The organism is Pseudomonas cremoris, from assembly GCF_014230465.1.
Genome location: NZ_JAAXCY010000001.1, coordinates 399,400 through 457,070, shown reverse-complemented (window position 1 = coordinate 457,070; position 57,671 = coordinate 399,400). Strand labels below are relative to the sequence as shown.

Sequence of the window (57,671 nt, the reverse complement as noted above, 5' to 3'; positions counted from 1 at the left end):
GCCGCGTTCCTTTGCGAACAAGGCTACCCGGCGCTGCCGTATCACGCGGGCTTGCCCAACGAAACGCGCTCGGCTCACCAGAAACGCTTCCTTAACGAGGAAGGCCTGATCATGGTGGCGACCATCGCATTCGGCATGGGCATCGATAAATCCAACGTACGCTTCGTCGCCCACATGGACTTGCCCAAGTCCCTTGAGGCGTATTACCAGGAGACCGGTCGTGCCGGCCGTGATGGCCTGCCAGCGGATGCCTGGATGGTCTACGGTCTGCAGGATGTGGTGATGCTCAAGCAGATGCTGCAGAACTCCGAGGGCGACGAGCGTCACAAGCGCCTGGAGCAACACAAGCTCGACGCCATGCTCTCGCTATGCGAAGAGACTCGCTGCCGCCGCCAGACCTTGTTGGCGTATTTCGACGAAGACATGCCCGAGCCTTGTGGCCACTGCGACAACTGCATCGACGGCGTGCAAACCTGGGACGCTACCGAGCCGGCGCGTCAGGGCTTGTCTGCCATTTACCGTACCGGCCAGCGCTACGGTGTCGGCCATCTGGTGGATGTGCTGCTGGGCAAGGACAACGAAAAGGTCCGCAGCTTCGGTCACGAAAAACTGTCGGTCTACGGTGTCGGCAAGGCCCGTGCCGAAGGCGAGTGGCGTTCGTTGTTCCGGCAGATGGTTGCGCGCGGCCTGGTGGATATCGACATCGAAGGTTACGGCGGCCTGCGTCTGAACGACAGTTGCCGACCGCTGCTCAAGGGCGAAGTGAGCCTGGAGCTGCGCCGCGACCTCAAGCCGCAGACCACCGCCAAGAGCAGCACCAGCCAAGCCAGCCAACTGGTACGTGGCGAAGAGCGCGAACAGTGGGAAGCCCTGCGCACACTGCGGCGCAAGCTGGCCCAGGAACACAGTGTGCCGCCTTACGTTATCTTCCCCGACTCCACGTTGCTGGAGATGCTGCGTGAGCAACCCACCACAATGTCCGAAATGGCGCGGGTCAGCGGCGTGGGCGCACGCAAGTTGGAACGTTACGGCCAGGCCTTCCTCGAAGTGCTCGGCGGTCAGGCCGAGGCGCCGAAGGAAGTCGCCGATATTCGCCACGAACTGATCAGCCTGGCACGCGCCGGCATGACCCCGATCCAGATCGCCGGTCAGTTGCAGTGCTCGGAAAAGAACGTCTACACGTTGCTGGCTGAATCCATCGGCAAACAGCAGTTGTCGTTGGAGCAGGCGCTTGATTTGCCAGAGGATTTGCTCGGCGAGATCCAGGACGCGTTCCTGGACGGAGAGGGCGAATTGCCAGCTGTTGCAGAGATCACACCACTCTTTACGGGACGTGTCCCTGAGGGTGTTTTGTACTGCGTAAGGGCCGCTTTGCAGTCGGAATTCGAGATTTAGTGCGCCAATTACGACAATGTAACGAATCAGTACATAGCAACTCTTGCCTACTGGCATGGCTCATGCTTAGCTGACTAATAATTAGCCACACTTTATTTTCAGTCTAAACCATGAGTTTTTTATGCCGTTAACCGATCAACACCGTTTTGGCATGCAGTTGGCGCAAATGTCCCGAGGTTGGCGCGCCGAGCTAGACCGCCGCCTGGCGGGGCTGGGCTTGTCCCAGGCGCGCTGGCTGGTGCTGTTGCACCTGGCACGTTTCGAAGAAGCACCCACGCAGCGTGAGCTGGCGCAAAGCGTTGGGGTCGAAGGGCCGACCCTCGCCCGGTTGCTCGACAGCCTGGAAGGCCAGGGCTTGGTGCAACGCCAGGCCGTGGTGGAAGACCGTCGTGCCAAACGCATCTTGCTGTGTGATACCGCTCGCCCGCTTATCGACCAGATCGAGACCATTGCGACAGCGCTGCGTCATGAGCTGTTTGTGGGGGTGGATGAAGAGGATATGAAGGTGTGCATGCGTGTGCACGGGCACATCCTGGCGAACCTGGAAAAGTCCTGATCCCTGATTCGGTGACGATCAAAATGTGGGAGCGGGCTTGCTCGCGAATGCGGTATATCAGTTACCTTTTCAGTCGCTGACACACCACATTCGCGAGCAAGCCCGCTCCCACATTTGGTTTTGTGTTGGGCTCTCTAAAAGGTCTGGCCCAAGTTCAAGTACACCGCCTGCTGGTTATCATCATTGAACCCATAGCTGAAATTCAGCGGCCCCAACGGCGTATCGAACCCCAGGAACACACTGGCCGCGTTGATGTACCCACTGTCGAACTCATTGTCATTGTTCCACGCCCGACCGCGCTCCAGTGACGCGCCCAGGTACAGCGGGAAATCCAACGGCAGGTACGAGCGTGGGGTCAGCCGACGGTAGTACACCGCGCGCATCAGGCTGATGTTCTGCCCCGAGATCGCATCCTCGCGAAAGCCCGACAATTGCCGCGCGCCCCCCAGCAGGAAGCTGGAAATCACTACGTCGGACCTGTCCAGCGTGCGCCCGTAGCGGCCGCCCAGTACAAACGTGTCCGGGCCGTTGCTCATGGCCTTGTCCAATTTGAACTCCCATTGACGATAGCGCTGGTCCGAACCAAGCCCTGGTTCAAATTCGCGGTAGGCCAGGCCGATGTCTTCACCGGTATGGGGGAAGTACACGTTGTCCAGGGAGTCAAAGGAGTACTTCAACTCATAGAAGCCTTCGCTGAAACTTACGCTGGGCATGTCGCGGTCGCCGATACGCACATCGGCCTTGCCCCAGGCCTCGCCGACGCCGAAGCGGATCTCACCGCTGTTGCCGATCTGCCGCCCTACGTTCAGGCCGAATCCGTAGCGTTCCAGGCGGTATTCGGAGACGGGGTCGTTGTCCAGGATCAACTCGACGTTCTGCGCCTGGGCGCTGATATAGGGCGCGACGAAGTAACGCGAGCCGGTGTCCATGGGTTGATAGAACTCGCTGTACAGCTCTTGCCGATCACCGATCTGCACCCGCGTCAGCCATTCGGCACCGAGGCGGTTGATGCCGTTCATGCGGTAACTGGCGCCGAGGTTGAAGGCGCTGTCGCCGCGCATGTCGTCCGACAGGTTCAGGCCCAGGCGCAGGTAGTCGGTGCCGCTGCGTTTGCCGCGTGCGCTGATCACCAGGGTGTTGTCCTGGCCTTTCTTGATCACGCGGTATTGCACCTGCTCGAAGTAGTCCAGGCCGTACAAGGTGCCCATGTCGGTTTGCAGGCGGCCCAGGTTCAGCGGCTCGCCGAGGGGCTGGCGGATGTAATAGCGGATCACGTCGTCGCTGACTTTCGAGTCGTTTTCCACATTGATCGCGGTGATCACTGGCGTGCGTTCGCCAGGGGTGCGAGCCGCGACCAGTTGTGGATCGATGGGCTCGGCCGGTCGCAGGTGCGCCAGGCGCAGGTCGAGGGCGCGGGTGGCGCGGTAGCCGGCGTCGATCATGTCCTTGGCGCGGCCGAAGTCGGTCACTCCATAGGCGGCCAGCGGTGGCTGGATCAGTACGTCTTTGGCGCGCAGGGCCTTGAGTTGCTCTTCGGAGTTACGCCGGGTCATCAGGGTGATGGATTGGTTAAGCACGTCCACCACGGTGGCCAGTTGTTTGCGTGATCGCAGCGGGGTGCCGATGTCCACCACGATGGCGATATCCACGCCCATCTCCCGCGCTACGTCCAGTGGGATGTTATCGGTCATGCCGCCGTCCACCAGCAAGCGCCCGTCAAGCTCTACCGGTGCGAACACCGCCGGGATCGACATGCTCGCGCGAATCACCTGGGGCAAGTGGCCCTTGCTGAACACTACTTTTTCGCCCGTGGTGATATCGGTGGCCACGGCGCGGAAGGGGATCGGGAGCTTGTCGAAATTACGCGTGTTGCTGCTATGGGCAAACATGCTCTCCAGCAGCAGCGCCAGGTTCTGGCCCTGGATCACGCCCAACGGCAAACCGAGGCTGCCGTCGTCGCGAAAGCTGAGCTTCTGTTTGACCAGGAAATCCCGGTCATCCTGTTTACGCCGAAACGGTACGTCTTCCCGTGGTGGCGCATCGGACAGCGCCTGCTGCCAGTCGATGTTCAGCGCGAGTTTTTCCAGCTCATCGATCTTGTAGCCCGACGCGTACAGCCCACCGATCACCGCGCCCATGCTGGTGCCGGCAATTGCATCGATCTGGATGCCTTGCTCTTCCAGGGCCTTGAGCACACCGATATGGGCCAGGCCACGAGCGGCGCCGCCGGACAACACCAGGCCGATTTTCGGGCGTGGGGCTTCAACAGCTTGGGCGAGGAGGGGGAGCAGGCACAACAGCAGGCAGGACAGCAGGCGGCGCATCATGAATCTCAAGGCTGGGCGATAAAGGCCGGTATTATAGCCATTCGATCCTCCGAGCCCGTTACGCCAGGAACCTCTCAAATTATGTCCGTGAGCAAACCCGAGATCATCATCACCTATTGCACCCAATGCCAGTGGCTGCTGCGCGCGGCCTGGCTGGCCCAGGAGTTATTGAGCACGTTCTGCGAAGACCTGGGCAAAGTCTCGCTGGAGCCGGCCACGGGCGGTGCGTTTCGTATTACCTGCGACGGTGTGCAGATATGGGAGCGCAAGGCCGACGGCGGTTTCCCGGAGGCCAAGGTGTTGAAGCAGCGCGTGCGTGACCAGATCGACCCTCAGCGCGACCTGGGGCACAACGACCGTACGCAGTGAAGGTCACCGCCTTGGAAGGACGGTGACCCGACGGCTACTTTGTGGCTAGTTTTTGCTTGATGAACCCGACGACCCAGGTCAGCACCAGGCCGCCCACGCCGCCGCCGACGATGTTGCTGCCGACCGCCGCGACATCCAGCGCTTCCCCACCGGATGTGCCGGTGAATTGCGCGAGGACCTGGCCCAGGACCAGGCCGCCGATACCGCCAAGCAACGTATTGAGGCCCGTGCCCAGGCTCTGCTTGGTCATGCCGGCCAGATTGCCGCCGACGGCTCCGCTGATGATCTGCACCAGCAATTGGATGAGTGTTTCCATGATGAAACCCCTGCATAGCGTTAATGGAGTGACCACTCGCTTGCAGCAACTTCAAACTTCATGGCTGTCGTCGAGAAGTCCTTATCCGTTGAACGACGACAAACTGTTGCGGATCGCCAGAGTATAGATCAGGCCTCGGCGGCGGGCTGTTTGGCCTGGCTGGCACTGCCCATCAGCCCGGACAGCACGATGGCGACGATGATTAACGCGCCGCCCAGCAGCATGCGCAGGGTCGGGGTTTCGGCGAACAGCAGCCAGGCTACCGTGATGCCGTACACCGGTTCCATGGCAAACACCACTGAGGCGGTGCGCGCCTTGATCACCGCCAGGCTGGCGACAAACAGGCTGTGGGCCAGGCCGGTGCAGAACACGCCCAACAGGCCGATCCACAACCAGTCCATTGCGCGAACATCCGCCAGGCCCGGCGCCGCTACGGGTAGCAGGCAGAGTGCGACCACCACGTTTTGCCACAGCGCGGCCTGCACCGCAGGGATCCGCCCGGAGCTGGCCCGGTTGTTCAGTGACAACAGCGAGAACAACAGCCCCGACAGGATGCCCCACAACAGGCCGCCGGTGGCTGCGCTGGAGAGGTTGAAGTCCGGGGTGACCAGCACCAGGCCGACGCTGACCAGCGCCACCAACAGTACTTCGTTGGCACGAATGCGCTCGCGAAAGATCAACCCTTCAAGGATTACGGTAAACGCTGGAAATGCAGTAAAACCCAAAGTGGCAACGGCCACGCCAGCCACTTTGACAGCGATGAAGAAGGTTACCCAGTGCGCCGCCAGCAGCACACCGCTGATCAGCAATCGGCGCCAGTCGCGCAGCGCCAGTCGTTTCCAGGGCGCGTTGCTGGCAAAACGTGCAAACACTGCCAGGGCCACCACCGCAAACGCGGCGCGGCCAAACACGATGATGGCGGGGGAGGCCGCCGCCAGTTTGCCGAACACGCCAGTGAGGCCAAACATCAGTGCGCCGATATGCAGGGCGCCGAGGGCTGAGCGGGGGGTCATTGCGATCCTTGAAGCAAGCGGGTGACGAAGGGCAGTCTAGTGGCTTGCTGACGTAGGTGTCTGTCGTCTGGCTCGCGATTTCTATCGCAAGACTCTTCCTACACGCTGCGTCGTAAAGCACCGGGGGTACCACCAAACTCCCGCAGCATGGCGGCCGCAAAGGCACTTTGCGAGGCGTAGCCGACGCGGTCTGCGATTTCACCGATGGGCAACGGTGTTTTTTGCAGCAGGTCGAGGGCCGTCTGCAGACGACGGCTACGGATGTAGTCCATCGGTGTCTGTCCGCACTCGGCCATAAACCGTGCATGCAAGCGCGCCACCGACAAGTCAGCAATACGCGCCAGGTCCGCCACCTGCAGCGGGTGCGCGAGGTGCCGTTCGATATGTGCATTAAAAGCGGCGTAGGGCAGGCGGCGGCCAGGGACCGGTTGGGTGAGAGAATGATTCAGGCTGGCCAGCAGCAGCACCGCACCTTGCTGCACGATCAACGGGTCATCCACCGGGCTGTGTGCGAGCCATTGCACCAGCTGGTTTTGCCGCGCGTCCAGCGCCAGGCGCGCCGGTTGATCGAGCAGGCGTCGACTGGCGTCGGCATGGTCGCCCAGTGAGTGCAGCACCCAGTGTTCGGAGGGCACATCCAGCACCAGGCAGCGGCTGCCATCGCGACTGCCGCACGCGTGATGGGCAGAGAAAGGCAGCACCATCACGCTGCTTTCGCGCACCTGGCTGCCCAGGCCATCGACTTCCAGATCCAGATGCCCGGACAGGCCGAACACCAGCTGCGCATGGTCATGGCTGTGGGCAATAGGCGCTTCGAGGTAGTGGCGCAGTGTGAGGGCGGCGTTCATCGCGGTCTCCGGGGCAGCAAGGCGCCAGTCTACAACGCTTCGCGGCCGGTCGGCGCTGTCATCAGACTGACGCACAGCTGTCATGGACTATTAATCGCCAAGGCGCAAGCTCGCGAAAACAGCGTCGAGGGATGCCCATGACCAGTGCCGAGTTCACCAAACCCAGCCGCAAGCAGCGCGTTCGTACCCTGTGGATTTCCGACGTGCACTTGGGCACCCGGGATTGCCAGGCCGAGCATTTGTCGCAGTTCCTCAAGGGCTACCAGGCCGACAAGGTCTACCTGGTAGGCGACATCATCGACGGTTGGAAGCTGCGCGGCGGCATGTACTGGCCCCAAGCCCACACCAACGTGATCCGCCGCCTGTTGACCATGGCCAAGCGCGGCACCGAGGTGATCTACGTCACCGGTAACCATGATGAATTCCTGCGCCGTTACTCCAAGCTGATTCTGGGCAATATCCAATTGGTGGATGAGGCGGTGCATGTGACTGCCGATGGTCGCCACTTGCTGGTGATTCATGGCGATCAATTCGATGTGATCACCCGCTACCACCGCTGGTTGGCTTTTCTCGGCGACTCGGCCTACGAGTTCACCCTCACGCTGAACCGTTGGTTGAACCACTGGCGTGCACGGTATGGCTATGGCTACTGGTCGTTGTCGGCTTACCTGAAACACAAGGTGAAGACCGCGGTGAACTTCATCAGCGATTTCGAAGAAGCCATCGCCCACGAAGTGACCAAGCGCGAATTGCATGGCGTGGTGTGCGGGCATATCCACCATGCGGAGATTCGCAAGGTGGGCGAGGTGGACTACCTCAATTGCGGCGATTGGGTGGAGTCGTGCACGGCGTTGATCGAGCACTGGGATGGCAGTATCGAGTTGTATCGATTGGCGGATGCGCAGGCCAAGGAAGCTCAGATGAAAGCCGAAATGGTCGCTAGCTAGCGCCGGACTCGGTCCAAATGTGGGAGCGGGCTTGCTCGCGAATACGGTAGATCAGTCACCGGATGTGTTGGATGACACACCGCATTCGCGAGCAAGCCCGCTCCCACAATTTGATTGGGTTTCTTCAGTGGGAGACGTCGGCAATCGCTTCAGCCAGCAGCGCCAACCGCGTCGCATCAATCCCCGCCACGTTGGCCCGCCCCGAATTCACCATGTACACACTGTGCTTCTCGCGCAGTTGCTTCACCTGGTCGGCACTCAGGCCGGTATAGGAAAACATCCCGCGCTGCGCCCCGATGTGTGCAAACCGCTCCGACAAGCCGTGTGGCGCCAACGCCTCCACCAGCCCGGAGCGCAAGTGCGCAATCCGTGAGCGCATGGCTTCGACTTCGCCACTCCACAGCGCTTTCAGCTCGGCATCGCCCAAGATGGTCGCGACCACTGCCGCGCCGTGATCCGGCGGCGTCGACCACAGGTTGCGGGCGATATTGGCGAGTTGGCTGCGTACGTCCGTCAACTTCTCGGCATCCGCCGCGCACACGATCAGCGCGCCGACGCGGTCGCTGTACAGGCCAAAGTTCTTCGAACAGGAGCTGGTCACCAGCACTTCCGGTAACTCGCTGGCAAACAACCGCACCGCCCACGCATCCTGCTCCAGACCATCGCCAAAGCCTTGGTAGGCGAAGTCGATCAGCGGCAGCAATTGGCGTTCGCGCACGATTTTCAGCACCTGGCGCCAATCATCCTGGGACAGGTCGAAACCGGTCGGGTTGTGGCAGCACGCGTGCAGCAGCACCACGTCGCCATGCGGGACGGTGGCGAGCGTCGCCAGCATCGCCGCCACGTCCAGGCGATTGTCGGCGCCCACGTACGGGTAGTGGCTGACCTTGAGCCCAGCCTTGGCGAAGATGCTTTCGTGAATCGGCCAGGTCGGGTTGCTCAGCCATACGCCACGGCCCGGCAAGCTGTGGGCGATAAAATCGGCGCTCAGGCGCAGGGCGCCGGTGCCACCTGGGGTCTGGGTGGCACCGGCACGACGTTCGCCGATCAGCGCGGAGTCGGCGCCCAGCACCAGCGCGCTGATCAGTGCGCCAAAGGCTGCGTTGCCGTGGCCGCCGATGTAGGTCTTGGTGGTTTGCGTGTCCACCAGGCGCTGTTCGGCCAGCTTCACCGAGCGGGGAATCGGCGTCAGGCCCTGGTCGTCTTTATACACGCCCACGCCCAAGTCGAATTTGTTCGGGTTGCTGTCCTGGGCATACAGGTCCATCAGCCCGAGGATCGGGTCGCCGGGCACGCGGGTAATCGCATCAAAATGCATTACTTGCGGCCCTCGGCGTCCTTGGCCACTTCGTCGGTGCGCGCGGCCATGATGAAGTCGTTGCGGTGCAGGCCCTTGATGGAGTGGCTCCACCAGGTCACGGTAACTTTGCCCCATTCGGTCAGCAGGCCCGGGTGATGGCCTTCGGCTTCGGAGATGTCACCCATGGCATTGGTAAAGGCCAGTGCGAACTTGAAGTTCTTGAACAGGAAGACCTTTTCCAGCTGCATGACGCCGTCGCGTACTTCGATGTTCCAGTCGGGGATCTGCTTGATCAGTACCGGCAACTCTTCATCGCTGACTTGCGGGGCATCGGCGCGGCAGGCTTCGCAGTGGGCTTGGTTCAAGGTGGTCATGTGGGGGTGTCCTGAATTCGAGTGTTAAAAACGGTCGTCAGTGGCGTCACCCTAAAGCAACGCGGGGCCAGGGAACAGACTCACCTGGCCTTAAAAACGGAGGTTCATGCGGCCTTGGGTTTCGGTGGGAACTTCGGCGCGTGCAGACCCAACTGCATGCCGCGCTCAACCATACCCATGATGTCTTCCTGGGCCACTTCGAACAGACGCTTGAGGTCTGGCAGCACGAAGTACAGCGGTTGCAGGATGTCGATGCGGTACGGCGTGCGCATCGCTTCCAGCGGGTCGAAAACCTGGTGCTCGGGTTCGGACGACAGGCTGTACACCGTCTCCTTGGGCGACGACAAAATCCCACCACCGTAGATACGCCGGCCCTCGGGCGTGTCCACCAGGCCGAACTCGATGGTCATCCAGTACAGGCGCGCCAGGTACACCCGTTGCTCCTTGGTGGCCGCCAGGCCGAGCTTGCCGTAGGTGTGGGTAAATTCGGCGAACCAGGGGTTGGTGAGCAGCGGGCAGTGGCCGAAAATCTCGTGGAAGATGTCCGGCTCTTGCAGGTAGTCCAGTTCTTCACGGGTACGAATGAAGGTCGCCACTGGAAACTGCTTGTTGGCGAGCAATTCAAAGAAGGTCTGGAAGGGGATCAGCGCCGGTACGCGCGCGACTTGCCAGCCGGTGGTTTCGGCCAGCACCTTGTTGATCTCGCCCAGTTGTGGAATGCGATCATGGGGCAGGCCAAGCTTGTCGATGCCGTCCAGGTATTCCTGGCAGGCGCGACCTTCGATCACTTTCAGTTGGCGCGTGATCAGGGTGTTCCACACCGCGTGTTCTTCCGGTGGGTAATCGATAAACCCATGCGCATCGGGCTCGCGGGCCACGTAGTGCGTCTGCTTCATACGGCTCTCCTGCTAGGCATTCGTTCTTGTTATGTCCTGCGATGAACGTATTGATAACCCGACGGGCGCGAGATTCCATCGGGCTTCGGCGGTGGGTTGTAGGAAAATGTACTGAATATCGTAAAATATTCGTTACGGATGTGCGGCCAGTCGCTGTGTTGGGCTGGGAAAAGGTCATGGTCTGTCACATAATCTTGACGACTATTCGCGCCCAGCGACAAAAAGACGCGGCGCCTACCCACTTTTCGGGCCTCTTCATGCGTATCAAAGTGCACTGCCAGAACCGCATCGGCATCCTGCGGGACATCCTCAACCTGTTGGTGGAATACGGCGTCAACGTCGCCAAGGGTGAGGTCGGGGGTGAGCATGGCAACGCCATTTACCTGTTCTGCCCGAACCTGGTGAACATGCAGTTCCAGGCGCTACGTCCGCAATTCGAAGCAATTGCCGGGGTATTTGGTGTCAAGCGCGTAGGGCTGATGCCCAGTGAGCGTCGGCATATGGAGCTCAACGCACTGCTCGGTGCTCTGGAATTTCCGGTGCTGTCTATCGACATGGGCGGCTCGATCGTCGCTGCCAACCGTGCGGCGGCGCAGTTGCTCGGCGTGCGGGTAGACGAGGTGCCAGGCATTCCGTTGTCGCGCTACGCCGAAGATTTCGACCTGCCGGAACTGGTACGCGCGAGCAAATCGCGGATCAACGGCCTGCGGGTCAAGGTTAAGGGCGACGTATTCCTGGCGGACATCGCGCCGCTGCAATCTTCCGAGCACGATGACAGCGAAGCGATGGCCGGTGCCGTGCTGACCCTGCACCGCGCAGACCGCGTGGGTGAGCGTATCTACAATGTGCGCAAGCAGGAACTGCGTGGCTTTGACAGCATCTTCCAAAGCTCCAGGGTCATGGCTGCCGTGGTCCGAGAGGCCCGGCGCATGGCGCCGCTGGACGCGCCTCTATTAATAGAAGGCGAAACCGGTACCGGCAAGGAACTGCTCGCACGCGCCTGCCACTTGGCCAGCCCGCGTGGGCAATCGCCCTTGATGGCGCTTAACTGCGCCGGCCTGCCGGAATCGATGGCCGAGACAGAACTGTTCGGCTACGGCCCTGGCGCATTTGAAGGGGCGCGGGCCGAAGGCAAGTTGGGGCTGCTGGAATTGACGGCGGGCGGTACGTTGTTTCTCGATGGCGTGGGGGAAATGAGTGCGCGCTTGCAGGTGAAGCTGCTGCGCTTTTTGCAGGACGGCTGCTTTCGACGGGTAGGCAGTGACGAAGAGGTGTACCTAGATGTGCGGGTGATTTGCGCAACCCAGGTGGATTTGTCCGAGCTGTGTGCCCGGGGTGAATTCCGCCAGGACCTGTATCACCGCCTCAACGTGCTGTCGCTGCACATCCCACCGCTGCGCGAATGCCTCGACGGCCTGGCGCCGTTGGTCGACCACTTCCTGGACCAGGCCAGTCGCCAGATTGGCTGCCCGCTGCCGAAATTGGCACCGGCTGCGATGGACCGTCTCAGTCACTACCATTGGCCGGGCAACGTGCGTCAGTTGGAAAACGTGTTGTTCCAGGCCGTGTCGTTGTGCGAGGGCGGTACGGTCAAGGCCGAGCATATTCGTTTGCCGGATTATGGCGTGCGTCAGCCGCTTGGCGAATTTTCGCTGGAGGGAGGTTTGGAACAGATAGTGGGCCGGTTCGAGAAGGCGGTGTTGGAGAGCCTGTATACGGAGCACCCGAGCAGTCGCCAGTTGGGCAAGCGGCTCGGTGTTTCCCACACCACCATTGCCAATAAGTTGCGGGACTACGACATTCTCAAGGCCGACAAGTAACTACCTGACACAACTGGGTCAAAATGTGGGTGCGGGCTTGCTCGCGAATGCGGTGGATCAGTCACCTTATGTGCTGGATGGCACACCGCATTCGCGAGCAAGCCCGCTCCCATTTGATTGTGTCGTTGCCGTAAGCGGCATAAGTCCGCCGTTTTTTCGACTCTTAGTCACCGTCCATTTCTTGCCACCCAGCCGCAAACCCTTGCCCCGCCTGGTCTTTCCCTCATTTTAAAAAGTTGGTTCGCAAATTGCTTAAGCCTCCTCAGTACAGCGGTGGGCGGCAAGCGTCCGTCAGAAAGAGGAAAGAGCGTGGACAAGTACCTTTATGTGGCAATGACCGGCGCCAGCCAGAATGCTCTGGCGCAGAAGGCCCATGCCAACAACCTGGCGAACATTTCCACCAACGGTTTTCAACGCGACCTGGAACAGGCGCGTTCGATGCCGGTGTTCGGCGACAGCTTTCCGGCGCGGGCGTTTGCCATGACCGAACGTCCTGCCACCGACTTCACCCCTGGCGCGATGATCGAGACCGGCCGCGACCTGGACGTGGCCGTCAACGGCAACGGCTGGATGGCCGTGCAAACTCCGGACGGCAGCGAAGCCTACGTGCGCAGCGCCAGCATGAACGTCGATGCGTTGGGCGTGCTGCGCGCCGGCAACGGCATGCCGATCATGGGCAACGGTGGCCCGATTGCCGTGCCGCCGCAGCAGAAAATCGAAGTGGGCTCTGACGGCACCATCAGCATCCGCGCCATGGGCGAAGGCCCTCGGGTGATGGCGGAAGTGGACCGCATCAAGCTGGTCCAGCCCGACCTCAAGAATATGAATAAAGGCCTGGATGGCACCATCCACACCAAGGATGGCCAGCCGGCCCAGGCCGATGCAAACGTCACGCTGACCTCGGGTTTCCTGCAGGCAAGCAACGTCAATGCCGTGGAAGAAATGACGGCGGTGCTGGCGCTTTCCAAACAGTTCGAACTGCACATCAAGATGATGAACAGCGCGAAGGAAGACGACCAGGCCATGACGCGCGTCATGCAGATGAGCTGATTGCAGCCCACTAACTAATTTGTGATGTCGCGCCAACAAACAGGCGCACAGAGGAGAACAGCATGCTTCCGGCTCTATGGGTTGCCAAAACAGGTCTGTCCGCCCAGGACACCAACCTGACCACCATTTCCAACAACTTGGCCAACGTGTCGACCACGGGTTTCAAACGTGACCGCGCCGAGTTCCAGGACTTGCTCTATCAGATCAAGAAGCAGCCAGGCGCCCAGTCGACCCAGGACAGCGAACTGCCGTCGGGCCTGCAACTGGGTACCGGTGTGCAGATCGTCGGCACCCAAAAGAATTTCAGCGCCGGCAACCTGCAGCAAACCGGCCAGCCGCTGGACATGGCCATCAATGGCCGTGGGTTCTTCCAGATCCTGCAACCGGATGGCACTACCTCCTACACCCGTGACGGTACTTTCCACCTGGACTCCAACGGCCAGATCGTCACCGCCAACGGTTTCTCCCTGGAACCTGCCGTGGTCGTTCCAGCGGATGCCAAGACTTTCACCGTCGGCAACGACGGCACCGTGTCGATCACCGTGGCCGGCAACCCAGCCTCGCAAGTGATCGGCAACCTGCAAACCGCCGACTTCATCAACCCGGCCGGCCTGCAGGCCATGGGCAACAACCTGTTCCTGGAAACCGCTTCCAGCGGCGCGCCGCAAATCGGTACCCCGGGCCTGAACGGCTTCGGCACCACGCTGCAAAGCACCCTGGAAACGTCCAACGTGAGCACCGTGGAGGAGATGGTCAACATGATCACCACCCAGCGCGCCTACGAAATGAACTCCAAGGTGATTTCCACCGCCGACCAGATGCTCTCGTTCGTCACGCAGAATCTGTAATCAAGTCTATGGGGCGCCATTGACGGCGCCTGCAACACCGTGAGGTAAGGGTCATGAATCGCTACGTTTCTGTTTTGGCACTGAGTGGGATCGCCGTGCTCGCGGGCTGTGTCGCCCCGACGCCAAAGCCCAACGACCCGTACTACGCGCCGGTGTTGCCACGCACACCGTTGCCGGCGGCGGCCAACAATGGCTCGATCTACCAGGCCGGTTTTGAACAGAACCTGTACAGCGACCGCAAGGCGTTCCGGGTCGGTGACATCATCACCATCACCCTGAACGAGAAGACCCAAGCCAGCAAGAACGCCAACTCGCAGATCGGCAAGACCAGCAAGACCGGAATTGGCCTGACCTCGTTGTTTGGCGGTGTGCCCAACACCAATAACCCGCTGGGCAGCGGCGACCTGAGCCTGGACGTGGGCTACAGCGGCGACCGCGCCACCAACGGCAAGAGTGCGGCGGCGCAGGGTAATACCCTGACCGGTTCGATCACCGTGACCGTGGCCGATGTATTGCCCAACGGCATCATTGCCGTACGCGGTGAGAAGTGGATGACCCTCAACACCGGCGACGAGCTGGTGCGCATCGCCGGCATGGTTCGCGCCGATGACATCGCCACGGACAACACCGTGCCGTCGACGCGAATTGCCGATGCGCGCATCACCTACTCGGGTACAGGTTCGTTTGCTGATGCGAGTCAGCCGGGCTGGTTCGACCGTTTCTTCCTTAGCCCGCTGTTCCCTTTCTAGGTGGCCACTTTGAAACTCAAACAGCTGATGGCGGCGGCACTGTTGCTGTCCCTGAGCGCAGTCGCCCAGGCCGAGCGCCTGAAAGACATCGCCAGCATCTCGGGCGTGCGCTCCAACCAGTTGATCGGCTACGGCCTGGTGGTAGGCCTGAACGGAACGGGTGACCAGACCACCCAGACCCCGTTCACCTTGCAGACCTTCAACAACATGCTCTCGCAGTTCGGCATCAAGGTGCCGGCGGGTTCGGGCAACGTGCAGCTTAAAAACGTTGCGGCGGTGTCTATCAGTGCCGATTTGCCGGCGTTTTCCAAGCCCGGCCAGGTGGTGGATATCACCGTGTCGTCCATTGGTAACTCGAAAAGCCTGCGCGGCGGCACTCTTTTGATGACGCCTCTTAAAGGTATCGACGGCAATGTCTACGCCATCGCCCAGGGCAACCTGGTAGTCGGCGGCTTTGACGCCGAAGGCCGCGACGGTTCGAAGATCACCGTGAACGTGCCATCGGCCGGGCGTATTCCTGGTGGTGCCACGGTGGAACGCACCGTGCCGAGCGGTTTCAACCAGGGCAACAGCCTGACCCTGAACCTCAACCGTTCCGACTTCACTACCGCCAAGCGCGTGGTCGACAAGATCAACGACATGCTCGGCCCTGGCGTGGCCCAGGCCATTGATGGCGGTTCGATCCGAGTGACCGCTCCGCTGGACCCAAGCCAGCGCGTGGACTACCTGTCGATCCTGGAAAACCTCGAAGTCGACCCGGGCCAGGCGGTTGCCAAAGTCATCATCAATTCGCGTACCGGTACCATCGTGATCGGCCAGAACGTCAAGGTGTCGCCAGCGGCGGTCACCCACGGCAGCCTGACCGTGACCATTACCGAAGACCCGATTGTCAGCCAGCCTGGCGCCTTCTCCAACGGCCAGACGGCGGTGGTACCGCGTTCGAAAGTCAACGCCCAGCAAGAAGCCAAGCCGATGTTCAAGTTCGGCCCCGGCACCACCCTGGATGAGATTGTCCGCGCGGTGAACCAGGTGGGCGCAGCGCCAGGTGACTTGATGGCGATTCTCGAAGCCCTGAAACAGGCCGGCGCCTTGCAAGCCGACCTGATTGTGATCTGACGCCATGGCCATGGACATGCGCAAGAGCGGGATCAGCAGCACGGCGGACTCGGGGTCTTACTCCGACTTGAACCGGCTTAACCAGCTCAAGGTCGGCGACGACAAGAACAGCGAAGGCAACATGCGCAAGGTCGCGCAGGAGTTCGAATCGCTGTTCTTGAGCGAGATGCTCAAGTCGATGCGTTCGGCTACCGAGGCCTTGGGCAAGGACAACCCGCTGAACACGCCGGCGGCCAAGCAGTACCAGGAAATGTACGACCAGCAACTGGCGGTCTCGATGTCCCGCGAAGGCGGTGGTATTGGCCTGGCCGACGTGCTGATGCGCCAGATGCAGAAGAACAAACCGGTGGACGCCCAGGCGGCCACCTTGCAGGGCCCGGCTGCGGCTGAGCCGACGAAGAAAGTGGCAGTGCCAACGGAGATTGCCGCCGGTACCCAGGCCGAAGGTCCGCTGGGTCGTTCCAATGGTCAACGCCCGTTGTGGGCTTATCGCGTGGCTGAACCACAGGCTGGCGCCGCTGCGTCGCACAGCAATGACATGGAGCTGATGAACCAGCGCCGTATCGCGTTGCCGAGCAAGCTCACCGACCGCCTGTTGGCCGGCATCGTGCCAAGCACCGATGCAACCACCGTCGCCAGGGCTGCGCCGCTGCGTAACAGCGCGGCCGATGACAACGTGATCAACAGCGGCGCGCGTACCTTTGCCGTGCCAAGCGGGCGCATGCAGGTCTATGGCCGCGCCGTGGCCCAGCCACCCTTGGCGCCGGCGAAGAAGGCCTTCAATTCGCAGGATGAATTTGTCGCTACCATGTTGCCGATGGCCAAGGCGGCCGCCGCGCGAATCGGTGTCGATCCCAAATACCTCGTGGCCCAGGCCGCGTTGGAAACCGGCTGGGGTAAATCGGTGATGCGCGCCGAAGACGGCAGCAGCAGCCATAACCTGTTCGGCATCAAGGCCGGCCAGAGTTGGCAGGGCGGTCAGGCGCGTGCAATCACCAGCGAGTTTCGTGATGGGGCGATGGTCAAGGAAACGGCGCAGTTCCGTTCCTACAACTCCTATCAGGACAGCTTCCATGACCTCGTGACGTTGCTGCAAAGCAATGATCGCTATAAAGAAGTCGTGAAGTCGGCCGACAACCCGGAACAGTTTGTACGCGAGTTGCAAAAAGCCGGTTACGCCACCGACCCGGACTACGCCAGCAAGATTTCGCAGATCGCAAAAACGATGAACAGTTACCAGAACTACGCTGCCGCTGGCGCAACCACACATTTATAAGGTCTGAACCATGAGTTTGCTCAGTATCGGGATGTCAGGGCTCAATGCCGCTCAAGGCTCGTTGTCGGTCTTGAGTAACAACATTGCCAACGCCAATACCGCGGGCTATTCGCGCCAGCAGACTACTCAGAACGCGAATGCCTCGAACCCTTACGGCGGCGTGTTTATCGGCACCGGTACTACCCTGGCTGACGTGCGCCGGGTGTACAACGAATTTCTCGACACGGCCTACCAGAACAGCACTGCGCTCAATAGCGATGCGGCGGCGTATCTGGATCAGGTGAGTGCGGTGGATAAGACGTTGTCGGATAAGACCACCGGCATGTCGGCAGTGCTCAGCTCATTTTTTGCTGCGGTGCAGAGCGCTTCGGCCAACCCGAGCGATGCTTCTGCGCGCCAGATCTTGCTGACCAATGCCCAGACGCTGACGAACCGCTTCAATGCGATCTCCACTCAGTTGAGCTCGCAGAAAGAGACCATCAATGGTCAGTTGACCTCCATGAGTGATCAGGTCAACCAGCTCACCTCTTCGATTGCCTCGCTGAACAAGCAGATCACCCAAGTGCAGGGCTCGACGAACACCGCACCGGCCAACCTGCTGGATGCGCGTGCTGAGGCCGTGCGCTCTTTGAATGAATTGATCGGCGTGACCGCATCTGAAAAGAACGGTGTGTTCAGTGTCAGTACGGGCACTGGCCAGTCGCTGGTGTTGGGTGACCAGTCCAACGCGATCTCTGCAGTGCCAAGTGGCAGCGACCCGACGCAATACACGATCCAGCTCAACATGCCTGGCAATACCAAGGTCGACTTGGGTAACGTGATCAGTGGCGGCAGCATCGGTGGCCTGCTGCGCTATCGCAGCGACGTGTTGAATCCGGCGATCAATGACCTGGGTCGCATCGCCATCGCCACCGCTGACACGATCAACAGTCAGTTGGGCCAGGGTCTGGACCTGAATGGTGAGTTCGGCTCGTCGATGTTCAAGGACATCAACAGCGCTGCGGCCGTCGCCCTTCGCAGTCAAGCTGCGCAAGGTAACCAGGGTGATGGCGCCCTGAATGTGACGATCAAAAACAGCAGCCAGCTGACCAACTACGACTACAAAGTTACGTTTACTGCTGCCGACAAGTATTCCGTGGTGCGTTCCGATGGCAAGGCCATGGGCAACTACACGCTGGATCCTACCCAGCCGGCTCCGGTGATCGATGGTTTCACCCTGACCCTCAATTCCGGTGCGATGCAGTCCGGCGATACGTTCAAGGTTAGCCCGACGGCCAGTGGCGCCAAGGATATCGGTGTCGTCCTCACTGACCCGAGCAAGATCGCGTTTGCCGGGCCGCTGTCCGGTGAAGCGAGCAAGACCAACCAGGGTACCGGCACTTTCACGCCGCCGACCCTGACTGTGCCTCTGGATATCGCCGGTGGCGCCGACACCGCACAGCTGCGCACGGGGATCGAATACTCGATGCCGGTGAAGATGGTGTTCGGCAAGCCAGCAGCTGATGGCACCCAGACTTACACCCTTAACAACGCCAAGGGTGATCCGATCGGTACCGGTACGATCATTCCGGGGCAGGCCAACAAGATCACTATCAACGTACCGATGCGCGGTGCGGACGGTGAATTGCTGAATCCGGCCAAGAGCTTCAGTTTTGACACCACGGTGGCGGGTTCGCCGACGGATGGTGACAGCACCACGTTCTCGTTCAATGCCACCGGCATCTCCGACAACCGTAACGCCCAACAACTGTTGAACCTGCAGACCAAGGCGACGGTAGGTGTAGCGGCGGATGGCACTGGCGGCACCAGCCTGGTGGGGGCCAACAGCAAGTTGGTGTCCACTGTCGGCGCCAAGGCTGCTGCAGCCACCACTGACACCACGGCGACCAATGCGCTGTTGACGGCCAATAAAAACGCGCGCAACTCCACGTCCCAGGTCAACCTGGACGAAGAGGCGGGCGACATGATCAAGTTTCAGCAGTACTACACCGCGTCGTCGCAGATCATCAAGGCTGCGCAAGAAACCTTCAGTACGCTGATCAATAGTCTTTAAGGGAGTCTGGGACGATGCGCATTTCTACTCAGCAGTATTACGACACCAGTGCCGCCAAGTATCAGAACAACTATTCTGGCGTGGTGCAGGCCCAGCAGCAGGCCAGTTCCGGTGTGCGTGTGCAGACCGCCGCAGACGATCCGGTTGCAGCGCAGCGTTTGCTGATGCTGCAACAGCAGAAAGATATGCTGACCCAGTACAGCGGCAACATCACCAATATCCAGAGTTCGCTGACCAACGAAGAAAGCGTGCTGACCTCGATCAGCGCGACGATTCAGGCAGCCAGCCAGTTAGCCTTGAAGGCCGGTGGCGTGACCAGCGACGCCGATCGAAAATCCATCTCGGTGGAGGTGGGAGCCCTTGAGGACCAGCTGTTGGGCTTGCTCAACAGCAAGGATGCGGCGGGCAACTACCTGTTCTCTGGCTCCAAGACCGATACCCCGCCGTATTCGCGCAACATCGACGGTACCTATAATTATCAGGGCGACGAAAACGCACTGAGCTTGCAGGTTTCCGAGACGCTGACCGTTCGTACCGGCGACACCGGCAAGACTATTCTGGAAGGGGCGGCCAATAACAGCCGCACCCAGTCCACCTATACAACGCCTGCGCCAGTACCTCCAGCGACGACGCCTTCCCAGGTCGATGACAAAAAGGTCGCCATTTCGGCCGGCCTGGTCACGTCGAGCGCCAACTACAACAAGTCGTATGCCGACGGCCAGCCGTACAAGCTGACCTTTACCAGCAGCACCCAGTACGTCGTGACGGACAAGGACGGTACCGACATCACCTCGCAGCTCCCGGGTAACGGCACGTTCGACTCCACCAAAGAGGGCAGCGCCAGCGTGAACCTGCGTGGGGTCAAGTTCGATATCACCGTCGACCTGAGTGACACGGCCACCGGGCCGGATGCGGACGCGCTGGTCAAGGGGCGTGAATTCACGCTTGCCGCCAAGCCGGACACGTTCAACGTTTCCCGTACGGCAAGCAACACGTCGGCGGCGCAGTTGACCAACGCTACTGTCAGCAATCCTGGCAAGTACGCGAGTACTTTCCCGGCTAACAGTGGTGTGCTGATCAAATTCAGCGACACCGATTCGTCGGCTTATGAGGTGTTTGCTCAGCCTTATACCGCCAACAGCAAGCCCATCGATTCCGGTGTGATCGACGCAAGCGATCCGCTCAACCCGAAGATCACCGCAGCAGGCGTTACCTTTGCGCTGAGCGGTACGCCGAACACCGGCGATCAGTTTTCGGTTGGTGCAAGCACTCAGAAAACCCAAAGTGCCCTTGATACCTTGAGCCAGTTGCGCAAAGCCCTGGAACAGCCTTCTGACGGTATCCCGGGTGCGCGGGTCAAACTTCAGGACGCCCTGAACGCCGCCGTCAGTAATCTGACCAGTTCAAGCGATCAAATCGACAACGTGCGCGGCTCTATCGGTGCGCGGCAGAACGCCCTCACTGTGCAGTCCACTGAAAACGACAGCGTTTCCCTGGCGAACAAAACCACCATGAGCGCCCTGGCCAACATCGACATGGGCGAGGCTGCCATCAACCTGACCTTGCAGCAAACCATGCTTGAAGCGTCCCAGCTGGCCTTTGTGAAAGTCTCCCAGTTGAGCCTGTTCAACAAGATGTAATCGGCAATACCTCAAGCGGCCCAGCCTGGAAACAGGCTGGGCCGTTGTCGTTTCTACGGCTTAATTGTTTGAAGGTTTTGCATAAACCACAGACAATTAGGTGACCTGTGAGTCATAAAGCGCATCTTCACTGTATCGTGTGAAAAGGATAAGTCGTCGCAGGGCCTTTACGGGGCGGCTTTCAGCGAGTTTTTTGCGGGGTTATCCCCTTTTATTGTCAGCACTCGGCGGGGCAGCTCGCGGGGTGATCTCCAGCTATTTAGTATTGGGAAGCCACAATGATTGGCATAAAAAGCATCGCCAGTTACGTGCCGGCCGACGGGATCGATAACTACGCCCAGGGTGCCAAATTCGCCAAAGATGAAGAATTCATCATTGGCAAGATCGGGTCGGCATTCCTGCCGCGCAAGGAAGCCGCGCAGGAAACCTCCGATCTGTGTGTCGAGGCGGTCAACGCTTTGTTTGCCAACAACCCGGATTTGAAGCGCGAGTCCATTGACGCGCTGATCGTCGTCACCCAGAACGGTGATGAAGAGGGTTTGCCCCACACCGCGGCCATCGTCCAGGACAAACTGGGCCTGCCGACCCACGTCGCTGCGTTCGATATTTCCCTGGGCTGCTCCGGCTACGTCTACGGTATCTACGCGATGAAGGGCTTCATGGAAGCCGCCGGCCTGAAAAACGGCCTGCTGATCACCGCCGACCCGTATTCGAAGATCGTCGACCCGGAAGACCGCAACACCACCATGCTGTTCGGTGATGCCGCCACCGCGACCTGGATGGGCGAAGACGCTCCCTGGTTGCTGGGCAAGTCGAAGTTCGGCACCGACGGTTCCGGCGCGCCGCACCTCAAGGTCAGCGATGGCGTGTTCTTCATGAATGGCCGCCAGGTATTCAACTTTGCACTGCTTAAAGTGCCGGCGCATTTGCACGAGCTGCTCAATGAGTCGGATCTCAAGGCTGACGAGATTGATGCGTTCTGCATCCACCAGGGCAGTGCGGCCATCGTCGACGCCGTGGCGCGTCGTTTTGAAGATGCGCCGGTGGACAAGTTCATCAAGGACATGGTCGAGACCGGCAACACCGTGTCGTCGAGCATTCCGCTGCTGCTGGAAAAGCACGTGATGGACGCCACCTGGAAGCGTATGGCCATCAGTGGTTTTGGTGTGGGCCTGTCGTGGGGCTCGGCGATTCTCTATCGTCCGTGACACGTTAATAGGCGGCACAACAAAACGCCGATGATCGAGAGATCATCGGCGTTTTTTATTTGGCGCCAGAAAAGCCAATGAAACCGGGGTTTTGCCCCTTGCTAAACCCTTGAATTAAAAGGGGTGGCACGGCGCCAGTAAAAAAATCAAAAAAAATCCTCAAGCAACTGCCCACCACGACGATAACTATTACGTAGGTTCTCAGGCCACACCCGGCGGTTGCCAGGGCCGGAAGCCGCAGTATCCATCCAACGAGGATTTCGTCATGGCTTTAACAGTAAACACCAACATTGCTTCGATCACTACTCAGGGCAACCTGAACAAAGCTGGCGGCGCCCTGGCCACTTCCATGCAGCGCCTGTCTTCCGGCCTGCGTATCAACAGCGCTAAAGACGACGCTGCCGGCCTGCAGATCGCTAACCGCCTGACCAGCCAAATCAACGGCCTGGGCCAAGCAGTAAAAAACGTGAACGACGGTATCTCCATCGCTCAGACCGCTGAAGGCGCGATGCAGGCTTCGACCGACATCCTGCAAAAAATGCGTACCCTGGCTCTGTCTTCCGCTACTGGTTCCCTGAGCGCTGACGACCGTAAGTCGAACAACGACGAATACCAGGCTCTGACTTCGGAACTGACCCGTATCTCGCAAACCACTACTTTCGGTGGCCAGAAGCTGCTGGACGGTTCGTACGGTACCAAGGCTATTCAGGTTGGCGCCAACGCTAACGAAACCATCAACCTGAGCCTGGAAAACGTTGCTGCCGATAACATCGGTTCGCAGCAGATCAAGTCGGCTGCACTGGCGCCTAACGCTACTGGTAATGCTGCTACCACGCTGAACGTTACTGGTAACGGCCAGACCGCTGCAGTGACCGTGGCCGCTGGCGATTCGGCCAAGACTGTTGCTGCTGGCCTGAACGGTGCCATCGGTGGCCTGAGCGCTACTGCCAGCACTCAAGTCAAGTTCTCCGTAGACGAAGTAAAGACCAAGGGCGTAACTGGTACTCCAGGTGTTCCAGCCAACTTCGAGCTGACCGTGGGCAAATCCACCGTTAAATTCGTTGGTGTAACCGACACAGCAAGCCTGGCTGACCAGCTGAAATCCAACGCCGCTAAACTGGGCATCAGCGTTAACTTCGACGAAGCTAAGGGCACTCTGGAAGTCAAGTCCGACACCGGTGAGAACCTGTCGTTCAAGGCTACTGGTACCGGTGCTGACGCGATCTCCGTTGACGTTAAAGACGGCAATGGCAAGTACGCTACCGATCTTACCGGCGGTGTCGCTACTAAACTGGGTGCTGCTGACGGTGACATCATCGTAGCTACTGGTCAGGTTTCGCTGGATTCGTCCAAAGGCTACTCCATCGCTGACGCAGCCACTGTTCCTATGTTCGGTAAAGCTGACGTGTCTTCCACGAAGATTAGCGTTGCTGAAACCGACGTAACCGACGCCTACAACGCTCAGAACGCTATCGCGATTCTGGACAAGGCCATCGGCACCATCGACGGCGTTCGTTCGGGCCTGGGTGCTACCCAGAACCGTCTGACTACCACTGCAGACAACCTGCAGAACATTCAGAAGAACTCCACCGCTGCACGTTCCACCGTTCAGGACGTCGACTTCGCTTCCGAAACCGCCGAACTGACCAAGCAACAAACCCTGCAATCGGCTTCCACTGCGATCCTGTCGCAGGCTAACCAGCTGCCATCCGCTGTACTGAAACTGCTTCAGTAATCCCAGCGCTCGGTAACTAACGGAAGGGCGCGTCTACGTGCCCTTCCGTTTTTTCGGTTTAGAGGAGATTGGACATGGACATGAGTGTAAAGCTGAACCAGTCTTATCCGCCGGTTGCCCCTCAGGGCGCACCTGCTCCAGCTGTCGCCGACAGAAGCATCAGTAAGGTCCAGGAAGTACCTGCCACAGGCCAGCAGCCTGAGCGTGCCGACCTGGAAAAAGCGGTCACCGATATTCGAGAATTCGTTCAGTCTGCCCAGCGCAGCCTGGATTTTTCCATTGATGACACCACCCACCGTGTGGTGGTCAAGGTCATCAATACCGACAATGGTGAAGTGATTCGCCAGATTCCGTCGGAAACGGCATTGAAACTGGCGCAAAGCCTGTCCAGCGCAAGCAGCTTGTTGTTTGACGACAAGGTCTGAGCTGGCATGAAACTTGTTGTTGTCATGGCTTGAGGCGTAACCAAGTCAAGATAACGGCAGCCACCGAACAGGAGATATGAAGATGGCGGGTACAACGGTAAGTGGTATCGGTTCTAACATCGATACGCAAAAAATCGTGCAGTCCTTGGTCGACGCCGAAAAGGTGCCCAAGCAGACGCAGATCAATACCGCGTCCCAGAAGGCGACTACCACGCTGTCTTCGATCGGCAAGATTCAGGCTGCCCTGGATGCCTTCCGTGGCGCCCTTGACAACATGACCACCAACTCAAGCTTTACGGGCTTGACCGGTTCATCCTCGGATGAAAAGGTCGCCACCATGACCGCCAGCAATACGGCGTCCAACGGTAGTTTTCGCCTGATTGTCGACCAGTTGGCGCAGGCCTCGAAGTTGTCGAGCAAGAACTTCTCCGGCGGCACTTCTACGGTAGTCAATGCTACCGACAAGCCGACGACCCTGACGATCAGTCAATCGGGCAAGGCCTACGACGTAAATATTCCGGCTGGCGCAACCCTGCAGCAAGTGCGGGACTCGATCAACACCCAGTTCGGCACTTCGGGGTTGAGCGCCAACATCCAGACCGACTCCAACGGTTCGCGGCTGATCCTGACCTCGACCACTATGGGTACCGGTTCGGACCTCACGCTGTCGGGTAATTCGGGGTTGGATGTCGGCTCTACAGTGGTCGATGAGCCGAAGGATGCGCTGTACAGCATCGATGGTGTCAGTTCGGTTTCCAAAACCAACAGCATTGAAGGCGCCTTGAGCGGGGTGAACATCAAGCTTGTGTCTGTTTCCGCCGTCAAGACAGGTGACACCAGTAACCCGCCGGTTAAAAACGCAACGCTCATCACGGTCAGCACCAACAACGCGGCGCTTAAGTCCGGTGTTAAAGGTTTCATTGATACCTACAACGCCTTGATCACAGCGATGAACGCCGAAACGAAAGTCACCACGAACCTCGATGGCAGCACCACGCCTGCGACCCTCACGGGTGATTCGACTATGCGTTCGCTGCAGGCCAGCATCCGTAACGAGTTCAACGCGCTGTCGGGAACCGGTGCCCTCAAATCCTTGGCGCAGTTTGGTGTCAGCACCAGCTCCACGACGGGTTTGTTGACGATGGATGACAAGAAGTGGGACAAGGCGGTGGCGACTAACGCAGCCGACATCAACAGCATGTTTTCCGGCCCTACCGGCATGCTGGCGCGTATGAAGAGCGCTACCGATGATTATGCCAAGGCCAATACTGGGATCCTCGCGACGCGTTCGACCTCGCTGTCTGACACGCTCAAGGACATCTCCAAGCAACAGTCCGCCTTGGACGAGCGCATGGACCTGCTAACCAAAAGCCTCTCCGACAAATACAACGCCATGGACACCCTGGTCGCCCAATTGCGCCAGCAAAGCACCAGTGTCATGACCACGCTCAATGCGTTGAACAACGTCAAGACCAATAGTTGATCCCACGCAATAGAAAAGGCCAGGCAACTTGCCTGGCCTTTTTTTATCGAGGGACGACTGGTGCTAAAGCTTTTTGCGACCCAGTCGACATATTGGTTACTCAAACACTTTCCGCTGTTGCCCGTCACGAGGTAGAAACATGAATCCCATGCGAGCCCTTCGCCAATACCAGAAGGTTAATTCCCATGCTCAGATCTCTGAAGCCAGTCCTCATCGTCTGGTGCAGATGCTGATGGAAGGCGGGCTGGACCGTATGGCCCAGGCCAAGGGTGCGCTGGCACGTGGCGACATCGCCACCAAGGGCCTGATGCTGGGCAAGGCGATTGATATCGTGATCGGTCTGCGTGACGGCCTGGATGCGGAAAAGAGTGATAACCCGGCTTACGTCCAACAGCTGGAAAGTCTGTACGCGTACATGACCAACCGCCTGATGGAAGCCAATCTGCACAACGATGCCGACATGATCGACGAAGTCGCGCGTTTGCTGATTACCGTAAAAGAAGGCTGGGATGCCATTGCCGCGCCACAGGCTGTTACCGAGTAAGGCGCAGCAGAGAAGGGCCTGAAGGCCTTGAGGAATACGTCATGAGCCAAGCACTGCAACGCATTGATGAAACCCGTGAGGCGCTGATGGGCGCGCTGGCGGACCGTAACTGGGACGCCATCGGCGAGCTGGATATCGGCTGTCGCGACGTGATCGAGCAAGTGCTCAATGAGCCGCCGGTGGACGAGGATGCGCTGCGGGAGAAGCTTGAAAAGTTGCTGGAGGTTTATCAGCAATTGCTTGAGGTGACGACGGGCGAACGGCAGGCGATTTTCGAAGAGATGTCGCAGATCAACCGAGCGAAAAATGCGTCAAAGGTTTACCATCTGTTCGGCTGAACTGGCTCAGTTAATCCGAACGCGCGTCATAAATTTGACTGCGCGCGATTTTTTGACTTAACTAGTGCTGTTTTCAGAATTCAGACGGCTGTAATGCAGAAAATGCCTACAGCCATCTAGATTGCCCCGACTCGAGGGCATTTGAGTTAACTAGGGAAGTTGCTATTGCATGTGGCGTGAAACCAAAATTCTGCTGATTGATGACGATAGCGTCCGCCGCCGCGATTTAGCGGTGATTTTGAATTTTCTTGGCGAAGAAAATTTACCCTGTGGTAGCCATGACTGGCAGCAGGCAGTCAGCTCATTGTCGTCGAGCCGTGAAGTCATTTGTGTGCTGATCGGGACGGTAAACGCTCCTGGCGCAGTTCTGGGCTTGTTAAAGACACTGTCAACCTGGGATGAGTTCCTTCCGGTTTTGCTAATGGGCGATATTTCTTCTATCGACCTGCCGGAAGACCAGCGCCGCCGCGTGCTTTCCACCCTGGAAATGCCGCCCAGCTACAGCAAATTGCTCGACTCCCTGCACCGTGCCCAGGTCTATCGCGAGATGTACGACCAGGCCCGCGAGCGCGGCCGTCACCGCGAACCCAACCTGTTCCGCAGCCTGGTCGGCACCAGCCGTGCGATCCAGCACGTGCGTCAGATGATGCAGCAGGTGGCCGATACCGACGCCAGCGTGCTGATCCTCGGCGAGTCCGGTACCGGCAAGGAAGTGGTCGCGCGCAACCTGCACTACCACTCCAAGCGCCGCGACGGGCCTTTTGTGCCGGTCAACTGCGGGGCGATCCCTGCAGAGCTGCTGGAAAGCGAACTGTTCGGCCACGAGAAGGGCGCCTTTACCGGTGCAATCACCAGCCGTGCCGGGCGTTTCGAACTGGCCAACGGCGGTACCCTGTTCCTCGACGAAATCGGCGACATGCCACTGCCGATGCAGGTCAAGCTGCTCCGTGTGCTGCAGGAACGTACCTTCGAGCGCGTGGGCAGCAACAAGACCCAGAGCGTCGACGTGCGCATCATTGCCGCCACCCACAAGAACCTCGAAAGCATGATCGAGGTCGGCAGCTTCCGCGAAGACCTGTACTACCGCCTCAACGTATTCCCAATCGAGATGGCCCCGCTGCGTGAGCGCGTGGAAGACATCCCGCTGCTGATGAACGAACTGATCTCGCGCATGGAACACGAAAAGCGCGGTTCGATTCGCTTCAACTCCGCCGCGATCATGTCCCTGTGCCGTCACGGCTGGCCGGGCAACGTCCGCGAACTCGCCAACCTGGTGGAGCGCATGGCGATCATGCATCCGTACGGGGTGATCGGCGTGGTCGAGCTGCCGAAGAAATTCCGCTACGTCGACGACGAAGACGAACAGTTGGTGGACAGCCTGCGCAGCGACATGGAAGAACGGGTAGCCATCAACGGCCATACCCCGGACTTCGGTTCCACCGCCATGCTGCCGCCGGAAGGCCTGGACTTGAAGGACTACCTCGGCAACCTGGAACAAGGCCTGATCCAACAGGCATTGGACGACGCCAACGGCATCGTTGCGCGTGCGGCCGAGCGCCTGCGCATCCGTCGTACTACCCTGGTGGAGAAGATGCGCAAGTACGGCATGAGCCGCAAAGAAGGTGATGAACAGGCGGATGATTGACGCCTGTTTTTTAAGCGACTGAAATATCAGTCGTTTTTTTTAGGCACGGGTATTGCTACAGCCCTCGCAACGTTCCGTTTAACTGACGGTCAGCCAAGCGAGAGAGCATGATGCCCCACGCCGCCCAACTATCTTCGGTCCCTGATGCCCAGGGGCCTGCCCCGTCTGTCGAGCAGCTCAGCCGCAATGGCCTGGAACAGGCCTTTTCGCTGTTCAACCAGATGTCGAGCCAACTCACTGACTCCTACAGCCTGCTGGAAGCCCGGGTCTCCGAACTCAAGGGCGAGTTGGCTGTGGTCAGCGCCCAGCGCATGGAAGAACTGGCCGAGAAAGAGCGCCTGGCCAACCGTCTGCAAAACCTGCTGACGCTGTTGCCCGGTGGCGTCATCGTCATCGACGACCAGGGCCGTGTGCGCGAAGCCAACCCGGCGGCCTGTGACATGCTCGGCCTGCCGCTGGAAGGCGAGCTGTGGCGCCATGTCATCACCCGCTGCTTTGCGCCGCGTGAAGACGACGGCCATGAGATCTCCCTGAAAGACGGGCGCCGCCTGTCCATCGCCACTCGCTCCCTGGACGCCGAGCCCGGCCAACTGGTGCTGCTCAACGACCTGACTGAAACCCGTCACCTGCAAGACCAATTGGCGCGGCATGAGCGTTTGTCGTCGCTGGGCAGGATGGTCGCTTCTTTGGCGCATCAGATCCGCACGCCGTTGTCGGCCGCGTTGATATACGCCAGTCATTTGACTGATGAACAATTGCCTGCCGCGACCCAGCAGCGTTTTGCCGGTCGTCTCAAGGAGCGCTTGCATGAGTTGGAACACCAAGTGCGTGACATGCTGGTGTTTGCCCGTGGCGAATTGCCGCTGACCGACCGCATCACGCCTTCCGAACTGATGCAGGCCCTGCAAGCGGCGGCGGCGACTCATATTCAAGAATCCCAAGTCCGCTGGCAGTGCGACAGCCATCTCGGCGAGCTGCTGTGCAACCGCGACACGCTGGTGGGTGCGTTGCTCAACCTGATCGAAAACGCCACCCAGGCCAGCGGCGCCGGCGCGCGGCTCAAGGTACACCTTTACAGTCGCGAGCAAACCCTGCGCCTGTGCATCAGTGACAGCGGCAGTGGCATCGACCCGGTTGTGTTGCAGCGTCTGGGCGAACCCTTTTTCACCACCAAGACCAACGGAACTGGCTTGGGCCTGACCGTGGTCAAGGCCGTGGCACGCGCCCATCAGGGAGAATTGCAGCTGCATTCCCGGTTGGGGCGTGGCACTTGTGCATTGATGACCTTGCCGCTGTTTTCTGGCGCGGCAAGCGCGGAGTAATCGAACATGGCAATCAAGGTTTTATTGGTAGAAGACGACCGCGCCCTGCGTGAAGCACTGGCCGACACGCTGCTGTTGGCGGGCCACGACTACCGGGCGGTGGGTTCTGCCGAGGACGCCTTGGAAGCCGTCGAGCAAGAGTCGTTCAGCCTGGTGGTCAGTGACGTGAACATGCCCGGCATGGACGGTCACCAGTTGCTCGGCCTGTTGCGTGCGCGCCAGCCGCAATTGCCCGTGCTGTTGATGACCGCTCACGGCGCCGTGGAGCGTGCAGTGGATGCGATGCGTCAAGGCGCTGCCGATTACCTGGTCAAGCCGTTCGAACCCAAGGCCTTGATCGAACTGGTGGCGCGACATGCCCTGGGTGTGGTCTCAGCGGTCGAAGGTGAAGGCCCGATCGCCTTCGAACCTGCCAGCGCCCAGTTACTGGAACTGGCGGCCCGCGTGGCGCGCAGTGACTCTACCGTGTTGATCTCTGGCGAGTCCGGCACCGGCAAGGAAGTGCTGGCGCGGTATATTCACCAGCAATCGAGTCGCGCCAAGCAGCCGTTTATCGCGATCAATTGCGCGGCGATCCCCGACAACATGCTCGAAGCCACCTTGTTCGGCCATGAAAAGGGCTCGTTCACGGGCGCCATCGCGGCGCAGGCCGGCAAGTTCGAACAAGCCGATGGCGGCACTATCCTGCTCGACGAAATCTCGGAAATGCCCCTGGGCCTGCAAGCCAAGCTGTTGCGCGTGCTGCAGGAGCGCGAAGTGGAGCGCGTCGGCGCACGCAAGCCGATCCAGTTGGATATCCGCGTGGTCGCCACCACCAACCGCGATCTGGCGGGTGAAGTGGCGGCGGGGCGCTTCCGTGAAGATTTGTTCTACCGCTTGTCGGTGTTCCCGCTGGCCTGGCGCCCACTGCGAGAGCGCCCGGCAGATATCATCCCGCTGGCCGAGCGTCTGCTGAACAACCACGTCAAAAAAATGAAGCATGCCCAGGCGCGACTGTCGTCCGAGGCCCAGGCCTGTCTGATCAGCTATCCGTGGCCCGGCAACGTGCGTGAGCTGGACAACGCGATCCAGCGCGCGCTCATTTTGCAGCAGGGTGGCCTGATCCAGCCTCAGGATTTCTGCCTGGCCATGGGCAGCGGCGCCGCGCCATTGCCCACCTTGGCGCCAGCGCCGGTGGTGGCTGAAGCCGAATCTGCGGGAGCGTTGGGCGACGATCTGCGTCGCCGCGAATTCCAGATGATCATCGACACCCTGCGCGCCGAACGCGGCCGTCGCAAGGAGGCTGCCGAGCGCCTGGGTATCAGCCCGCGCACCTTGCGCTACAAGCTGGCCCAGATGCGCGATGCCGGGATGGACGTAGAAGCGTATCTATTCGCCACTTGATTGGTATCTAAGCCGATAAGGTTTGTCGCCTTTTCTTACGTGTTGCTACAGAGCTGGCACCCTTGTTGCTACCTCCCCTAGTAATTGCGGCGTAGCGTCAAAAAAATGCGGGTTGTCGGAGAGAGAAGGTCATGAGCCAGGGTATTGAGTTCAATCGGTTGATGTTGGATATGCGCTCCATGCAAATGGATGCCATGGCTCAACCGAAATCCGTCGCGCCAGCGCCGGAATTGGGCCAAAGCAGTTTCGCCGACATGCTCGGCCAGGCAATCAATAAAGTCAGTGACACCCAACAAGCGTCGAGTCAGTTGGCCAACGCCTTCGAGATCGGCAAGAGCGGTGTGGACCTTACCGACGTCATGGTTGCTTCGCAGAAGGCCAGCGTCTCCTTTCAGGCCTTGACCCAAGTGCGTAACAAGCTGGTTCAGGCTTATCAAGACATCATGCAGATGCCGGTTTAAGGACGAGATTTAAGTCATGGCAGAAGCAGTCGTGGACAACGTACCCGCCAAGGCAGACGGCAAGCCGCCGCTGTTTGGCCTGTCGTTCCTGGAAAATCTCTCTGAAATGACCATGTTGCGTCAGGTGGGCCTGATGGTCGGCCTGGCTGCCAGCGTGGCGATTGGTTTTGCCGTGGTGTTGTGGTCGCAGCAACCCGATTACCGGCCGCTGTACGGCAGCCTGGCAGGCATGGATTCCAAGCAGATCATGGAAACCCTGGCCGCCGCCGATATTGCCTACACCGTGGAGCCCAACTCCGGTGCCTTGCTGGTCAAGGCCGATGACGTGGCCCGTGCACGCATGAAGCTGGCAGCGGCTGGCGTGACGCCGTCCGACAGCAATATCGGTTTCGAAATCCTCGACAAGGACCAGGGCCTGGGTACCTCCCAGTTCATGGAAGCCACCCGTTACCGCCGTGGCTTGGAAGGCGAGTTGGCCCGCACCATCTCCAGCCTGAACAACGTCAAGGCTGCCCGCGTGCACCTGGCCATTCCGAAAAGCTCGGTGTTTGTGCGCGATGAGCGCAAGCCAAGCGCCTCGGTACTGGTGGAGCTGTTCTCGGGCCGTTCCCTGGAACCTGGCCAGGTCTTGGCGATCATCAACCTGGTGGCCACCAGCGTTCCCGAGTTGAGCAAGTCGCAAATTACCGTGGTGGACCAAAAGGGCAACCTGCTGTCCGACATGGCAGAAAACTCCGCGCTGACCCAGGCCGGCAAGCAGTTCGACTACAGCCGCCGCATGGAAAGCATGCTGACGCAGCGTGTGCACAACATCCTGCAGCCGGTGCTGGGCAACGACCGCTACAAGGCCGAAGTGTCTGCCGACGTGGACTTCAGCGCCGTCGAGTCGACCTCCGAGCAGTTCAACCCGGACCAGCCGGCCCTGCGCAGCGAGCAGTCCACCAGCGAACAACGCACCGCCGCCAATGGCCCGCCGCAAGGCGTACCGGGTGCCTTGAGCAACCAGCCGCCAGCGCCGGCCTCGGCTCCGCAAACCACGGGTGGCGCCGCAGCCACCGCTGGCGCGATCCAGCCTGGCCAGCCACTGCTGGATGCCAACGGTCAGCAGATCATGGACCCGGCCACCGGCCAGCCAATGCTTGCGCCGTACCCGGCGGACAAACGTAACCAATCCACCAAGAACTTCGAACTCGACCGTTCCATCAGCCACACCAAGCAACAACAGGGTCGCGTCAATCGCCTGTCGGTTTCGGTGGTGGTGGATGACCAGGTCAAGGTCAATCCGGCGGACGGCAGCATTACCCGTGCGCCGTGGGGCGCCGACGAATTGGCGCGCTTCACTCGCCTGGTGCAGGACGCCGTCGGTTTTGACGCCAGCCGTGGTGACAGCGTCAGCGTGATCAACATGCCGTTCTCCGCCGAGCGTGGCGAAGTGATCGCTGAAGCGGCGTTCTACACCCAGCCGTGGTTCTGGGACATCGTCAAGCAAGTGCTGGGTGTGTTGTTCATCCTGGTGCTGGTGTTCGGCGTGCTGCGCCCGGTGCTCAACAACATCACCGGCAACGGCAAGAAGCAACTGGCGCTGGCCGGTGGCGACGTGGAACTGGGTGGCATGGGCGGCCTGGACGGCGAACTGGCCAACGACCGCGTCAGCCTCGGCGGCCCGCAAAGCATCCTGTTGCCAAGCCCGAGCGAAGGCTATGACGCTCAGTTGAACGCAATCAAGAGTCTGGTGGCAGAAGACCCGGGCCGTGTGGCCCAGGTCGTGAAAGAGTGGATCAACGCAGATGAGTGATAATCGAGCCGCTGTTGCCAAGCTCACCAAGGTCGATAAAGCCGCCGTGTTGCTGCTGTCCCTGGGTGAAACCGACGCCGCCCAAGTGCTGCGCCACATGGGCCCCAAAGAGGTCCAGCGAGTAGGCGTGGCCATGGCGCAGATGCGCAATGTGCACCGTGAGCAAGTCGAGCAGGTGATGAGCGAGTTCGTCGAGATCGTCGGCGACCAGACCAGCCTGGGTGTTGGCTCCGACAGCTACATCCGCAAGATGCTCACCTCGGCCCTGGGCGAAGACAAGGCCAACGGCCTGATCGACCGCATCCTGCTGGGTGGCAACACCAGCGGTCTCGACAGCCTCAAGTGGATGGAGCCGCGTGCTGTCGCCGACGTGATCCGCTACGAACACCCGCAGATCCAGGCCATCGTCGTTGCTTACCTGGACCCGGACCAAGCCGGTGAAGTGCTTGGTCACTTCGACCATAAAGTGCGCCTGGACATCATCCTGCGCGTGTCGTCGCTGAACACTGTGCAGCCGGCTGCCTTGAAAGAACTCAACACGATTCTGGAGAAGCAGTTCTCCGGCAATTCCAACGCTTCGCGCACCACCTTGGGTGGCATCAAGCGCGCGGCCGACATCATGAACTTCCTCGACAGCTCGGTCGAAGGCCAGTTGATGGACTCGATCCGCGAGATCGACGACACCCTGTCCGGCCAGATCGAAGACCTCATGTTCGTGTTCAACAACCTCTCCGATGTCGACGACCGTGGCATCCAGGCGTTGCTGCGCGAAGTGTCCTCCGACGTGCTGGTGCTGGCGCTCAAGGGCTCCGACGAAGGCGTCAAGGAGAAGATCTTCAAGAACATGTCCAAGCGTGCCTCCGAGCTGTTGCGCGACGACCTCGAAGCCAAAGGCCCAGTGCGCGTCAGCGATGTGGAAACCGCGCAGAAAGAAATCCTCACCATTGCCCGCCGTATGGCCGAAGCCGGAGAAATCGTTCTCGGCGGGAAGGGCGGCGAAGAAATGATCTAAGGCGCCTCTGATGTCGAACAAAGATGAGGCACCCAGCGATCTGATTCGCGCACGGGATGTCGGCGGGTTCGACATCTGGTCGTTGCCCAGCTTCGACCCGCATGTGCCGGAGCCAGAGCCGGAACCAGAGCCCGAACTGCCGGTGGAGTCCGAGGAAGTGCCGCTGGAAGAAGTCCAGCCACTGACCCTGGAAGAGTTGGAGAGCATCCGCCAGGAAGCCTACAACGAAGGCTTCGCCGCGGGTGAAAAGGATGGCTTTCGCGCAACGACGCTCAAGGTGCGCCAGGAGGCCGAGGCGGCGCTGGCCGTCAAGTTGGAGAGCCTGGAACGCTTGATGGGCGTGCTGTTCGACCCTATCGCCGAGCAGGATTCGCAGATCGAAAAAGCCATGGTTGGCCTGGTTGAGCACATCGCTCGCCAGGTGATCCAGCGTGAGCTGGTGCTGGACTCCAGCCATATCGAAAGCGTCATGCGCGAAGCCCTCAAGCTGCTGCCCCTGGGCGTGGGCAACGTGCGGCTGTACATCAATCCCCAGGATTTCGAACAGGTCAAAGCCCTGCGCGAGCGCCATGAAGAAACCTGGCGCATCGTCGAAGATGCCGCATTGCAGCCCGGTGGTTGCCGCGTCGAGACCGAACACAGCCGTATCGATGCCACAGTTGAAACCCGCATCAGCCAGATCATGGCCAAGTTGCTGGACCAGGTTCACGAGCAGGTATTGAATCCGGCCGAACCTGACCTGAGCGTGGACCTGGACGCCCCCGATGCGCCTTGATCGCACCAGCTTCGCCAAGCGCCTGGGCAGCTATGCCGAGGCCACTGAGTTGCCCGGCCAGCCGATCCTCGAAGGACGCCTGTTGCGTATGGTCGGCCTGACCCTCGAAGCCGAAGGCCTGCGCGCCGCCATGGGCAGCCGCTGCATGGTGATCAACGACGACAGCTACCACCCGGTGCAGGTTGAAGCTGAAGTGATGGGTTTCTCCGGCAACAAGATTTTCCTGATGCCTGTTGGCAGCCTGGCGGGCATCGCCCCCGGCGCCCGCGTGGTGCCGTTGGCCGACACCGGTCGCTTGCCGATGGGCATGAGCATGCTTGGTCGTGTGCTCGACGGCGCCGGGCGTGCGCTGGACGGTAAGGGCGGCATGAAGGCCGAAGACTGGGTGCCGATGGACGGCCCGACCATCAACCCCCTCAACCGTAACCCCATCAGCGTGCCGCTGGACGTGGGCATTCGTAGCATCAACGGATTATTGACGGTGGGCCGTGGCCAGCGTCTGGGCCTGTTTGCCGGTACCGGTGTGGGTAAGTCCGTACTGCTGGGCATGATGACCCGCTTCACCGAAGCCGACATCATCGTGGTGGGGCTGATCGGCGAGCGGGGCCGTGAGGTGAAGGAGTTCATCGAGCACAGCCTGGGTGAAGAGGGCCTCAAGCGTTCGGTGGTGGTGGCATCGCCAGCCGATGACGCGCCCTTGATGCGTTTGCGCGCCGCCATGTACTGCACGCGTATCGCCGAATATTTTCGCGACAAGGGCAAGAACGTCTTGTTGCTGATGGATTCGCTCACACGTTTTGCCCAGGCCCAGCGGGAAATCGCCCTGGCCATTGGCGAGCCGCCGGCCACCAAGGGTTATCCGCCGTCAGTGTTCGCCAAGCTGCCCAAGCTGGTGGAACGCGCCGGTAACGCCGAGGCCGGTGGTGGCTCGATCACCGCGTTCTACACCGTGCTGTCCGAAGGCGATGACCAGCAAGACCCGATTGCCGACTCGGCGCGGGGCGTGCTCGACGGTCACATAGTGCTGTCGCGGCGCCTGGCGGAAGAAGGGCACTACCCCGCCATCGATATCGAAGCGTCCATCAGCCGGGTCATGCCGTCGGTGGTCACGCCGCAGCACATGGCCCGCGCGCAACAATTCAAACAGCTGTGGTCGCGTTATCAGCAGAGCCGCGACTTGATCAGCGTGGGTGCCTACGTGGCCGGTGGTGACCGCGAGACCGACCTGGCGATTGCCCTGCAACCGCAACTGGTGACCTACCTGCGCCAGGGTCTTAACGACAAGATCAGCATGGGCGAAAGCGAAGCGCACCTGGGCTCGATCTTCGCCCCGGCGCCAGGCGGCTAAGCCATGGCAAGCAACCGCTCTTCACGCCTGGCCCCAGTGGTCGACATGGCCGAAAAAGCCGAAAAGACCGCCGTGCAGCGCCTGGGTTATTTCCAGGGGCAGGTGCGCTTGGCGGAAAGCAAACTGGGCGACCTGGAGCGCTTTCGTGGCGAATACCAGCAGCAGTGGATCGAACGCGGTACCAAAGGTGTGTCGGGGCAATGGTTGATGGGCTACCAGGGCTTCCTTAACCAGCTTGAGACGGCGGTGGACCAACAGCGTCAGAGCCTGGCGTGGCACCAGACCAACCTTGATCGCGCGCGGGAGAGCTGGCAGGCGGCGTTTGCCCGCGTTGAAGGGCTGCGCAAGCTGGTGCAGCGCTATATCGACGAAGCGCGGGCCATTGAAGACAAGCGCGAGCAGAAGCTGCTCGATGAACTGTCCCAACGCCTCCCACGCCAATCGCAATACTAGCTCCCACATTTGATACTGCGTGTTGCTCGCATCGCCTTCACCTGCTAAACCTTGTCTCATTGCCAATGACAAGGAAGCAGTCGCATGTCAGTCGTTCCTGAAGTGTCCGCGGACGGGAAGAAATTGACGATCGCCATCAAGGGCCGGTTCGATTTCAGCAGCCACCAGCATTTTCGTGAAGTCTACGAACGCATTTACCCCAAGCCCGACGCCATTGTCGTGGACTTGAAGGAAGCCACCTACCTCGACAGCTCTGCGCTCGGCATGCTGTTGCTGCTGCGCGATCATGCCGGCGGCGATGATGCCGATATCCGCGTGATCAACAGTAACTCCGACGTGCGCAAGATCCTCGGCATCTCCAACTTCGACAAACTGTTCGACATCAGTTGAGCGGCCTGGCCCCCGTTCTTGAGCCGCTGACCATCCTGATCGCCGAAGACAGCGCTGCCGACCTGTTGCTGCTGTCGACCATCGTGCGGCGCCAGGGCCATCAAGTGCTCACTGCCACCAACGGCGCGCAAGCGGTAGAAGTGTTTACCCGCGAGCGGCCGCAGTTGGTGCTGATGGATGCACTGATGCCGGTGATGGACGGTTTTGAAGCTGCACGGCGCATCAAGCAATTAGCGGGGGAGGCGTTGGTGCCGATCATCTTCCTCACTTCCCTGCGCGAGAGCGAAGCCCTGGCCCAGTGCCTGGATGCCGGCGGTGATGACTTCCTGCCCAAGCCCTACAACCAACTGATTCTCGCGGCAAAGATCAATGCCATGGACCGCCTGCGCCGCCTGCAAGCCACGGTGTTGCAGCAGCGCGACCTGATCGCCAAGCACCACGACTATCTGTTGCATGAGCAGCGGGTGGCCAAGGCGGTGTTCGACAAGGTCGCGCATTCGGGCTGCATCAATGCCGCGCCGAATATCCGCTACCTGCAATCGCCCTATGCGCTGTTCAACGGCGACCTGCTGTTGGCGGCCTACACACCGTCCGGCGACATGCATGTGCTGCTCGGTGATTTCACCGGCCACGGCTTGCCGGCGGCGGTAGGCGCCATGCCCCTGGCCGAAGTGTTCTACGGCATGACCGCCAAGGGCTATGGGCTGGCGCAGACCCTGCGGGAGATGAACGCCAAGCTCAAACGCATCTTGCCGGTGGACATGTTCTGCTGCGCCACCCTGTTGTGCCTCAGCGCGCAACGGCGGGTGGTGGAGGTGTGGAATGGGGGCATGCCCGAAGGCTATGTGCATGAAGTCGCCACCGGCAAGCGCACGCCGCTGGAATCGCGGCATTTGCCGTTGGGGGTGTTGTCGGCGGACGCCTTTGATGACCGCACCGAGGTCTGGCCGATGGCCTTGGGCGACCGCGTGTTCCTGCTCTCCGATGGCGTGCTCGACACCGCAGACGCCAATGACCAACTGTTCGGGGTCGAACGCTTGCAGCGGGTATTCGCCGCCAACCGTGAGCCTGACCGTTTATTTGAAGATATCGAACAGGCGCTGGCGGCGTTTCGCGGCGAAGTTCGCGATGACGTCAGCATGGTGGAAATCACGCTGCAGTCCGGCCAATCGCTGCGTGCGACGGGGCCGTTGTACGCTGATAGTGGGCAATCGTGTCCGTTGGATTGGTCGGTGAGTTTTGAATTTCGCGCCGACACCCTCAAGCGATACAACCCGTTGCCCTATCTGCTGCAACTGCTGCTGGAGATCCACGGCCTGCGCGAGCAGAGCGGGGCGCTTTACAGCGTGATGGCCGAGTTGTACTCCAATGCGCTTGAGCATGGGGTGCTGGGGCTCGACTCCCGGCTCAAGCGCGATGCCCAAGGCTTTGCCGAGTATTACCGCCAGCGTAATGATCGTCTGGCGCAGTTGAACAGTGGTTATGTGCGGGTGCATATCAATGTGGTGCCGACCGCAGCGGGCGGCAAGATGACCCTGCGTATCGAAGACAGCGGCCCAGGCTTTGATGTGGACAAAGTGTTGGCGCGACCGCTGGATATCGACCGCCTGTCTGGCCGGGGCTTGAGCCTGGTGCGCCAATTGAGCAGTGCGGTGGGCTGGTCCGACGGCGGGCGCAGTGTCTGCGTGGAGTTTTGCTGGGGGGCTCTGGCATAATCCGCCGATTCTTGATCAAGGAGCGAGCAAGTGGTCGATATTCATCTGGACCCGCAGGTTTTGTCGGGTTTGCAGGAGGTCATGGAAGGCGAGTATCCCAAGTTGCTCGATACCTTTCTCGATGATTCCCAGAAACGTGTAGAGGCGCTGCGCAAGGCGCGCGACGATGCCAAGGCGTTGGGCCAGATTGCGCACAGTTTCAAGGGCAGCAGTGGCAACCTTGGGGCGGTGCGGCTGGCGCATTTGTGTCAGCGGTTGGAGTCGGAGTCGGTTGAGGCGGCGGCGGATCTCGGGGCGTTGGTGGATCAGATTGATCGTGAGTTTGCGTTGGTCAGGCCGATGTATGAGTTGGAGCGGGAGCGGTTTGGGGTTTGAGGTTTGAGGTTGGGTTTGGTGTACATATCCGTTTTTTAGGTAACGGCGACTTAGGGTTCCGCCCTTACGGCGGGTCACTTTTGGAAGAGCGCCAAAAACGCTTCGCCCCAACACTCGGCACCTCGCTTAGGCTCGGTGTGCCCACGCTCCAAAGCCTGCGTTCGGCCAGCGTGTTTGACGGGGCGCCTCTAGATCAAAAGCAAGAGCACGGCGGCCTTAGAGCCGACCGGTTATTTGGGTCGTGCTCGGTCAAAACTGTGGGAGCGGGCTTGCTCGCGAATGCGGTGGGTCAGCCAATGAATTAGTTGATTGATCCACCGCATTCGCGAGCAAGCCCGCTCCCACATTTGGATCTCCATTTATTAGAAGAAAGTGGTTTCTGGCTCTGGCTCTGGCTCTGGCTTTTGATTTTGCTTGTGATCTTGATCTTAGGCGCCCCGTTAAACCACGCTGGCCGGAGTGAGGGCATGTCGAGCCTAGGCGAGACACCGAGTGGTGGGGCAAGAGCCTTTTGGTTACTTTTGGGCTCTTTCCAAAAGTGACCCGCTGTAAGAGCGGAACCAATAGCCGCCGTTACCCAAATAACGGATATGTACTCCATAAAACGCAATCCCCAAAAACCTGGCCCAACTCTTGCTCTACCTCCTGATACTGCATCCCCGATCCCCATGCAGTGGAGACCTTTACCTATGCCAGTCGCCCCGAATTCGCTTCTTCAGGCTGCCCCTGCGGCCAAGCCTCAAGCGCCCGCCGCCACCCCACCGGTAGCGGCTGCGGACCCACGGGACAAGGGCCCTGGCTTCGCTCAGGTGTTCGCCAGCCAGGGTTCCAAACCCTCGGTCAAAACCGACGACAACTCGCCAAAACCCACGCGGGACAAGCCTGCCGACGCCAGCGCCAAACCGGCTGCCAGTGACGACAAGCCTGCCGCCAGCACGCCAGCGGTTGCCGATAGCGGCAATCCCTTGCCTGCCAATCCGCCGGCCAAGCCCGACGACAGCGCCAGCAAGGATGACGACGCACCGGTCGATCCAAGCCTGGTGCAACAACCCCCGACTGATCCGGTGGTAGACCCGGCCATGATTGCCGCCGTCACTCCGGTGGTCGTGCCCGTGCCGGTGGAAACCCCGACGCCTGCGCCTGCTGCCAAGGATGACAAGGCTCAGCCGGTGGTTGCGGCGCCGATTGCCGCCACCGAAGAGGCCAAGCCGGCGTTTGACCCCGAAGCCGATCCGCTGGATGCCATGCCCGCCGTACGCCTGGCCATGGAGCAGGGCGGTCACGTGTCCGCCAGCAGCCAGGCACCGGTGAAAACCGCACCGCCGCCGGCCCAGGATCAGCCGACCGCTGCGCAAAACTTTGCCGCTGGCCTGGCCAATATGGTCGACCAGCAAGCCACCAAGGACAGCACTGACCAGGGCGGCGACAAAGCCTTCAGCGGATTGATCGAAGGCGGTCTCAAGGATTTGAAAGAGGCCAGCAGCGACACCCGTGTCGATGACTTCGCCAACCGCCTGGCCGCGCTGACCCAGGCCGCCACGCCGAAGACCGCCAACGCATTGCCGCCGGTGACGAATGCGCCGTTGGCCATGCACCAGAGCGGCTGGACCGATGAAATCGTCAACCGCGTGATGTACCTGTCCAGCGCCAACCTCAAGTCGGCGGAGATCCAGTTGCAGCCGGCTGAATTGGGTCGCCTGGATATCAAGGTCAACATGACGGCCGACCAGCAGGCCCAGGTCAACTTCATGAGCGCCCACCCGGTGGTACGTGAAGCGCTGGAAAGCCAGTCTGGCCGCCTGCGGGAAATGTTTGCCCAGCAGGGCATGGGGCAGGTGGACGTGAACGTGTCCGACCAATCCCGGGGTCAGGAGCAGCAACAGCAGCAGGCGCAGACACAGGGTGTTCGCGGCAGCGGGGGGCGTGGGGCTGATAGCGACAGCGGTGCCCATGCCGACGTTGCCGAGGCGGTCGCGCCGGTGACGTCTACCGTGATCGGCTCCAGCGCCGTCGATTACTACGCCTGATTTGAACCTTGCACAGGCCCAAATGTGGGAGCGGGCTTGCTCGCGAATGCGGTGTATCAGTAACAAATAGCCTGACTGATCCACCGCATTCGCGAGCAAGCCCGCTCCCACAGGAGGTCTGTGGTGTAGCCGATATTGTCGGCCTGTTCAAAACCCACCAGACAACTCTGGCATAACACTTGCTCTTGCCTTTCCGTAGATCTATGAATCCCCGAATAGTGACGGATTATTGGCATGGCGAAGAGCGACGACGCAGCAAAAGCACCCGCAGGCAAAGGCAAGCTCAAGCTTATCCTGTTGATAGTCGTGGGCCTGCTCCTGGCCATCGGCGCCTCGGTGGGTGGCACCTGGTACATCATGCACAGCAGTGCCAGCAAACCGGCCCCTGCCGCCGAAACCGCCAGTAACGTCAAGCAACCGGCAATCTTCGAGCCGATGCTCCCGGCCTTTGTCGCCAACTTCAATCAGAACGGTCGTCAACGCTACCTGCAGGTGAGCATCACCTTGCTCGCGCGTAACCAGTCGGACCTGGATGCCCTCAAGGTGCACATGCCGGTGATCCGCAACAACCTGGTGATGCTGTTCTCCGGGCAGAGCTTCGACACTCTGGCCACCCCGGTAGGCCAGGAAATGCTGCGCCAGAAGGTCACTGCCAGCGTGCAGGAAGTGGCCCAGAAAGAGCTTGGCAAAGTCGTGGTCGAGCAGGCGCTCTTCACTAATTTCGTATTGCAGTAGGAACACGACATGGCCGTGCAAGACCTGCTGTCCCAGGATGAAATCGACGCGCTGCTCCATGGCGTCGACGACGGTCTGGTACAGACCGAAATGGCTGCCGAACCCGGCAGTGTCAAAAGTTATGACCTGACCAGCCAGGATCGCATCGTCCGCGGACGCATGCCGACCCTGGAGATGATCAACGAGCGTTTCGCCCGCTACACCCGTATCAGCATGTTCAACATGCTGCGCCGCTCGGCGGACGTGGCGGTGGGCGGTGTGCAGGTGATGAAATTCGGCGAATACGTGCACTCGCTGTACGTGCCCACCAGCCTCAACCTGGTCAAGATCAAGCCGCTGCGCGGTACCGCATTGTTCATCCTCGACGCCAAGCTGGTGTTCAAGCTGGTGGACAACTTCTTCGGTGGCGACGGCCGTCACGCCAAGATCGAAGGCCGTGAGTTCACTCCCACCGAATTGCGGGTGGTGCGCATGGTGCTGGAGCAAGCCTTCATCGACTTGAAGGAAGCCTGGCAAGCGATCATGGAAGTCAACTTCGAGTACATCAACTCGGAAGTGAACCCGGCCATGGCCAACATCGTCGGCCCCAGCGAAGCCATTGTGGTGTCCACCTTCCACATCGAGCTCGATGGCGGTGGCGGTGACCTGCACGTGACCATGCCGTACTCGATGATCGAGCCGGTGCGCGAAATGCTCGACGCCGGCTTTCAGTCCGACCTGGACGATCAGGACGAGCGCTGGGTCAAGGCCCTGCGCGAAGACCTGCTGGATGTCGACGTGCCGCTGAGTGCCACCGTTGCCCGTCGCCAATTGCGCCTGCGGGACATTTTGCACATGCAGCCGGGGGATGTGATCCCGGTGGAGTTGCCGGAAGAACTGATCATGCGCGCCAACGGCGTGCCGTCGTTCAAGGTCAAGCTGGGTTCCCACAAAGGCAACCTCGCTCTTCAAGTGGTCGAACCGATCAACCGCCGCTGATCACCATTAATTTTTGCTGCGCCGAGGACATGTAATGGCTACCGAACACGAAAACACTTCCGCCGAAGACCAGGCCCTGGCTGACGAATGGGCGGCAGCCCTGGAAGAAACCGGCGATGTTGGCCAGGACGATATCGACGCACTGCTGGCCGCTGACGCCGCCACCGCGCCGGTAGGAAACCGCTTGCCGATGGAAGAGTTCGGCAGCGTGCCGAAGAACAACGACCCGGTGACCCTCGACGGCCCGAACCTGGATGTGATCCTCGACATCCCGGTGTCGATCTCCATGGAAGTGGGCAGCACCGAAATCAACATCCGCAACCTGCTGCAACTCAACCAGGGCTCGGTGATCGAGTTGGACCGCCTGGCCGGTGAACCGCTGGACGTACTGGTCAACGGCACCCTGATTGCCCACGGCGAAGTGGTGGTGGTCAACGAAAAGTTCGGCATCCGCCTGACCGACGTGATCAGCCCGAGCGAACGCATCAAGAAGTTGCGCTGATATGAAACGGCTGATGGTAGGACTGTTGGCAACGCTGCCATTGGACGTTCTGGCGGCGGAGCCTGTGGCTCAGGCTGCCGCCGCCGCACCGGCCAGCCTCGGTGGCCAGTTGACCCAGCTGGTGCTGGGCCTGTTGCTGGTGGTCGGCTTGATCTTCGTGCTCGCCTGGTTGATGCGCCGCGTGCAGCGCGTCGGTCCGGGCAACGGCCAGGTGATCGAGTTGGTCGGTTCGCGTGCCCTGGGCCCGCGTGATCGGCTGGTGCTGGTGCAAGTGGGCGAAGAGCAGATCCTGCTGGGCCTCACACCCGGTCGCATCACCCCGCTGCACGTGCTCAAGACACCGGTAAACGTGGATCAGTCGCAGCCCGCCACGCCAGAATTCGCCCAGCGCCTCATGGAGTTGCTGGGCAAGGATCAGAAGGATAAGAAGTAATGCGCGTTTTATTGACGCTCATGCTGTTGCTGGTCGCGCCCTTGGCGCTGGCCGCCGACCCGTTGTCGATCCCGGCGATCACCTTGGGCACCAATGCGGCAGGCGCACAGGAGTATTCGGTCAGCCTGCAGATCCTGCTGATCATGACCGCGCTGAGTTTTATCCCGGCGTTCGTCATGCTGATGACCAGCTTCACGCGGATCATCATCGTGTTCTCGATCCTGCGCCAGGCCCTGGGCCTGCAGCAGACGCCATCGAACCAGATCCTCACCGGCATGGCCCTGTTCCTGACGCTGTTCATCATGGCGCCGGTGTTCGACAAGGTGAACCAGCAAGCCCTGCAGCCTTACCTCGCGGAGAAGATGACCGCCCAGGACGCCATCGACAAGGCCCAAGGCCCGATCAAGGACTTCATGCTGTCGCAGACCCGTTCCAGCGACCTTGAGCTGTTCATGCGCCTGTCCAAGCGTACCGACATCGCCACCCCGGACCAGGCTCCCCTGACCATCCTGGTGCCAGCGTTCGTGACCTCGGAATTGAAAACCGCGTTCCAGATCGGCTTCATGATCTTTATCCCGTTCCTGATCATCGACCTGGTAGTGGCGAGCGTGCTGATGGCCATGGGTATGATGATGCTGTCGCCGCTGATCATCTCGTTGCCGTTCAAGATCATGCTGTTTGTGCTGGTGGACGGCTGGGCGCTGATTATCGGCACGTTGGCCGGCAGTTTCGGAGGGGTATAGCGCCATGACGCCAGAAGTCGCCGTCGACCTGTTCCGTGAAGCGCTGTGGCTGACCACCATGATGGTTGCCGTGTTGGTGGTGCCGAGCCTGTTGGTGGGCCTGCTGGTGGCGATGTTCCAGGCCGCGACCCAGATCAACGAACAGACGCTGAGCTTCTTGCCGCGTCTGCTGGTGATGCTGATCACCCTGATCGTCGCAGGCCCGTGGCTGGTGCAAACTTTCATGGAATACATCCTGCAGCTGTACGGCAGTATTCCGCAGTTGATCGGCTGACCCGATGCAGTCTTTGCTGGCATTGACCGACGTCCAGATCAGCACCTGGGTGGCGTCTTTCATCCTGCCGCTGTTTCGCGTCACGGCGATGCTGATGGCCATGCCGGTGTTCGGCACCACCCTGGTACCCCGCCGCGTGCGCCTGTACTTCGCGGTGGCGATTACCGTGGTGATCGTGCCCGGCTTGCCGGCGATGCCGCCGGTCAATGCCATCGACCTGAGCGCGTTGCTGCTGATTGCCGAACAGATCCTGATCGGCGCCATGCTGGGGTTTTCCCTCACGCTGTTCTTCCAGGCATTTGTGATTGCCGGGCAAATCATTTCGATCCAGATGGGCATGGGCTTCGCGTCCATGGTCGACCCTACCAACGGTGTGTCGGCGGCGGTGATCGGGCAATTCCTGACCATGCTGGTGACCTTGCTGTTCCTCGCAATGAATGGGCACTTGGTGGCGTTCGAGGTGCTGACCGAGAGCTTCACCACGTTGCCGGTGGGCTCGGGCCTGGTGGTCAATCATTTCTGGGAAATGGTTGGGCGCCTCGGTTGGGTATTGGGCGCATCGCTGCTGCTGGTGCTGCCGGCAATCACCGCATTGCTGGTGGTCAACATCGCATTCGGCGTGATGACCCGCGCCGCGCCGCAGTTGAACATCTTCTCCATCGGCTTCCCCTTGACCCTGGTGTTGGGCATGGGGATTTTCTGGATCGGCCTGGCCGACATTCTCAATCAGTATCAACCGCTGGCGACTGACGCCTTGCAGTTCTTACGTGACCTGGCACGGGCGCGCTGAGCCATGGCCGAGAGCGAGAGTGGTCAGGACAAAACAGAAGACCCCACGGAGAAACGAAAAAAGGACTCCAGGGAAAAGGGCGAGATTGCGCGCTCTAAAGAGCTGAACACCGTTGCAACCATGATGGCGGGGGCCGGCGCGCTGCTGATCTACGGCGGCGGCTTGGCGCTGGATTTGATGGAGCTGATGAAGCTCAACTTCACCTTGCCACGCGAGGTGTTGCTAAGCCCCGGTGCCATGGGCCAATACCTGCTGCATTCGGGCAAGATCGCGATCCTGGCGGTGCAGCCCATCCTCATCACCTTGCTGTTGGCCGCGCTGATCGGCCCGGTTGCGTTGGGCGGCTGGTTATTTGCTGCCGGCAGCATGGCGCCCAAGTTCAGCCGGATGAACCCAGCGGCGGGGCTCAAGCGCATGTTCTCCGCCAAGGCCTTGGTGGAGCTGCTCAAGGCCTTGGCCAAGTTCATCCTGATCCTGTTTGTGGCGCTGATGGTGTTGACCTCCGACATCGACGACCTGCTGCGCATCGCCCATGAACCGCTGGAGTCGGCGATCATCCACAGCGTACAGGTGGTGGGTTGGAGCGCACTGTGGATGGCCGCCGGGCTGATCATCATTGCGGCCATCGATGCACCGATCCAGCTGTGGGAAAGCCACAAGAAACTGCTGATGACCAAGCAGGAAGTGCGCGATGAGCACAAGGACCAGGAAGGTCGCCCCGAGGTCAAGCAGCGCATTCGCCAACTACAGCGGGAAATGTCCCAGCGCAAGATGATGGCCTCGGTGCCCGACGCCGACGTGGTCATCACCAACCCGACGCACTACGCCGTAGCCCTCAAGTACGACCCGGAGAAGGGCGGGGCGCCGATGCTGCTGGCCAAGGGCAGCGACTTCACCGCATTGAAGATTCGCGAAATTGCGGTGGCCAACGACATCCTGTTGCTGGAGTCGCCGGAATTGGCGCGGTCGATTTTCTATTCCACTGAACTTGACCAGGAGATCCCAGCCGGGTTGTACCTGGCCGTGGCCCAGGTGCTGGCGTATGTCTATCAGATTCGCCAGTACCGCGCGGGCAAGGGCAAGCGGCCTGATCCGCTGAAGGATCTGCCGATTCCGCCGGAACTGCGTCGCGACTCCTGATGTGTCAGCCCGTTTGACGTCTACCGCTCGTCGTAAATCCACCTTGACCTGTCAACGTTGACAGTAGCCAGCCTTATTTCGAAACGGTTTGATGAGGTGCGTGTCCTCAAACTATGAGTCTGGAGAAGGCGATGGCGACGGGTTCAGTGAAGTGGTTCAACACAGAGAAGGGCTTCGGTTTTATCAAGCCGGATGATGGTTCAGACGATGTGTTTGTGCATTTTTCGGGAATAAGCGCCGAAGGCTTCAAGACTCTGGAAGAAAATCAAAAGGTCAGCTACGTGCTTGCGAACGGTCCCAAGGGGCTGCAAGCCACTGAGGTGACTCCTTTCCCATAGGTGCAGAGTGTTTAGAAAACACCGACTCGTCTCTTCAAGGCAAAAGTTGGAAGGCTTCTTGCAATACCGCCTGCAAGACGCCAAACCGCGTCAAAACTTTGCTTCAAGGAACACGAGGAATACCGGTGGTAGATCGCTCTCAAATGCTCAGCACGGCCCGTGGCACCCTGACTGACTTGTCGCGGGGCAATCTGGGTGTGCCGTTGTTGTTGCTGGTGATGCTGGCAATGATGATGTTGCCGATGCCGCCGTTCCTCTTGGACGTGTTCTTCACCTTCAACATTGCCCTGTCCGTCGTGGTCCTGCTGGTGTGCGTGTACGCGCTGCGACCGCTGGACTTTGCGGTATTCCCCACGATCCTGCTGGTGGCGACGCTGCTGCGGCTGGCGTTGAACGTGGCCTCGACCCGCGTGGTGATGCTGCACGGCCAGGACGGCCACGCCGCTGCCGGTAAGGTGATCCAGGCCTTCGGTGAGGTGGTGATCGGCGGTAACTACGTGGTCGGTATCGTGGTGTTTGCGATCTTGATGATCATCAACTTCGTCGTGGTGACCAAGGGCGCCGGGCGGATTTCCGAAGTGAGCGCGCGGTTTACCCTCGACGCCATGCCCGGCAAGCAGATGGCCATCGACGCCGACCTCAACGCCGGCTTGATCGACCAGAACCAAGCCAAATCCCGTCGCCTGGAAGTGGCCCAGGAAGCCGAGTTCTACGGCTCCATGGACGGTGCCAGCAAATTCGTACGCGGCGACGCCATCGCCGGCTTGCTGATTCTGTTTATCAACCTGATTGGCGGCATGGCGGTCGGGATCTTCCAGCACGGAATGACCTTCGGCGATGCGGGCAAGGTCTACGCATTGCTGACCATTGGTGACGGTTTAGTGGCGCAATTGCCATCACTGTTATTATCTACAGCAGCGGCCATCATGGTGACCCGTGCGTCGGGCTCCGAAGACATGGGCAAGCAGATCAGCCGGCAGATGTTCGCATCGCCCAAAGCGCTGGCGGTGGCGGCAGGCATCATGGCGATCATGGGGATCGTGCCGGGCATGCCGCATGTGTCGTTCCTCAGCATGGCGGCCATGGCGGCTGGCGGTGCGTACCTGTTCTGGAGAAAGCAGAACCAGGTCAAAGTGATTGCCCAGCAGGAAGTCGCCCGCCAGCAAGAATTGCTGCCATCCCCGGCCCGCGCCCAGGAAACCAAGGAGCTTGGCTGGGACGACGTGACCCCAATCGACATGATCGGCCTGGAAGTGGGCTACCGTCTGATTCCTTTGGTGGACCGCAACCAGGGCGGCCAATTGCTCGCGCGGATCAAAGGCGTGCGCAAGAAGTTGTCCCAGGACCTGGGCTTTCTGATGCCCACCGTGCACATCCGCGACAACCTCGACCTGGCCCCAAGCGCCTACCGCCTGACCCTGATGGGAGTGATCCTGGCCGAAGCCGAGATCTACCCGGACCGCGAGCTGGCGATCAACCCCGGGCAGGTGTTCGGCAGTCTCAACGGCATAACCGCCAAAGATCCGGCTTTTGGCCTGGACGCGGTGTGGATCGAAATCAGCCAGCGCAGCCAGGCGCAGTCCCTGGGTTACACCGTGGTCGACGCCAGCACCGTGGTTGCGACTCACCTCAACCAGATCCTGTACAAGCACTCCCACGAGTTGATCGGCCACGAGGAAGTCCAGCAATTGATGGGTTTGCTGGCCAAAGCCTCGCCAAAATTGGCCGAAGAACTGGTGCCGGGTGTGCTGTCGTTGTCGCAACTGCTTAAGGTGTTGCAGGCGCTGTTGGCCGAACAAGTGCCGGTACGCGACATCCGCAGCATTGCCGAGGCCATCGCCAACAATGCCGCCAAGAGTCAAGATACTGCCGCCCTGGTGGCTTCGGTGCGCGTCGGATTGTCGCGTGCAATCGTGCAAAGCATTGTAGGCACTGAGTCTGAGCTGCCTGTGATCACCTTGGAACCAAGGTTGGAACAAATATTGCTCAATAGTATCCAGAAGGCAGGACAAGGCCAGGAAGAGGGCGTTCTGCTGGAGCCAAGCATGGCTGAAAAACTGCAGCGTTCGTTGATCGACGCCGCGCAGCGTCAGGAAATGCAGGGCCAACCGGTGATTCTGCTGGTGGCAGGCCCGGTCCGAGCGATGTTGTCGCGGTTTGGACGCCTGGCAGTTCCGAATTTGCACGTTTTGGCTTATCAGGAAATTCCTGACAACAAGCAAGTGACTATCGTCGCGACAGTAGGGCCCAACGGCTGAGGTAGTGGGTTATGCAAGTTAAGCGTTTTTTCGCCGCCGATATGCGTCAGGCCATGAAACTGGTACGTGATGAGCTGGGCGCCGACGCCGCGATTATCGGTAACCGTCGTATTGCCGGCGGTGTCGAGCTGACGGCTGCCTTGGATTACACCCCCCAGGCACTGGCGCCCCGCGTGCCGAACATGGAGCTGGAAGACGAGCTGCGCAAGACCGCCTCGCGCATCGTCTCGGCCCAGGCTGAGCTGAGCATGCGTGGCGACAGCGACGCCACCACCAATCGCCAGTTGTTCGCCGGCTTGCCGCTGACGGCTGCCGAGCCGCTGGTTGAGCCGACCTTTGTCGAACCGCCACGTCCTGTCGCGCCTGCCCCGGCCGCCGCAGTCGATGCGCGTGTGTTCGACTCGATGCGCTTTGAACTCAATGGCCTGCGCGAACTGCTGGAAGTGCAACTGGGCTCGCTGGCATGGTCCCAGTTGCAAGGCAGCAAACCGCAACAGGCCAACCTGTGGCGCCGCCTGCAACGCATTGGCCTGTCCGGCCCGTTGTCCCGCGACCTGCTGGCGTTGACCACCGAAATCGAAGAACCTCGCCAGGCCTGGCGCATGTTGCTGGCCCATTTGGCGCGGATGATCGTCACCCCGGAAATCGAACCCCTGGAAGAGGGCGGTGTGATCGCCATGGTCGGCCCTGCCGGCATGGGCAAGACCACCACCCTGGCTAAGCTGGCGGCGCGTTACGTGCTCAAGTACGGCGCGCAGAATATCGCGCTGGTGAGCATGGACAGCTATCGTATCGGTGCCCAGGAGCAGCTCAAGACCTTGGGGCGCATCCTCAATGTGTCGGTGACCCACGTCGACCCGGGCCAGTCCCTGGCCAACGCCCTCGACCCATTGCTGCGCAAGCGCGTGGTGCTGATCGATACCGCCGGCCTGCAAGCCAGTGATCCGGCGCTGCGCATGCAGTTGGAAAGCCTGGCCGGACGTGGCATCAAGTCAAAAAATTACCTGGTGCTTGCAACCACTAGCCAGAAACAGGTTCTGACGGCTGCGTACCACAGCTACAAACGTTGCGGGCTGGCCGGTTGCATCCTGACTAAACTGGATGAAACCGCGAGCCTTGGCGAGGTGTTGAGCCTGGCTATCAGCCACGAATTGCCGGTCGCCTACCTGACCGATGGCCCGCGGATTCCGGATGACCTGCATCTGCCGCGTCGTCATCAGTTGGTCAGCCGTGCAGTCAGTGTGCAAATGCAAGAAGAGCCTAGCGAGGAAGCGATGGCCGATATGTTCGCCGACCTTTACCACAACCCGGCAAAGCGGGTGGGTTGAGGGCAGGACGAACACCGTGAAATGTACCTACATCGATGGTCTGCAAGATACACGCGGCCAAGCCATGTAGCCTGCGTCTAAGCAAGACAAGGTAAAGAAATAAAATGGGCAGCATGCATCCCGTACAGGTGATCGCGGTGACCGGCGGCAAAGGTGGCGTCGGGAAAACTAACGTGTCAGTGAATTTGTCCCTGGCCCTGGCAGAGCTTGGCCGTCGCGTCATGCTGCTGGATGCTGACCTGGGGCTGGCGAACGTCGACGTTCTGCTCGGGCTGACACCCAAACACACCCTCGCCGATGTCATCGAAGGGCGCTGCGAGCTGCGCGATGTGCTGCTCCAGGGCCCGGGTGGCATCCGCATCGTACCGGCCGCCTCCGGTACCCAGAGCATGGTGCACCTGAGCCCGGCGCAGCATGCCGGCCTGATCCAGGCGTTCAGCGATATTGGCGACAACCTCGACGTGCTGGTGATCGACACCGCCGCCGGGATCGGCGAGTCCGTGGTCAGCTTTGTGCGCGCGGCGCAGGAAGTCCTGCTGGTGGTCTGCGATGAACCCACCTCGATCACCGACGCCTACGCCCTGATCAAACTGCTTAACCGTGACTACGGCATGAACCGCTTCCGCGTATTGGCCAACATGGCCCAAAGCCCGCAGGAAGGGCGAAACCTGTTCGCGAAGTTGACCAAGGTCACGGATCGCTTCCTCGATGTCGCCTTACAATATGTCGGCGCAGTTCCCTATGACGAGTGTGTGCGCAAGGCCGTGCAAAAGCAGCGTGCGGTCTATGAAGCGTTCCCTCGTTCGAAATGCGCACTGGCGTTCAAGGCCATTGCCCAGAAAGTCGATACCTGGCCATTGCCCGCCAACCCTCGGGGGCATCTGGAGTTTTTCGTCGAGCGATTGGTGCATCAGACGAGCGCAGGACCCGTGCTATGACAGCGACCGGCTACAACGCGTACAAGAAGTCTGCCCGTGACAGCCAGGGCGAGTTGATCGAGCGCTACGCGCCGCTGGTCAAGCGCATCGCCTATCACCTGCTGGCACGCCTGCCCGCCAGCGTCCAGGTCGAAGACCTGATCCAGGCGGGCATGATCGGCCTGCTCGAAGTGTCGACCAAATACGACGCGAGCAAGGGGGCGAGTTTCGAGACGTATGCGGGTATCCGTATCCGGGGTGCGATGCTCGACGAGGTCCGTAAAGGTGACTGGGCGCCGCGTTCGGTGCATCGCAATACGCGCATGGTCAGTGATGCAATTCGCGCAATTGAAGCAAAAACCGGTCGCGACGCTAAAGATCATGAAGTTGCGGCCGAACTCCAATTGAGTCTCGATGATTACTACGGGATTTTGAACGATACCTTGGGCAGCCGCCTGTTCAGTTTCGACGACCTCTTGCAGGACGGCGAACACGAAGGGCTGCACGAGGACGGCGCGAGTGCTCATCTTGAGCCGTCGCGCGACCTGGAAGATGAACGCTTCCAGGGGGCGTTGGCGGACGCGATAGCCAATTTGCCGGAGCGTGAGCGACTGGTGTTGGCGCTGTACTACGACGAAGAGCTGAACCTCAAGGAAATCGGTGAGGTCCTGGGGGTCAGCGAATCACGAGTCAGCCAGTTGCACAGCCAGTGCGCAGCCCGCTTGCGGGGGCGTTTGGGAGAGTGGCGAGCGCGCTGACAGGCAGTGTGGGGACACTGCAGACGAGACCGTGAAGCCGCAGGCTTTCGCGGGGGCGCTCCGTGGTACCCCGGCAGTCCTTTTTGTGTAATGCCTGTTGATTGAAATGGCGCGTCCAGGTGCTGGGCGCGTTTAAGACTGCTTGGAGGTCGAATTGGACAAGAACATGAAAATCCTCATCGTTGATGACTTCTCAACGATGCGGCGGATCATAAAAAACCTGTTGCGTGACCTTGGGTTCACAAACACGGTCGAGGCGGATGACGGCATTACGGCGATTCCGATCCTCAACAGCGGGAGCATCGACTTTCTGGTAACGGACTGGAACATGCCGGGCATGACCGGTATCGACTTGCTGCGCCACGTGCGCGCTGACGAAAAACTGCGCAGCCTTCCTGTGCTGATGGTGACCGCCGAAGCCAAGCGTGAGCAGATCATCGAAGCCGCCCAGGCCGGGGTCAACGGTTACGTGGTCAAGCCTTTCACTGCACTGGCCTTGAAAGAGAAGATCGAGAAAATCTTCGAACGCATCCACGGCTAATGCCATCGCGGGGGAGCTATGGAGCATAAAGAAACATCACAGGGAGACTTCGAGTCGACCCTGAAAAAGCATGCTCACCAGTTGGTCGACAGCCTTGAAAAAGGCCAGTTCGGCGACGCGGTGCAGTTAATCCATGAGCTCAACCAGACCCGTGACCGCGGCCTGTACCAGGAAGTGGGCAAGCTCACACGCGAGCTGCACAGTGCGATCGTCAATTTTCAGATTGACCCGCACATGCCCCAGGCCGAGGAAATCTCGCAAATTACGGATGCCACCGAACGCCTGTCCTATGTGGTCAGGCTGACTGAGGCGGCGGCTAATCGCACCATGGACCTGGTGGAAAACGCCACGCCTCTGGTCAACGGCATGGCCACTGAAGCCCAGGCCCTCAGCGTTGACTGGGGCCGCTTCATGCGTCGTGAAGTGGGGGCTGAAGAGTTTCGTGAGTTGGCGCGTCGGGTTGAAGGTTTTCTGTCTCGCAGCGAGCAGGAAAACCGCACGGTTTCCAGCAACCTCAACGACATTCTGCTGGCCCAGGATTACCAGGACCTCACCGGTCAGGTGATCAAGCGCGTGACCCAACTGGTCACCGAAGTGGAAAGCAATTTGCTCAAATTGGTGCTCATGGCAGGCCAAGTTGACCGTTTTGCCGGCATCGAACATGACCGCGAAGCGATCCTCTCGGAAAAAGATCCGCAAAAACATCTCGCCAAGGGTGAAGGTCCGCAGATTCATGCCGATAAACGTGAAGACGTTGTATCGGGTCAAGATGATGTTGATGACCTGTTATCCAGTTTAGGCTTCTAAGGAGCACCCACATGAGCTTCGGCGCCGATGAAGAAATCCTTCAGGATTTCCTTGTAGAGGCCGGCGAAATTTTAGAGCAGTTGTCCGAGCAACTGGTCGAGCTGGAAAGCCGACCGGATGATGCGAACCTGCTCAATGCAATTTTTCGCGGTTTTCACACTGTAAAAGGGGGCGCCGGCTTCCTCCAGCTCCATGAGCTGGTGGAGTGCTGCCACATCGCCGAGAACGTGTTCGACATCCTGCGCAAGGGTGAGCGTCACGTTGATTCGGAATTGATGGACGTGATTCTCGAAGCACTGGATGCAGTCAACGGCATGTTCAGCGAAGTGCGCGAACGTGCACCGATCACTGCGGCCACCCCGGAACTGCTGGCCGCCCTGGCGCGCCTGGCGGAACCTGCCGACAACTCGCCCGCACCGGTTGTCGAGGTGGCGGTCGCTGTCGTTGAAGCAGAGCCGGATGTGACCGACAGCGAGTTCGAACAGCTGCTCAACTCCCTCAGTGCCGTGAAGGCCGAGGCAGAAGCGCCAGCGGCGCCCGTTGCGGCACCGACCAGCGAAGACATTACCGACGCAGAGTTTGAATCCCTGCTCGACCAGTTGCACGGCAAAGGCCAGTTCGCGGCCGATGCGGTGGCCACTGCCGCTGCGCCAGAAGCCCCTGCGGCTAGCGCCAGCACTGATATCACCGACGACGAATTCGAAGCGCTGCTCGACCAACTGCACGGCAAGGGCACCTTTGTGGCCGACGCCTTGCCGGAAATCGCCGCGACTGCCGCAGCGCCTGCTGCCAGTGTGGAGCCGGCCGGCGACGGCCTGATCTCCGATCACGAGTTCGAGTCCCTGTTGGACGAGTTGCACGGCAAGGGCAAGTTCACCGAAGTGGCCCCGGCCGCCGCAGCCGCCGTTGCCGCGCCGGCTCCGGTTGCCGCCAAGGCCGCGGCGCCCGTTGCCGCCAAACCTGCACCTGCACCTGCCCCAGCGCCTGCTCCCGCTCGTGCCGCAGCGGCGCCGGTTGCCGAAAAGGCTGCCAGCGAAGCTGAAACCACCGTGCGGGTGGATACCGCACGCCTGGACGACATCATGAACATGGTGGGCGAACTGGTGTTGGTGCGTAACCGCCTGGTACGCCTGGGCCTGAGCAGCGGCGATGAAGCCATGCAAAAGGCCGTGTCGAACCTGGACGTGGTGACGGCCGATCTGCAGACCGCCGTGATGAAAACGCGGATGCAGCCGATCAAGAAAGTCTTCGGCCGCTTCCCGCGTTTGGTTCGCGACTTGGCGCGCCAATTGAAGAAAGAAATCAACCTGGAACTGGTGGGTGAAGAAACCGACCTCGACAAAAACCTTGTCGAGGCCCTGGCCGACCCGCTGGTCCACTTGGTGCGCAACGCGGTCGACCACGGCGTGGAAACCCCGGAAGAGCGCGAAGCCTCGGGCAAGTCCCGCAACGGCAAGGTGATTCTGGCGGCCGAGCAAGAAGGCGACCATATCCTGCTGTCGATCACCGATGACGGCAAGGGCATGGACCCGACCATCCTGCGCAATATCGCGGTCAAGCGTGGCGTGATGGACAAGGACGCCGCCGACCGCCTGACCGATACCGAGTGCTACAACCTGATCTTCGCCCCGGGCTTCTCGACCAAGACCGAGATTTCCGACGTGTCCGGCCGTGGTGTGGGCATGGACGTGGTGAAGACCAAGATCAGCCAGCTCAATGGCTCGATCAATATCTACTCGACCAAGGGCCAGGGCTCGAAGATCGTGATCAAGGTGCCATTGACCTTGGCGATCATGCCAACCCTGATGGTGATGCTGGGCAACCAGGCGTTCGCCTTCCCTCTGGTCAACGTCAACGAGATCTTCCACCTCGACCTGTCGCGCACCAACGTGGTGGACGGCCAGGAAGTGGTGATCGTGCGCGACAAGGCGTTGCCACTGTTCTACCTCAAGCGCTGGCTGGTGGCATCGGCCAAGCATGAAGAGCAGCGCGAAGGCCATGTGGTGATTCTCTCCGTGGGCACCCAGCGCATCGGCTTTGTCGTCGATCAACTGGTGGGCCAGGAAGAAGTGGTCATCAAGCCTTTGGGCAAAATGCTGCAGGGAACCCCGGGCATGTCGGGTGCGACCATTACCGGTGACGGTCGGATCGCGCTGATTCTCGATGTTCCGAGCATGCTCAAGCGTTACGCCGCTCGGCGTATTTGATTCTGGTGGGGCAGGGCGGTTTGCCCGCCCCACCTAACGGAGTGTTTATGGCAGTCAAGGTCCTGGTGGTGGACGATTCGGGTTTCTTCCGCCGCCGCGTCTCGGAAATTCTTTCCGCCGATCCAACGATCCAGGTGGTTGGCACGGCCACCAACGGCAAAGAGGCGATCGATCAAGCCATTGCGTTGAAACCTGACGTGATCACCATGGACTACGAGATGCCGATGATGGATGGCATCACGGCCGTCCGGCACATCATGCAGCGCTGCCCGACCCCGGTGTTGATGTTCTCCTCGCTGACCCACGAAGGCGCCCGGGTAACCCTTGACGCGCTGGACGCTGGTGCGGTGGACTTCCTGCCGAAGAACTTCGAAGACATCTCGCGCAACCCCGAGAAGGTCAAGCAACTGTTGTGCGAGAAAGTCCACAGCATTTCCCGCAGTAACCGTCGCAGTCTGTTCAGTGCGCCAGCCCCGGCGCCTTCACCGGTGGCTACGCCGACCGCGCCGACGTCATCGTTTGCACGGCCTGCGCCTGCGCCCGTTCCACGGCCTGCGGTAGCGCCGGTACGTGCGCCTGCACCTGCTGCAACGGCGCATTCGCCGGCGCCCAAGCGCAAGGCTTACAAGCTGGTCGCCATCGGCACCTCCACCGGTGGCCCGGTTGCCCTGCAACGTGTGCTGACCCAGTTGCCGGCCAACTTCCCCGCGCCGATCGTGTTGGTCCAGCACATGCCGGCCGCGTTCACCAAGGCCTTCGCCGAGCGCCTGGACAAGTTGTGCCGCATCAGCGTCAAGGAAGCCGAGGATGGCGACATCTTGCGTCCTGGTTTGGCGCTGTTGGCTCCGGGTGGCAAGCAGATGATGGTGGATGGCCGTGGCGCGATCAAAATCCTGCCGGGCGATGAACGCCTCAACTACAAGCCGTGCGTGGATATCACCTTCGGTTCGGCAGCCAAGTCCTACGGCGACAAAGTTCTGGCGGTGGTGCTCACCGGCATGGGCGCTGATGGCCGTGAAGGCGCGCGCCTGCTCAAACAGGGCGGCAGTGCCATCTGGGCCCAGGACGAAGCCAGTTGCGTGATCTATGGCATGCCCATGGCCATCGTCAAGGCTGACCTGGCCGACGCCGTCTATAGCCTGGACGACATCGGCAAGCATCTGGTGGAGGCCTGCCTCTGATGGATGTTTTAAGCCTGATCGGCATCATCATGGCGTTTGTCGCAATCATTGGCGGCAACTACCTCGAAGGCGGTCACCTTGGCGCCCTGGCCAACGGCCCGGCGGCGTTGATCGTGATCGGCGGCACCGTCGGTGCTGCGTTGTTGCAGTCGCCCTTGAGCTCGTTCAAGCGCGCCATGCAGATCCTGGTTTGGATCATTTTCCCGCCACGCGTAGACCTGCCCGGTGGCATCGACCGCGTGGTCAACTGGAGCCTCACTGCACGCAAGGAAGGCCTGCTGGGCCTGGAAGGCGTGGCCGATGCCGAGCCCGACAGCTACGCACGCAAAGGCCTGCAGTTGCTGGTAGACGGCGCCGAACCGGAAGCCATCCGCAGCATTCTGGAAGTGGATTTCTACACCCAGGAAAGTCGCG

56 protein-coding genes (2 of these 56 only partly in view) are annotated in these 57,671 nt (G+C 60.4%); 49 read left to right on the top strand and 7 right to left on the bottom strand.

Annotated features, from left to right (window positions below; translation table 11 throughout):
* Together recQ and HF257_RS02100 are read left to right on the top strand one after the other, a co-directional pair.
* On the top strand, positions 1-1,395 hold the 3' portion of the coding sequence (gene recQ / locus HF257_RS02105) for a DNA helicase RecQ (protein ID WP_185703614.1). 732 nt of this gene lie to the left of the window's left edge; the window shows 1,395 of its 2,127 coding nt (coding positions 733-2,127); its start codon lies beyond the left edge, outside the window; the stop codon is at positions 1,393-1,395.
* 121 nt (positions 1,396-1,516) lie between these two features.
* The gene (locus HF257_RS02100; protein WP_135288670.1) at positions 1,517-1,951 is read left to right on the top strand and encodes a MarR family transcriptional regulator; all 435 of its coding nucleotides are present in this window, start codon (positions 1,517-1,519) and stop codon (positions 1,949-1,951) included.
* A 134-nt stretch (positions 1,952-2,085) separates the two neighbouring features.
* Here HF257_RS02100 and HF257_RS02095 read toward each other — a convergent pair whose 3' ends face one another.
* Positions 2,086-4,275: a patatin-like phospholipase family protein gene (locus HF257_RS02095; RefSeq protein ID WP_185704351.1), complete on the bottom strand. Its 2,190-nt coding sequence runs from the start codon at positions 4,273-4,275 to the stop codon at positions 2,086-2,088.
* An 84-nt stretch (positions 4,276-4,359) separates the two neighbouring features.
* On the opposite strand from HF257_RS02095, the gene HF257_RS02090 reads away from it, so the two are divergent.
* Entirely contained in the window at positions 4,360-4,647 is a 288-nt protein-coding gene (locus tag HF257_RS02090) for a SelT/SelW/SelH family protein (protein ID WP_185703616.1), read from the top strand.
* Positions 4,648-4,681: 34 nt separating this feature from the next.
* Here the strand turns inward: HF257_RS02090 and HF257_RS02085 are convergent, their stop codons facing one another.
* The 3 genes from HF257_RS02085 to HF257_RS02075 form a co-directional block, all read right to left on the bottom strand.
* Positions 4,682-4,963: a hypothetical protein gene (locus HF257_RS02085; RefSeq protein ID WP_185703618.1), complete on the bottom strand. Its 282-nt coding sequence runs from the start codon at positions 4,961-4,963 to the stop codon at positions 4,682-4,684.
* Positions 4,964-5,091: 128 nt separating this feature from the next.
* Complete coding sequence (locus HF257_RS02080; RefSeq protein ID WP_185703620.1) at positions 5,092-5,976, bottom strand: DMT family transporter; 885 nt, start codon at positions 5,974-5,976, stop codon at positions 5,092-5,094.
* A 98-nt stretch (positions 5,977-6,074) separates the two neighbouring features.
* A complete protein-coding gene (locus HF257_RS02075; RefSeq protein WP_185703622.1) occupies positions 6,075-6,824 on the bottom strand; it encodes a helix-turn-helix transcriptional regulator in 750 nt (249 codons plus the stop codon).
* Positions 6,825-6,961: 137 nt separating this feature from the next.
* On the opposite strand from HF257_RS02075, the gene HF257_RS02070 reads away from it, so the two are divergent.
* Positions 6,962-7,771, top strand: coding sequence for a UDP-2,3-diacylglucosamine diphosphatase (locus tag HF257_RS02070; protein ID WP_185703624.1), 810 nt, complete (start codon positions 6,962-6,964; stop codon positions 7,769-7,771).
* Between the two features lie 124 nt (positions 7,772-7,895).
* Here the strand turns inward: HF257_RS02070 and HF257_RS02065 are convergent, their stop codons facing one another.
* From HF257_RS02065 to phhA, 3 genes are all read right to left on the bottom strand, one after another.
* Entirely contained in the window at positions 7,896-9,089 is a 1,194-nt protein-coding gene (locus tag HF257_RS02065; protein ID WP_185703626.1) for an amino acid aminotransferase, read from the bottom strand.
* Positions 9,089-9,445 carry a 4a-hydroxytetrahydrobiopterin dehydratase gene (locus HF257_RS02060; RefSeq protein ID WP_017735186.1) on the bottom strand — a complete coding sequence of 119 codons (357 nt, stop codon included), beginning with the start codon at positions 9,443-9,445 and terminating at the stop codon, positions 9,089-9,091. The genes HF257_RS02065 and HF257_RS02060 overlap by 1 nt, the downstream gene beginning before the upstream one ends.
* Positions 9,446-9,549: 104 nt before the next feature.
* Positions 9,550-10,341 carry a phenylalanine 4-monooxygenase gene (phhA, locus tag HF257_RS02055; protein WP_185703628.1) on the bottom strand — a complete coding sequence of 264 codons (792 nt, stop codon included), beginning with the start codon at positions 10,339-10,341 and terminating at the stop codon, positions 9,550-9,552.
* 257 nt (positions 10,342-10,598) lie between these two features.
* On the opposite strand from phhA, the gene HF257_RS02050 reads away from it, so the two are divergent.
* From HF257_RS02050 to HF257_RS01830, 45 genes are all read left to right on the top strand, one after another.
* The gene (locus HF257_RS02050; protein WP_185703630.1) at positions 10,599-12,161 is read left to right on the top strand and encodes a sigma-54-dependent transcriptional regulator; all 1,563 of its coding nucleotides are present in this window, start codon (positions 10,599-10,601) and stop codon (positions 12,159-12,161) included.
* 309 nt (positions 12,162-12,470) lie between these two features.
* Positions 12,471-13,211 (top strand): flagellar basal body rod protein FlgF, encoded by a 741-nt coding sequence (locus tag HF257_RS02045; RefSeq protein WP_105694848.1) that lies wholly within the window; start codon positions 12,471-12,473, stop codon positions 13,209-13,211.
* 62 nt (positions 13,212-13,273) lie between these two features.
* Entirely contained in the window at positions 13,274-14,059 is a 786-nt protein-coding gene (flgG, locus tag HF257_RS02040) for a flagellar basal-body rod protein FlgG (protein ID WP_185703632.1), read from the top strand.
* A gap of 53 nt (positions 14,060-14,112) precedes the next feature.
* A complete protein-coding gene (gene flgH / locus HF257_RS02035; protein ID WP_185703634.1) occupies positions 14,113-14,808 on the top strand; it encodes a flagellar basal body L-ring protein FlgH in 696 nt (231 codons plus the stop codon).
* 27 nt (positions 14,809-14,835) lie between these two features.
* Positions 14,836-15,924 (top strand): flagellar basal body P-ring protein FlgI, encoded by a 1,089-nt coding sequence (locus HF257_RS02030; RefSeq protein WP_135310075.1) that lies wholly within the window; start codon positions 14,836-14,838, stop codon positions 15,922-15,924.
* Between the two features lie 4 nt (positions 15,925-15,928).
* The gene (gene flgJ, locus HF257_RS02025; RefSeq protein ID WP_185703636.1) at positions 15,929-17,200 is read left to right on the top strand and encodes a flagellar assembly peptidoglycan hydrolase FlgJ; all 1,272 of its coding nucleotides are present in this window, start codon (positions 15,929-15,931) and stop codon (positions 17,198-17,200) included.
* Between the two features lie 10 nt (positions 17,201-17,210).
* Complete coding sequence (gene flgK / locus HF257_RS02020; RefSeq protein ID WP_185703638.1) at positions 17,211-19,253, top strand: flagellar hook-associated protein FlgK; 2,043 nt, start codon at positions 17,211-17,213, stop codon at positions 19,251-19,253.
* 14 nt (positions 19,254-19,267) lie between these two features.
* Positions 19,268-20,893: a flagellar hook-associated protein 3 gene (locus HF257_RS02015; RefSeq protein ID WP_185703640.1), complete on the top strand. Its 1,626-nt coding sequence runs from the start codon at positions 19,268-19,270 to the stop codon at positions 20,891-20,893.
* Between the two features lie 278 nt (positions 20,894-21,171).
* Entirely contained in the window at positions 21,172-22,101 is a 930-nt protein-coding gene (locus tag HF257_RS02010; protein ID WP_185712016.1) for a ketoacyl-ACP synthase III, read from the top strand.
* A gap of 265 nt (positions 22,102-22,366) precedes the next feature.
* Positions 22,367-23,836, top strand: a complete 1,470-nt coding sequence (locus HF257_RS02005; protein ID WP_185703642.1) for a flagellin N-terminal helical domain-containing protein — start codon at positions 22,367-22,369, stop codon at positions 23,834-23,836.
* A 74-nt stretch (positions 23,837-23,910) separates the two neighbouring features.
* The gene (locus HF257_RS02000; protein ID WP_185703645.1) at positions 23,911-24,261 is read left to right on the top strand and encodes a flagellar protein FlaG; all 351 of its coding nucleotides are present in this window, start codon (positions 23,911-23,913) and stop codon (positions 24,259-24,261) included.
* Positions 24,262-24,343: 82 nt separating this feature from the next.
* Positions 24,344-25,744, top strand: coding sequence for a flagellar filament capping protein FliD (gene fliD / locus HF257_RS01995; protein WP_185703647.1), 1,401 nt, complete (start codon positions 24,344-24,346; stop codon positions 25,742-25,744).
* A 139-nt stretch (positions 25,745-25,883) separates the two neighbouring features.
* Positions 25,884-26,288 carry a flagellar export chaperone FliS gene (fliS, locus tag HF257_RS01990; protein WP_185703649.1) on the top strand — a complete coding sequence of 135 codons (405 nt, stop codon included), beginning with the start codon at positions 25,884-25,886 and terminating at the stop codon, positions 26,286-26,288.
* Between the two features lie 41 nt (positions 26,289-26,329).
* Complete coding sequence (locus HF257_RS01985; RefSeq protein ID WP_185703651.1) at positions 26,330-26,626, top strand: flagellar protein FliT; 297 nt, start codon at positions 26,330-26,332, stop codon at positions 26,624-26,626.
* Between the two features lie 169 nt (positions 26,627-26,795).
* Positions 26,796-28,271 (top strand): sigma-54 dependent transcriptional regulator, encoded by a 1,476-nt coding sequence (locus HF257_RS01980; RefSeq protein WP_065909797.1) that lies wholly within the window; start codon positions 26,796-26,798, stop codon positions 28,269-28,271.
* A gap of 110 nt (positions 28,272-28,381) precedes the next feature.
* Complete coding sequence (locus HF257_RS01975; protein ID WP_185704353.1) at positions 28,382-29,593, top strand: sensor histidine kinase; 1,212 nt, start codon at positions 28,382-28,384, stop codon at positions 29,591-29,593.
* A gap of 6 nt (positions 29,594-29,599) precedes the next feature.
* The gene (locus HF257_RS01970) at positions 29,600-30,976 is read left to right on the top strand and encodes a sigma-54-dependent transcriptional regulator (protein ID WP_185703653.1); all 1,377 of its coding nucleotides are present in this window, start codon (positions 29,600-29,602) and stop codon (positions 30,974-30,976) included.
* A 131-nt stretch (positions 30,977-31,107) separates the two neighbouring features.
* Positions 31,108-31,437 (top strand): flagellar hook-basal body complex protein FliE, encoded by a 330-nt coding sequence (gene fliE, locus HF257_RS01965; RefSeq protein WP_015885194.1) that lies wholly within the window; start codon positions 31,108-31,110, stop codon positions 31,435-31,437.
* Positions 31,438-31,453: 16 nt separating this feature from the next.
* Positions 31,454-33,232: a flagellar basal-body MS-ring/collar protein FliF gene (gene fliF / locus HF257_RS01960; protein ID WP_185703655.1), complete on the top strand. Its 1,779-nt coding sequence runs from the start codon at positions 31,454-31,456 to the stop codon at positions 33,230-33,232.
* Positions 33,225-34,244 carry a flagellar motor switch protein FliG gene (gene fliG, locus HF257_RS01955; protein WP_010563975.1) on the top strand — a complete coding sequence of 340 codons (1,020 nt, stop codon included), beginning with the start codon at positions 33,225-33,227 and terminating at the stop codon, positions 34,242-34,244. Before fliF ends, fliG begins: the two co-directional genes overlap by 8 nt.
* Positions 34,245-34,254: 10 nt before the next feature.
* Positions 34,255-35,019 carry a flagellar assembly protein FliH gene (gene fliH / locus HF257_RS01950; protein ID WP_185703657.1) on the top strand — a complete coding sequence of 255 codons (765 nt, stop codon included), beginning with the start codon at positions 34,255-34,257 and terminating at the stop codon, positions 35,017-35,019.
* The gene (gene fliI, locus HF257_RS01945) at positions 35,009-36,367 is read left to right on the top strand and encodes a flagellar protein export ATPase FliI (protein WP_185703659.1); all 1,359 of its coding nucleotides are present in this window, start codon (positions 35,009-35,011) and stop codon (positions 36,365-36,367) included. Before fliH ends, fliI begins: the two co-directional genes overlap by 11 nt.
* A gap of 3 nt (positions 36,368-36,370) precedes the next feature.
* The gene (fliJ, locus tag HF257_RS01940) at positions 36,371-36,820 is read left to right on the top strand and encodes a flagellar export protein FliJ (RefSeq protein WP_185703661.1); all 450 of its coding nucleotides are present in this window, start codon (positions 36,371-36,373) and stop codon (positions 36,818-36,820) included.
* An 84-nt stretch (positions 36,821-36,904) separates the two neighbouring features.
* Positions 36,905-37,210: an STAS domain-containing protein gene (locus HF257_RS01935; RefSeq protein WP_185703663.1), complete on the top strand. Its 306-nt coding sequence runs from the start codon at positions 36,905-36,907 to the stop codon at positions 37,208-37,210.
* The gene (locus HF257_RS01930; RefSeq protein WP_185703665.1) at positions 37,207-38,925 is read left to right on the top strand and encodes an ATP-binding SpoIIE family protein phosphatase; all 1,719 of its coding nucleotides are present in this window, start codon (positions 37,207-37,209) and stop codon (positions 38,923-38,925) included. The genes HF257_RS01935 and HF257_RS01930 overlap by 4 nt, the downstream gene beginning before the upstream one ends.
* 30 nt (positions 38,926-38,955) lie before the next feature.
* Positions 38,956-39,300, top strand: a complete 345-nt coding sequence (locus HF257_RS01925) for an Hpt domain-containing protein (RefSeq protein ID WP_185703667.1) — start codon at positions 38,956-38,958, stop codon at positions 39,298-39,300.
* Between the two features lie 689 nt (positions 39,301-39,989).
* The gene (locus HF257_RS01920; protein WP_185703669.1) at positions 39,990-41,327 is read left to right on the top strand and encodes a flagellar hook-length control protein FliK; all 1,338 of its coding nucleotides are present in this window, start codon (positions 39,990-39,992) and stop codon (positions 41,325-41,327) included.
* Positions 41,328-41,561: 234 nt separating this feature from the next.
* Positions 41,562-42,062, top strand: coding sequence for a flagellar basal body-associated protein FliL (gene fliL / locus HF257_RS01915; RefSeq protein ID WP_185703671.1), 501 nt, complete (start codon positions 41,562-41,564; stop codon positions 42,060-42,062).
* Positions 42,063-42,071: 9 nt separating this feature from the next.
* Entirely contained in the window at positions 42,072-43,040 is a 969-nt protein-coding gene (gene fliM / locus HF257_RS01910; protein ID WP_105523143.1) for a flagellar motor switch protein FliM, read from the top strand.
* Between the two features lie 34 nt (positions 43,041-43,074).
* The gene (gene fliN, locus HF257_RS01905) at positions 43,075-43,542 is read left to right on the top strand and encodes a flagellar motor switch protein FliN (RefSeq protein WP_003214557.1); all 468 of its coding nucleotides are present in this window, start codon (positions 43,075-43,077) and stop codon (positions 43,540-43,542) included.
* Between the two features lies 1 nt (position 43,543).
* Entirely contained in the window at positions 43,544-43,975 is a 432-nt protein-coding gene (fliO, locus tag HF257_RS01900) for a flagellar biosynthetic protein FliO (RefSeq protein WP_185703673.1), read from the top strand.
* Positions 43,975-44,718, top strand: a complete 744-nt coding sequence (gene fliP, locus HF257_RS01895) for a flagellar type III secretion system pore protein FliP (RefSeq protein WP_185703675.1) — start codon at positions 43,975-43,977, stop codon at positions 44,716-44,718. Before fliO ends, fliP begins: the two co-directional genes overlap by 1 nt.
* A gap of 4 nt (positions 44,719-44,722) precedes the next feature.
* Positions 44,723-44,992 carry a flagellar biosynthesis protein FliQ gene (gene fliQ / locus HF257_RS01890; RefSeq protein ID WP_003214552.1) on the top strand — a complete coding sequence of 90 codons (270 nt, stop codon included), beginning with the start codon at positions 44,723-44,725 and terminating at the stop codon, positions 44,990-44,992.
* 4 nt (positions 44,993-44,996) lie between these two features.
* Complete coding sequence (fliR, locus tag HF257_RS01885; protein WP_185703677.1) at positions 44,997-45,782, top strand: flagellar biosynthetic protein FliR; 786 nt, start codon at positions 44,997-44,999, stop codon at positions 45,780-45,782.
* 3 nt (positions 45,783-45,785) lie between these two features.
* Positions 45,786-46,922, top strand: coding sequence for a flagellar biosynthesis protein FlhB (gene flhB / locus HF257_RS01880; RefSeq protein ID WP_185703679.1), 1,137 nt, complete (start codon positions 45,786-45,788; stop codon positions 46,920-46,922).
* Positions 46,923-47,053: 131 nt separating this feature from the next.
* Positions 47,054-47,260, top strand: a complete 207-nt coding sequence (locus tag HF257_RS01875) for a cold-shock protein (RefSeq protein WP_185704355.1) — start codon at positions 47,054-47,056, stop codon at positions 47,258-47,260.
* 143 nt (positions 47,261-47,403) lie between these two features.
* Complete coding sequence (gene flhA / locus HF257_RS01870; protein ID WP_185704358.1) at positions 47,404-49,518, top strand: flagellar biosynthesis protein FlhA; 2,115 nt, start codon at positions 47,404-47,406, stop codon at positions 49,516-49,518.
* A gap of 11 nt (positions 49,519-49,529) precedes the next feature.
* Positions 49,530-50,846, top strand: coding sequence for a flagellar biosynthesis protein FlhF (flhF, locus tag HF257_RS01865; RefSeq protein ID WP_185703681.1), 1,317 nt, complete (start codon positions 49,530-49,532; stop codon positions 50,844-50,846).
* A gap of 104 nt (positions 50,847-50,950) precedes the next feature.
* Positions 50,951-51,784, top strand: a complete 834-nt coding sequence (fleN, locus tag HF257_RS01860) for a flagellar synthesis regulator FleN (protein ID WP_003192912.1) — start codon at positions 50,951-50,953, stop codon at positions 51,782-51,784.
* Positions 51,781-52,521, top strand: coding sequence for an RNA polymerase sigma factor FliA (gene fliA, locus HF257_RS01855; RefSeq protein WP_135292003.1), 741 nt, complete (start codon positions 51,781-51,783; stop codon positions 52,519-52,521). The genes fleN and fliA overlap by 4 nt, the downstream gene beginning before the upstream one ends.
* Positions 52,522-52,687: 166 nt before the next feature.
* Entirely contained in the window at positions 52,688-53,062 is a 375-nt protein-coding gene (locus tag HF257_RS01850; protein WP_015885173.1) for a chemotaxis response regulator CheY, read from the top strand.
* An 18-nt stretch (positions 53,063-53,080) separates the two neighbouring features.
* A complete protein-coding gene (locus HF257_RS01845) occupies positions 53,081-53,869 on the top strand; it encodes a protein phosphatase CheZ (RefSeq protein ID WP_025855886.1) in 789 nt (262 codons plus the stop codon).
* A gap of 11 nt (positions 53,870-53,880) precedes the next feature.
* Positions 53,881-56,076 (top strand): chemotaxis protein CheA, encoded by a 2,196-nt coding sequence (locus tag HF257_RS01840; RefSeq protein WP_185703683.1) that lies wholly within the window; start codon positions 53,881-53,883, stop codon positions 56,074-56,076.
* A 47-nt stretch (positions 56,077-56,123) separates the two neighbouring features.
* Positions 56,124-57,257 (top strand): protein-glutamate methylesterase/protein-glutamine glutaminase, encoded by a 1,134-nt coding sequence (locus HF257_RS01835; RefSeq protein ID WP_185703685.1) that lies wholly within the window; start codon positions 56,124-56,126, stop codon positions 57,255-57,257.
* A protein-coding gene (locus HF257_RS01830; protein WP_010208778.1) for a flagellar motor protein crosses the window boundary here: on the top strand, positions 57,257-57,671 show its 5' portion. The gene runs 326 nt beyond the window's last position; 415 of the gene's 741 nt are visible here — the first part of the coding sequence; its start codon is at positions 57,257-57,259; its stop codon lies off the right edge, out of view. Before HF257_RS01835 ends, HF257_RS01830 begins: the two co-directional genes overlap by 1 nt.

Coding starts and splice junctions, on each gene's coding strand:
- HF257_RS02100 (WP_135288670.1), top strand. CDS start 1,517: ATGCCGTTAACCGATCAACACCGTTTTGGCATGCAGTTGGCGCAAATG.
- HF257_RS02095 (WP_185704351.1), bottom strand. CDS start 4,275: ATGCGCCGCCTGCTGTCCTGCCTGCTGTTGTGCCTGCTCCCCCTCCTC.
- HF257_RS02090 (WP_185703616.1), top strand. CDS start 4,360: ATGTCCGTGAGCAAACCCGAGATCATCATCACCTATTGCACCCAATGC.
- HF257_RS02085 (WP_185703618.1), bottom strand. CDS start 4,963: ATGGAAACACTCATCCAATTGCTGGTGCAGATCATCAGCGGAGCCGTC.
- HF257_RS02080 (WP_185703620.1), bottom strand. CDS start 5,976: ATGACCCCCCGCTCAGCCCTCGGCGCCCTGCATATCGGCGCACTGATG.
- HF257_RS02075 (WP_185703622.1), bottom strand. CDS start 6,824: ATGAACGCCGCCCTCACACTGCGCCACTACCTCGAAGCGCCTATTGCC.
- HF257_RS02070 (WP_185703624.1), top strand. CDS start 6,962: ATGACCAGTGCCGAGTTCACCAAACCCAGCCGCAAGCAGCGCGTTCGT.
- HF257_RS02065 (WP_185703626.1), bottom strand. CDS start 9,089: ATGCATTTTGATGCGATTACCCGCGTGCCCGGCGACCCGATCCTCGGG.
- HF257_RS02060 (WP_017735186.1), bottom strand. CDS start 9,445: ATGACCACCTTGAACCAAGCCCACTGCGAAGCCTGCCGCGCCGATGCC.
- phhA (WP_185703628.1), bottom strand. CDS start 10,341: ATGAAGCAGACGCACTACGTGGCCCGCGAGCCCGATGCGCATGGGTTT.
- HF257_RS02050 (WP_185703630.1), top strand. CDS start 10,599: ATGCGTATCAAAGTGCACTGCCAGAACCGCATCGGCATCCTGCGGGAC.
- flgG (WP_185703632.1), top strand. CDS start 13,274: ATGCTTCCGGCTCTATGGGTTGCCAAAACAGGTCTGTCCGCCCAGGAC.
- flgH (WP_185703634.1), top strand. CDS start 14,113: ATGAATCGCTACGTTTCTGTTTTGGCACTGAGTGGGATCGCCGTGCTC.
- HF257_RS02030 (WP_135310075.1), top strand. CDS start 14,836: ATGGCGGCGGCACTGTTGCTGTCCCTGAGCGCAGTCGCCCAGGCCGAG.
- flgJ (WP_185703636.1), top strand. CDS start 15,929: ATGGCCATGGACATGCGCAAGAGCGGGATCAGCAGCACGGCGGACTCG.
- flgK (WP_185703638.1), top strand. CDS start 17,211: ATGAGTTTGCTCAGTATCGGGATGTCAGGGCTCAATGCCGCTCAAGGC.
- HF257_RS02015 (WP_185703640.1), top strand. CDS start 19,268: ATGCGCATTTCTACTCAGCAGTATTACGACACCAGTGCCGCCAAGTAT.
- HF257_RS02010 (WP_185712016.1), top strand. CDS start 21,172: ATGATTGGCATAAAAAGCATCGCCAGTTACGTGCCGGCCGACGGGATC.
- HF257_RS02005 (WP_185703642.1), top strand. CDS start 22,367: ATGGCTTTAACAGTAAACACCAACATTGCTTCGATCACTACTCAGGGC.
- HF257_RS02000 (WP_185703645.1), top strand. CDS start 23,911: ATGGACATGAGTGTAAAGCTGAACCAGTCTTATCCGCCGGTTGCCCCT.
- fliD (WP_185703647.1), top strand. CDS start 24,344: ATGGCGGGTACAACGGTAAGTGGTATCGGTTCTAACATCGATACGCAA.
- fliS (WP_185703649.1), top strand. CDS start 25,884: ATGAATCCCATGCGAGCCCTTCGCCAATACCAGAAGGTTAATTCCCAT.
- HF257_RS01985 (WP_185703651.1), top strand. CDS start 26,330: ATGAGCCAAGCACTGCAACGCATTGATGAAACCCGTGAGGCGCTGATG.
- HF257_RS01980 (WP_065909797.1), top strand. CDS start 26,796: ATGTGGCGTGAAACCAAAATTCTGCTGATTGATGACGATAGCGTCCGC.
- HF257_RS01975 (WP_185704353.1), top strand. CDS start 28,382: ATGCCCCACGCCGCCCAACTATCTTCGGTCCCTGATGCCCAGGGGCCT.
- HF257_RS01970 (WP_185703653.1), top strand. CDS start 29,600: ATGGCAATCAAGGTTTTATTGGTAGAAGACGACCGCGCCCTGCGTGAA.
- fliE (WP_015885194.1), top strand. CDS start 31,108: ATGAGCCAGGGTATTGAGTTCAATCGGTTGATGTTGGATATGCGCTCC.
- fliF (WP_185703655.1), top strand. CDS start 31,454: ATGGCAGAAGCAGTCGTGGACAACGTACCCGCCAAGGCAGACGGCAAG.
- fliG (WP_010563975.1), top strand. CDS start 33,225: ATGAGTGATAATCGAGCCGCTGTTGCCAAGCTCACCAAGGTCGATAAA.
- fliH (WP_185703657.1), top strand. CDS start 34,255: ATGTCGAACAAAGATGAGGCACCCAGCGATCTGATTCGCGCACGGGAT.
- fliI (WP_185703659.1), top strand. CDS start 35,009: ATGCGCCTTGATCGCACCAGCTTCGCCAAGCGCCTGGGCAGCTATGCC.
- fliJ (WP_185703661.1), top strand. CDS start 36,371: ATGGCAAGCAACCGCTCTTCACGCCTGGCCCCAGTGGTCGACATGGCC.
- HF257_RS01935 (WP_185703663.1), top strand. CDS start 36,905: ATGTCAGTCGTTCCTGAAGTGTCCGCGGACGGGAAGAAATTGACGATC.
- HF257_RS01920 (WP_185703669.1), top strand. CDS start 39,990: ATGCCAGTCGCCCCGAATTCGCTTCTTCAGGCTGCCCCTGCGGCCAAG.
- fliL (WP_185703671.1), top strand. CDS start 41,562: ATGGCGAAGAGCGACGACGCAGCAAAAGCACCCGCAGGCAAAGGCAAG.
- fliM (WP_105523143.1), top strand. CDS start 42,072: ATGGCCGTGCAAGACCTGCTGTCCCAGGATGAAATCGACGCGCTGCTC.
- fliN (WP_003214557.1), top strand. CDS start 43,075: ATGGCTACCGAACACGAAAACACTTCCGCCGAAGACCAGGCCCTGGCT.
- fliO (WP_185703673.1), top strand. CDS start 43,544: ATGAAACGGCTGATGGTAGGACTGTTGGCAACGCTGCCATTGGACGTT.
- fliP (WP_185703675.1), top strand. CDS start 43,975: ATGCGCGTTTTATTGACGCTCATGCTGTTGCTGGTCGCGCCCTTGGCG.
- fliQ (WP_003214552.1), top strand. CDS start 44,723: ATGACGCCAGAAGTCGCCGTCGACCTGTTCCGTGAAGCGCTGTGGCTG.
- fliR (WP_185703677.1), top strand. CDS start 44,997: ATGCAGTCTTTGCTGGCATTGACCGACGTCCAGATCAGCACCTGGGTG.
- flhB (WP_185703679.1), top strand. CDS start 45,786: ATGGCCGAGAGCGAGAGTGGTCAGGACAAAACAGAAGACCCCACGGAG.
- HF257_RS01875 (WP_185704355.1), top strand. CDS start 47,054: ATGGCGACGGGTTCAGTGAAGTGGTTCAACACAGAGAAGGGCTTCGGT.
- flhA (WP_185704358.1), top strand. CDS start 47,404: ATGCTCAGCACGGCCCGTGGCACCCTGACTGACTTGTCGCGGGGCAAT.
- flhF (WP_185703681.1), top strand. CDS start 49,530: ATGCAAGTTAAGCGTTTTTTCGCCGCCGATATGCGTCAGGCCATGAAA.
- fleN (WP_003192912.1), top strand. CDS start 50,951: ATGGGCAGCATGCATCCCGTACAGGTGATCGCGGTGACCGGCGGCAAA.
- fliA (WP_135292003.1), top strand. CDS start 51,781: ATGACAGCGACCGGCTACAACGCGTACAAGAAGTCTGCCCGTGACAGC.
- HF257_RS01850 (WP_015885173.1), top strand. CDS start 52,688: ATGAAAATCCTCATCGTTGATGACTTCTCAACGATGCGGCGGATCATA.
- HF257_RS01845 (WP_025855886.1), top strand. CDS start 53,081: ATGGAGCATAAAGAAACATCACAGGGAGACTTCGAGTCGACCCTGAAA.
- HF257_RS01840 (WP_185703683.1), top strand. CDS start 53,881: ATGAGCTTCGGCGCCGATGAAGAAATCCTTCAGGATTTCCTTGTAGAG.
- HF257_RS01835 (WP_185703685.1), top strand. CDS start 56,124: ATGGCAGTCAAGGTCCTGGTGGTGGACGATTCGGGTTTCTTCCGCCGC.